The organism is Dyadobacter luticola, assembly GCF_005860805.1.
Classification (GTDB): domain Bacteria; phylum Bacteroidota; class Bacteroidia; order Cytophagales; family Spirosomataceae; genus Dyadobacter; species Dyadobacter luticola.
Genome location: NZ_VCEJ01000002.1, coordinates 1,917,834 through 1,975,504 on the forward strand (window position 1 = coordinate 1,917,834; position 57,671 = coordinate 1,975,504).

Sequence of the window (57,671 nt, forward strand, 5' to 3'; positions counted from 1 at the left end):
TGATCGGCCGTGAAGATGAGGAAAATAATTATTACAGTCTGGGCGGAGATAACCACGAAGCCCAGGAGGAAAATCAGGGCGATTAATGTTGTTCCAGATTTCTCATTGAAAGGCCTGATAACAACTATCAGGCCTTTTGTTTTTTGGTTAAAAAAAACGGCAAGTATGAAAAATCCGGCTGATGCTTTTTTGTAAAAACTACCTTACAAAATGGCCGCATTTACCCCCGAAGCATTTAAGAAAGAATTCATTGCGATCCTCGATTATTGGGAAAAATACGGTCCTGATCCGGAAAAAGGAGGATTTTATGGTAGGGTAAATGCTGATAACCAGCCAGTCAAAGATTCAGACCGCTCGGTGGTTCTGACCGGCCGCATTCTCTGGACATTTTCGCTCGCGCACCGGCTGCTGAAAGAAGCTAAATATTTAACATTGGCCGACCGCGCCTATCAGCAGCTGGTCAAGCACTTCTTCGATCCTGAACACGGCGGCGTGTACTGGTCTGTCAAAGCCGACGGAACTCCGCTCGAAACAAAAAAGCAGATTTACGGCAATGCATTTGCGATGTATGGACTGGCGGAGTATTACCGGATAACGCATCATAAACCGGCACTCGAAAAAGCGCAGGAGCTTTTTAATATCATTGAAAAACATGCATTTGATCCCGTAAATGGCGGTTACCGTGAAGCTTTCGCGCGCGACTGGTCGGCTACGGATGATTACATTCTGAGTAAAAGTCCGTGGGTAAAGAGCATGAACACGCATTTACATTTGGTGGAAGCCTACACCAATTTATACACCGTTTGGCCGGATGCAAAGCTGAAAAAGCAAACCGCCAACATGCTGGACGCGATCATCACGCACATTGTCAATCCTGAAACGGAGAGCATGGAGCTGTTTTTTGATGAAAAATGGAAGCCTAAAGATCATGTCATTTCTTACGGGCATGACATTGAAGCTTCGTGGCTGCTTTTCGAAACTGCGGAAATATTGCATGATGAAAAGCTAATCGCGAAAATGAAGAAGAAATCCATCGCCATGGCTACTGCTGCGAGCAAAGGTCTGGCCAAAGATGGTGCATTAAACTACGAATACGACCCCGAAACGAAACATTTGCAGACCGACAGGAGCTGGTGGGTTGCTGCCGAGCAGCTGGTGGGTTTTTATAATGCATACCAGCTGACCAAAGATCCGCAGTTTAAAATAAAGGCCGAGCACAGCTGGGATTATGTGGTCAATGAATTTATTGACAAAGATAAAGGTGAGTGGTTCGGTACGGTGAAAGAAGATGGTACGCCGGTCAAAGGAGATAAAATCAATTTTTGGAAATGCCCCTACCACAATTCCCGCGCCTGCGCTGAAATGTGGCGACGCGTTTCCAAAGCCTAAAAAATCCGGCTTTCCTATTAATTTAGGAACATTTCATCGATTAGCAGCAATGCTTTTTTTCCTTTATTGGAATGCCAGTCAGGGATTTTGCCATTTGGTTTTGCCACGACCTTGATCCAGGTAACCGTCTGCGGACTGAATTTTCCCTCGACCGTTTTCAGGCTTGGGGTATCCCCTTTTTTAGGCAGCGGCGCCTTGAATTTCGTCAGCAGCTTCATATTATCCGGGCTGCTTCCACCCCAGATTTCAACCAGATCGGGTGGAAAAATGCTCGTCGCTTCCTCGATCATGTAATGTACGCCGAGGGACGAAATTGTGATCGGCTTTTTAAATTCAGAAACAAACACCATGTCATTGTCCCTAACGCCCGCCCAGTTGTTAGCCCAGGCGGGATTGTTAGCTCCGATAACACCCAATTTCTTGTCAAAAAATGTCTTGGCGCCCTCCGCCTGGTGCACGCGGTTGAGTGGCGCGAGCAGGTTTGAGCTATCAGGCACATACGCGCTCTTAAAAAACTCAAATGTCGCCATTTCACTGCCGTACCAGCCTTTTTTATAAGCCTTTGCCTTGATTGTCTCATTTTTGGTGATCACCGTTTTATCGTCCAAAAGCGGCGAACTAATGCTATCCGGCTCCGTCCCGTCCATGGTATAACGGATATCCACGCCCTTGATCGGGTGTTTGATGTTCAATGCCAGGGACTGGGCGAAAATCGTGGAGCTGTTCTTTACCTGCGGCGGGTTCAGGCGCAGCGGACTTTTTCCGTCGTCTTTAAAACCACCGATAATGTCCAGGTTCTTGCTGGCTTTTTGCAGCTGCTCCACATCGGCAGCCGATAGTTTTGTATCCCAAACCGCGACGGTTTTAAGACTTTTCAGATTGGGTAATAAACCTTTAAAATCCTCCAAACCTAACTTAGTGCCTGATAATGTCAGGTTTTGCAAATGTTTTAAGGTTGACAATTCTTTCAACCCGGCGGCGGTAACATCCGTGAAATTGAGGTCGAGCTTGTGCAGATTTTCAAATTGCGTGATGCTTTTGATATCCGCATCTTTTACAGGCATTTTATTGAGATTCAATGCAATAACCTGCTTTTTGATTTCACTCAGCTCGTCCAATTGCTTGGAACTGTAAGATGCGCTGTTATAAATATTCACGGCCAATGCCGGGGATTCTCTCGCCAGCGGAAGAATGGTGCGATAATCGGTATTCAGCTTGGCGATTTCCGCTTCATCCACGGCCGGAAAATCGTATTCTTCCTGCTGCTCAGCAGGCAAAAGGTAGGCGGCCGCCAGGATGCGCAGAGAATCTTTTTCAGGAAAATCGGTCACTTTTTTCTTGAAATCCGCATTGCGTTTTACCCATAATGTCAGCAGCGAAATCTCCTGCAAGGTCAGCTGCGACTTCCCGCTCGGTGGCATGTGCTTCTTATCGTCCATCGGTAAATGTGCCCGCTGCAAAAGCAAACTGATCTGCGGATTGCCCGGAACGAGCAGTTTACCCGATTTGCCGCCCTTCATAATCGAAGCCGGGTCGCTCAGGATCAGCTCGCCTTTTAATTTATCGGGATTGTGGCAACTCGTACATTTCTGGTCAAAAATCGGCTTGATCACATTGGTATAAACCACCGCCTGGTCCAGCGGGACCGCCGCCATTTCTTTCTCAATCGAAACCGGCTCCCAGATAAAATCGCTGCCGTGCGTCAGCGCAGCGCCATAATGTCCGGTCATAACCAACCCTACAACAGTAATAAATGCGCTCACTTTTGCAACCGGCGCCTTATACCAGCCAGTATTTCTGATCCAGTAAATAATCGAAGCGATGAAAAAAATTCCCGCGCCGGTCCATTTATGCCAGGTCAATGTTGGGCCTTCATATCCATCTTCCTGCGAAAGGAAAATACCCATGATGACCGTCACAGCCGCAAAAAGCGACCCGATCAGCAATAAGCCTTGGAGGAAATTTTTATAAAATGTATTGGTCGAATATTCAGGCTGGAAGCGGAAAAATTCCAGCAGCATTGCCAGTAGCAAAATGACGATCGGGAAATGCAGGATCAGTGGGTGCATGCGCCCGATCGTTTGCAGCCAGGCCGGAATGACCAGCTTACTTTCGAAGAGCAGCAGAAAAAGAATGAAAATGTTGGAAGCAATCAGAACCTGTTCCGCAAAAACCCTGAATCTTAAATGCATTTAAATTTTACCCGAAATATTGACCAATAATTAAGATTCAGCCTAGCTGATAATGTCACGCACCACCTTACCGGACACGTCGGTGAGCCGGTATCTTCTTCCTAAATGTTTGAAAACCAGCTTCTCATGGTTCAATCCCAGCTGATGCAGGATCGTCGCCTGAAAATCGTGGACGTGCACCGGATCTTTGGCAATGTTATAACCCAGCTCGTCGGTCTCGCCGTAAACCATCCCCGGCTTAATGCCGCCGCCAGCCATCCAGACTGTGAAGCATCTCGGGTGGTGGTCGCGGCCGTAATTATCTGCCGTCAGCTTGCCCTGGGTATAGCTGGTCCGGCCAAATTCACCGCCCCAGATCACCAATGTTTCATCCAGTAAACCTCTCTGTTTCAAATCCGTAACCAATGCTGCCGACGCCTGGTCTACGTCCATCGCCTGTTTGGCAATTTCAAAAGGCAGGTTACCGTGCTGGTCCCAGCCCTGGTGGTAAAGCTGCACAAAGCGTACGCCGTTTTCGGAAAGCTTGCGTGCCAGCAGGCAGTTAGCTGCATAGGTACCGGGCACCAGACATTCGGGGCCGTAAAGTTTAATAATGTCATCCGATTCTTTGGAAAGGTCCATCACTTCCGGCACCGCCGTCTGCATCCGATAAGCCATTTCATATTGCTTGATCTTGGCCGTGATTTCCGGATCGCCGAACTCCTGGTAGGATAACTCATTCAGTTTGGACAAGTTATCTAGCATATCCCGCCTGTCGTGACGGTCCATACCTTCCGGATCGCGGAGGTAAAGAACCGGATCTTCGCCCTTGCTGAACTGCACGCCCTGGTGCACAGAATCAAGGAAACCGTTTGACCATAATTTGGAATAAACCCCCTGACCATTACCGACGCCGCGCGAAAGCAAGACCGTAAAATTCGGCAGGTTTTTATTTTCATTTCCCAGACCATAACTCAGCCACGAACCCATACTTGGGCGGTTACCTTGCTGAGAACCAGTCTGTAAGAATGTTAGCGCAGGGTCGTGGTTGATCGCCTCGGTATACATCGACCGGACAATGCAGATGTCATCGACAATCTTGGAAGTGTACGGCAACAAATTGCTCACCCACGCCTGCGACTGTCCATATTGCTTGAAATCCACAAAAGAACCCACCAGCGGAAATGATGCCTGATTGGCCGTCATACCCGTCAACCTTTGGTTACCACGAACGGATGGCGGAATTTCCTGGCCCATCATTTCCCGCAGCTTAGGTTTATAGTCAAAAAGCTCCTGCTGCGACGGTGCGCCATTCTGAAACATATAAATTACACGCTTTGCCTTTGGCGCAAAATGCGGTATTCCCGGCGCAAATCCTTCCTCATCAGTACCTTTTCCACTTAATAATCCGGGCATCAGCAATGAACCCAACGCCACGCCGCCGAGGCCCAGGCTCATGCTGGACAAAAAACGTCTCCTGTTAAAATTGAACCCGTGTTCTAAGATTTCCTTTTCCATAATTTCTAGCTGTTGGGCATTTTGCTGTTAGTCGTTGGCTTTCAGCTTTTAAGATTTTGTGATCGTCTCTTCCAGATTATAAATCGTCGAAATGACGCGCATTAGTGATGCTAATGCCTTCTTATCCATGTTCTTGGTCATCGGATATTCCCCCACTGCCACCATTTTTTCCGCGGCTTGCGGCTTCATATTTTTTAGCTGCTGGTCGTAGTAACTGGTAAGTACATCCAGTTCTTTTTCGCTCGGCGTCCGGCAGACGATCAGCCTGAATGCTTTGATCAGCTTTTCTTTATTGTCTGTTTTCTCCTGTAAAAGTCTGGACGCCAACACCCTGGATGCTTCCAGTACCGCCGGATCATTCATCATCACCAGCGCCTGCAAAGGTGTGTTCGTTTTCAACCGCCTTACTTCGCACAAATCCCGGTTACTTGCATCGAAAATGCTCATCGTCGGCGGTGGTACCGTCCGTTTGATCAATGTATACATCCCGCGCCGGTAAAGTGCCCCGCCATGATCCTGGTTGTACACCGAAAGTAATCCCCTACCTGATGTGGCACCTTCCCATAAACCAGCTGGTTGATAAGGTTTTACGCTTGGCCCGCCGATGGTTTTATTCAAAAGTCCGCTGCTGGCAAGTACCATATCTTTCACAAATTCGGCATGGATCCGGTAGCGGGAGCCACGCGCCAGCAGCACATTATCCGGATCTACGGCCAGCTTTTCCTTCGTCACCACCGCCGACTGTCGGTAAGTTGCCGAGGTAACCATTTGTTTCACAAGCCGTTTGATGTCCCAGTTATGCTCCATAAAATCCACCGCGAGCCAGTCCAGCAGCGCGGGGTGGCTTGGCAATTCTCCCTGCATACCGAAGTCGCCGGACGTTTTTACAATGCCTTTTCCAAAGAATTCCTGCCACAAAATATTCACATATACCCTGGCAGTCAGCGGGTTTTTCTTGTCAAAAAGCCATTTTGAAAGTCCGAGGCGGTTTTTTGGATATTTATTGTCGAAAGGTAAAATCGAGGATGGCGTGCCTGGCTGCACTTCGTCTCCGGGCGCATCATAAACCCCTCTTTTCAGGATGTAAGTTTTGCGGGTAGAATCCAGGTCGCCCATCACCGAAACGATCAGGCGGTTGGTATCAGGCTTGTTCACGAATGTCAGAATGTTCTTCACATCGTCGTTGCTGATCTCCATCAAAGGTTTTTTCGCATAAGTCTCTGGCCCGCCGATCACCGACTCGATCCCTACCTCATTCACATTATTAAAAAACGCAAACATCTGATAGTATTCCTTCTGCGAAAACGGATCGTATTTATGGTCGTGGCAATGTGCACATTCCAGCGTCACGCCCAGTAACCCTTTGCCAAAGAGATCATTACGGTCGGTCACGTACATGATCCGGTATTCTTCCGGGATGACGCCGCCTTCTTCGGTAATTTTGTGATTTCTGTTAAAACCGGTAGCCAGCAACTGCTCTTTGGAAGCATTTGGAAGCAAATCACCAGCCAGCTGCCAGGTCACAAAATCGTTGTAATGCATGTTGTTGTTGAACGCATGGATCACCCAGTCGCGCCACGGCCACTGCGTCCGGTAACCGTCGTCCTGGTAACCATGCGAGTCGGCGTAGCGGGCCAGATCCAGCCAGTGAATCGCCATTTTTTCGCCGTAGGCCGGATTTTTCAAAAGCTTATCGACCATCTTTTCGTAGGCGTCGGGACTTTTGTCAGCGGCGAATTCATCCATCATTTGCAAGGTTGGCGGTAGGCCTACCAAATCAAGACTGAGCCTTTTTAGCAGACGCTCCTTATCAGCCTCTTCGTTGGGCTCGATGCCTTTTTGCTCCTGTTTTTGAAGAATAAAATGGTCAATTTCATTTCTGGGCCAGTCTTCATGCTCCACTTCCGGTACGGCCGGTTTTTTCGGTGCCACAAATGCCCAGTGCTTTTCATATTTCGCCCCTTGCTTGATCCATTTTCCGATCAGATCCACCTCCCGCTGCGTAAGTTTCAGGTTGGAGCCGACCGGCGGCATGCGGAGTGAGGTATCCGGGGTGGTAATGCGGAGGTACGCTTCCGAAAGGTCTGGTTTCCCAGCGACGAGCGCATGTGCTTTCGGATTGTCTTTTAATGCTTTAAATGCACTTTCCGCCACATCGAGCCGCAATCCGGCTTCACGCTTGTTGGCATCCGGGCCGTGGCACGCTAAACATTTATCAGAAAGAATGGGTCTGATATCAAAGTTGTAGCTGACAGTTTCGGGAAGTTTTTCGTCCGACGGCTGACTGGAAGAATTTTGATTACAGGAATGTAATATCAGCGCGGCCCACGCGACGAGCATGGTGCAAATTATTCTGGACTTCAAATTCATAAATACAGGTTCAGGAGACTATACAATTTCTTGCTAATATAAAATTAACTAAAAAAATGTACATTTATTGATACAATAATGCAGAATTCCGGCCGCCCAACTGTCCTGTTCTATACTGTTCCTTCATATTCCTAACAGCATTTTTTACAATGAAGAAATTGATACTCTGCGCGATACTGCTTAACGCCGCCTCATTGATGAGTTTTAAACCTGCCAAAATCGGGGTTTTTGAGAAGAATGCGGACATTGGAAACCCAAAACTCGCTGGCTCCTCGCGCTACGACGCCGCAAGCAAGACTTATTTTCTCAAAGGTTCAGGCTACAATATTTGGTTCGAGCGCGACGAATTTCAGTATCTTTTCAAAGAATTGACCGGCGATTTTACAGTTACTGCTGATTTTGAATTAATCGGAAAAGGTACCGACGGGCACCGCAAAGTAGGCTGGATGGTGCGGGAATCCACGGCAGGCGACGCCTCGCATTTGAGCGCCGTAGTTCACGGCGACGGACTTACGGTTTTGCAGTGGCGGGTTGCGAAAGGAGAAAAAATGCGTGATCCCGAGGATGAGATTTTCAGCAAAGAGAAGAACATTCAAACCGTCCGCATCGAAAGAAAAGGCAATGTGTACACCATGCTCGCCGCTGCCAAAGGTGCTCCTCTACAAGCAGTTGGGTCGCATGAAATGAAGAATTTTTCTGATAAAGTTTTGGTCGGCCTTTTTATATGTTCCCACAATCCTGAAATCCTGGAAGAAGCGAAGGTGACGAACGTACAAATTGTTCAACCCAAAAAATAATCGTCTCAGTTTTTTACCAAAACCTTGAAGGACCGGGATTGTCCGGTAGTTAATGTCAGGTTAAGAATGTAAGCGCCCGACGGCATTTTACTTACATCAAAACCTTCCCGAAATGTAGATCCGGGGCAAATCACCGATTGGCCGCTGACATTCAAGAGCCTGGCTTCCAATAAATTTTGCTCGTCGAAGCCGCGCATAAACAACCTGCCGGAAACGGGATTAGGATAAACCACGACGTTTTCCCCACTAAATGTTACTGTCCGGATTTTGCTGTATGCGAAAGTTTCATCCTTATCGACCATTTTCAAACGATAGTAACTGGTACCAGCCAGCGGCGTTTCGTCCATAAATGCATATTGCAGCTGCGACGAGGAGGAATCGTCTGCAAACGATTTTGAAATAACGGTGCCGAATGTAAACCAGGATTTCGCGTCGGCGCTTCGTTCCACCTCGAAATGGCTGCTGTTTACTTCCGAGCTGGTAACCCAGTCCAAACTCACGGATTTCTCTATAATCAATGCATTGAAACTTACCAGTGTTACCGGCAGCGCGCCATCGGTGGCCGCTCCAAGTGTGTAAACCTGGTAAGCATCGGGTATGAAAGCCGCATCCGTCGTAATCGAGCCGGAAGTGAGATCACTCGCGCCACCTAATATCGAATTCTGATCATATTTCGAAGCAATTTTTACCCACTTCGAACCATTCCATCCGACGATCGTCAGCTGTTTCAGGCCTTTTCCATCGGTGATTGCACTGATGTTACTGTTTGAATTCCAGGACAATGTGATGCGTGTAGGGCTGCCACCATTGATATCCCAATACTCTTTTGTACTCACTTTTTTTACGTCCTGATTGATGGAAGCTGCGTTAAACGGGCCGCCGAGAGGCAGAACCCCAAAGTTTCCGCCCATCGGATTGCTGGTAACCGCGATGGTAGGATCGACGCCGAAATACGCGCCGGTAGTTTCATTCCCCTGCGCCGCAAAGGGGCGGAGCGCACCATCGTCCCCCACCGGGAAAACGAATGTATCATTCCCTGATTTCTTAATATAGCCATCAACGAAATTCTCCCCACCCATCACACCGGTCAACACCGAAGCGCCGAAACTTACTATACCGATTGGAAAGTCTCTTTTTGTATTGATAACAGCTGTCCGTTGAGAAACAGCCCATTGTGAAGTATTTAACAAGAGAAAAATTATAGTAATTATTTTATTCATATTATTAAATAGTTCTAACACATCAATTTTCGCAAAGTAATACATTGTAATATTACTATTACTTTATACAAACAATAACTCTAAATTGACGGTGATAAAAAGTCTTTCGGAATCGAAACCTTTGAAAGAAATATCGGTGGAAGTGAAAGTTTGGCGGGGCTATCGTACTTTGTGCGAGCATTATTTCTACTCAACATGGGATTACGAACCTATTTCAGGGAGAACTTTCTCCTTGACATCCGGCCTTATAAGCCGAAAAACCTGCGTACGCCAGCTAATATGCTGGACATTGTTTCGGCCTGGAAAGGACTGGAACAGATCATTGAGGATATGATCGAACAATTTGGTCTCAGCCGCGATAAGTGCATTGAGTTTGGTGTAGAGTTTGGCTACTCCTCCGTTGTTTTTTCCAATTATTTCAAATCAGTGACGGGGATCGACACATTTGAAGGGGATGAACATACCGTTAACAAGGATGAACACTTCGCAGAAACGAAGGCCCGGCTGGCAGGTTATCCCAACATTCGCCTGGTAAAATCTGACTATAAGGATTGGATCAAGACTGACAATCAGCGATATAACATGGCGCACGTCGACATTGTCCACAATTACGAAGAGACTTACGAATGCGGCTTGTGGGCAGCCCGGCACAGTGACTGCACGATCTTTCATGATACCGAAAGTTTTCCGGCAGTGAGGCAGGCGGTGAAGGATATCGCGAAAAGCACGGGTCAGGAATTATACAACTACCCCCTGCATTATGGGCTGGGTATTTTGGTTGATAAAAAATCGATCAGCAAAAAAAGATAGCGATGGCCGACAAAATCCCCATCATCATCGACTGCGATCCTGGTCACGACGACGCGTTAATGCTGATGCTCGCTTTTGGTAGTGAAATGTTTGACATAAAGGCAATTACCATATCTGCCGGCAACCAGACGCAGGATAAAACCCTGACCAATGCGCTCAAAATCCTGACATTGATCGGGGCGAATGTGCCTGTCTACCGCGGTGAAGAAAAGCCGCTTTTCCGCGAACTGATCGTTGCCGATTACGCGCATGGTGAATCGGGGCTGGATAGTCCTTCGCTGCCGGCGCCTGGCTTCCTTCCTCAACCGGAAAGTGCAGCAGACGGGATTGCGCAGATTTTGGCGGCTTCCGAAAATAAAACTACCATCGTCCCGACAGGCCCGCTGACGAACATTGCGGTTTTTTTGCAGCGGTATCCACATTTAAAAGATAAGATCGAGCGCATCTCGCTGATGGGCGGCGGGATTTTCCGGGGTAATATGACCCCGCTCGCCGAGTTCAACATTTACGTTGATCCCGAGGCAGCAGCGGTTGTATTCCGCTCAGGCGTACCGATTACCATGTGCGGCTTGGATGTGACAATGAAGGCTTTGGTTTTTCAGAAAGACATTGAATTATTCCGGTCGCTGGGAAACAAATCCGGGAAGGTAGCAGCAGAGTTGATGGATTTCTTTTCCATTTATTACCGCGAAAACCATCCCGAATTGGAGGGCGGAGCTGCGTTGCACGATCCCTGCGCGGTTACCTGGCTGATGAATCCTGGGATCTTTAAAACCAAGTCGTGCTACGTGGATGTAGAAACTACCGGCGAACTCACAACCGGCGTGACGGTGGTGGACTTTTATCATGTCTTGCAAAAAGATCCGAATGTAATCGTCGCTTATGATCTGGACCGCGACGCCTGGCTCGACCTGATTTTCAATGCAGTGAAGAATTTGCCCTGAAATATTATAGGACTACGGAAACTTCGTCCTCCACGTCGCTGGTACGCGCGTGGTGCTTCACAATGCTGTTTCCAATGTAAAGGATCGCCAGCCCGCCGACTGCGCAAAAAACCATCATACCTACCATCGGCATCGCAGTTTGGTTATGTAAAAGACTGACTACTGCGGAGATGAGCGCCCCCGCACCCATCCGCCAGCTCCCAAGCAGCGCCGACGCACTGCCGGTATGTCTGCGAAAAGGCGCCAGCGACAATGCAGAAGTATTAGGGCCGGTAAGTCCCTGACCGGTCAGAAATAAAAACATGACGCCCACCAAACCCAGCAAGCCGAACCAGTTATTATAAACCCCGGCAATTAAAATTACCCCTAACAAGCTCTGATATAGCAATGTTACCTTGATAATCTGCTCACTGGTAAACTTTTTCAGCAACAAGTGGTTCAGCTGCGTCGAGCCGATCATCGCAAATGCCAGGAATGCGAAAATCCAGCCATACTGCTGCTCGGTAACATGGTGAATGTTCATAAAAACGTCCGATGATCCAGCGATATAAGCAAAAGTAGAAGCATTGGCTAAGCCGCCCGCTGCGGTATAAATCGCAAATTGAGGTTGTTTGATCACGGTACCGTAGCTCGTCAAAACAGCTTTGGGTTTCAGCGAAACGGTCACGTCGGGATCTTTTCCTTTTGGCAGGAAAAAATAAACTGAAATGACAATAAGCGATACAATGCCCGCCAGAATGATAAAAACCCACTGCCAGGCTACATTGGCCGTCACATAACCACCTACCGTCGGCGCAATCATCGGCGAAACAGCGATGACGAGCGTGATAAATGAAAACGCCTCCGCCCTACGCTCGACCGGGAAAATGTCACTTACCAGCGCCTGAGAAGCCACCAGCCCTGCGCATCCGCCCATCGCCTGCAAAAATCGCATCCCGATCAGCGCGTCTACCGAAGAGGTTAGCGAGCAACCGAAAGACGCGATAATGTGAATGATCAGCCCGGTATAAAGCGGTTTTTTACGTCCGAAACGATCTACCAGCGGCCCATACAAAACCTGGCCGAGGCAAATGCCGATAAAATAACTGGTAAGAGAAAGCTGAACTTTGTCGATGGTAGTGCCCAGATCTGCGGCGATCCTGGGGAAACCGGGGAGGTACATATCGATGGAAAACGGGCTTACCGTGGCCAGCGACCCCAAAATGAGAATGGTAAAAAAGTATTGCTTATGACTCATGGCAACTGCACTGTGTTATTTCAGAACCTGCGGTTGTCGGGTTAAAGTTCCTGCCACAAAAAAATCCCGGTTGCAGTACATCGCGACCGGGATTTTTTAAAATCGGCGATAACTATTTGTTATCTGTTTTATCTTTCACGTCTTCTTTTAGCTCTTTCGCTTCTTTTTTAGTCGCTTTGTAAGCTTTCTTCGTTCCTTTTTTTGTTGCGTCGTATGCCTTTTCGGTTCCGTCAGCTACTTTTTCAGCGCCTTTTTTAGCACCATCACCTACTGCTTCGGCTCCTTCTTTGGTTTTTTCACCAACCACCTTCGCGTCCTTTTTCATTTCTTTACCTGCTTTTCGGCCGGCTTCCTTCGTTTCCTGCGCTGCTTTATCAGCTTTTGTTTGTGCTGTTTCCTGTGCAAAAGCGGCCGATGACAATCCTATCATTGCAGCCAGAACAAATACTTTTTTCATGATTCCCAATTTTGTTGAATGTTCCGCCAGGCAAAGCCTGGTTACGAAGACATCAACAAAAATCGTTCCCTGAGTTAATATCCTCCTCGGTAATCAAATCAGTATCCGGCAGAGATTCCGAAAGTTTCTGCCAATGGTCAGTGTTTCCATAATTTTTACTTTACGATAATTTATTGATTTACCTATCAAACAAAAAAACACCCCACAAAAAAAGACCCCGACCAAATATGGCCGGGGTCGATTTCTTAACTTGATAATCTATTTCAAAACCTTAGCCTGATGAGAGGCAAAAAGCTGATCGGCCTTAACCTGCGCTTTCTCCGCAGTCACTTTTACCTCCGTTTTTATTTTCAGATTCATACTTTCCGCATGTTTGTTTGTACCAATGTGTGGCGCGATAACCAGCGACACGATGGACATGAGTTTTATCAGAATATTCATGGATGGGCCGGAAGTATCTTTGAAGGGATCACCTACGGTGTCACCCGTTACAGCCGCTTTGTGCGGTTCTGATTTTTTATAAAATGTCTCGCCATTGATCACAGCGCCTTTTTCAAAAGACTTTTTAGCATTGTCCCAGGCTCCACCGGCATTGTTCTGGAAAATCCCCATTAAAACACCCGAAACCGTAACCCCTGCCAGTGTTCCTCCCAATACTTCGGGACCAAACAGGAAACCTACGAGTACCGGCACAATCAGGGCAATCAAACCGGGCGCTACCATTTCGCGGATCGAAGCCTGCGTAGAAATGGCAACGCACTTTTCATATTCGGGTCGGGCAGTACCTTCCATGATCCCCGGTATTTCACGGAACTGGCGGCGTACCTCTTCAACCATTTTCATGGCAGCGCGGCCTACTGCGGCGATTGCGAGCGAAGAAAATATGAATGGTATCATCGCGCCCACGAACAATCCTGCAAGCACATTGGCTTTGTAAATGTCTATGGAATTGATCCCGGCAACTCCGCAGAATGCTGCGAACAATGCCAGCGAAGTCAATGCTGCTGAGGCGATTGCGAAACCTTTTCCAGTTGCCGCCGTGGTATTACCAACCGCATCCAGAATATCGGTACGCCCGCGCACCTCTTCGGGTAAATGTGACATTTCTGCAATACCACCTGCATTATCAGCAATCGGGCCGAATGCATCGATTGCGAGCTGCATCGCAGTGGTTGCCATCATCCCGGCTGCGGCAATCGCAACGCCGTACAGACCTGCAAATTCATAGCTTATAAAGATACCCGCAGCCAAAACCAGGGTCGGGATCACCGTCGATTCCATACCTACCGACAGACCGCCGATAATGTTGGTCGCGTGGCCTGTTGAAGATTGATTTACAATCGATTGCACCGGTCTCTTACCCATCGCCGTGTAAAATTCCGTTACCATCGACATAATTGCACCCACAATAGAACCAAGTAAAATAGCCAGATACACATCCATGGAAGTGAAATCCACGCCGCGAATCGTTAATGTTCCTTCTGGCAACATCCAGATAGTCAGCGGGTAGCTTACAACCAGAACAATAATGATCGAGCCCCAGTTACCGCGGTTCAAAGCGCCCTGGACATTACCATTATCATCACCAACACGTACCAGCAGCATACCAATGATGGAAGCGATCAGCCCCATTCCGGCAATGACCATCGGCAATAAAATCGGCGCGATACCACCAAAATTATCGGTTCCCTGCGCCACAATTTCACGTCCTAAAACCATGGTTGCGAGGATCGTAGCCACATAAGAACCGAACAAATCCGCACCCATACCTGCCACATCACCCACATTGTCACCTACGTTATCCGCAATGGTTGCAGGGTTACGCGGATCATCTTCCGGGATACCCGCCTCTACTTTACCCACAAGGTCAGCACCAACGTCGGCTGCCTTTGTATAAATACCACCGCCCACGCGCGCAAAAAGTGCGATCGACTCAGCGCCCAAAGAAAATCCAGCCAGTACTTCCAGTACTTTTTCCATACCCAGACCATTTACATCGGCCGGGTCAACAAAAACAGAATAAAGAATAATAAACAAACCGCCCAAACCGATCACGGCAAGACTCGCTACGCCTATACCCATCACAGAACCTCCTGTAAATGAGACCTCTAATGCTTTTGTTAAGCTTGTGCGCGCAGCCTGTGTGGTGCGAACATTGGATTTGGTGGCGATGTTCATGCCGATATAGCCGGCAAATGCAGAGATAAATGCCCCTACAACGAAAGAAATCCCGATGAAAGGACTTGAATTTTCTACCAGTGTACCTGAATAGCCTAATAATATACTGACAATGATTCCAAAAATGATGAGTACGCGCCATTCGGCTTTGAGGAAGGCAAGAGCGCCGTCAGCGATAGCGTCTGCAATTTCTTTCATCTGAGGGCTCCCCGAATCCTGCTTGACCACCCAGCCTCGTTTAAAGAACATAACCAGCAAGCCAATTAGACCCAGTGCTGGCACTAAATAGGTAATGTTACTCATGCGCGTTACAGTATTTGGTTAAAGGTTTTTTAATTCCGTAAATATAGAGAATGAGACCTCATAACAAAATCTGAAAAGGCGAATTTTTGATTAATTCGTATAGATTTTATGAAAATTTGTAGAAGTGACAATATGGCTGCGGGTGTCGATCTATACTTCTACGCGCTTTTTGCGCAGCATGGAGAGGAATAAGTAAGAAATACCGAAGCTCAAACCCGCCATCGCAAAAGCCAGGATCGTTCCGCCGATTAAATATTGTACGAAATTGACATGGATGGATTTCAGCGACAGGTCTTTCATTGATTCCAGCTGCACACCCTTTTTGTAAAACAACCCGCCGAATTTGTAGCTCCCGAAAATGATAAATGGAATAAAAGGCGGAATGCTGATATTGGCCGCCGTGAGAAACAGTACCTTGTTCATTTTGAAATAGATCGAAAGCGGGATACCTACCAAAAGCTGAAAGCCCCAGATAGGCAAAATGCCCATAAAAAAGCCAAATGCGATCGACCGAGCCTTGCTTACATTTGATTCCTTGGGCTTGATCGCCTCGCTTTTGATCGTTTCCCAAATGCCTTTTTCGCGCAGTTGTACCCACAGCCTCTTGGGAAGATAGTAGAGCAATGTGAGGACGACGAGCCAGGTGTTGAGGATGCTGATCCTGGTAAAATCCCGCCATGGCCGGAAATGCGTAACCCGCTCATTTTTATCGTAAATCACCTGAATGTTGACGGACAGGATAGGTATATTTTTCCAGGCAAGTTTTACAATCACCTCAATCTCAGTCTCAAACTTGGTTGTAAAAAGCCTGGTCGTTTTAAGTGGTTCCAGTGGGTAAAGCCTAAAACCTGTTTGTGTATCAGGTAATGTCAGCCCGGTTTCAAATTTGAACCAGAAGTTCGAAAACTTATTTCCGAAAGAGCTCTTACCTGGTACCCCCTCCTGCTGCATGTTCCTGGAACCCATCAGCAATGCGCCCGGATCTTGCGCCGCTGCTTCGATAAAAATCGGAATGTCGGAAGCTAAATGTTGCCCGTCAGAATCGATCGAAATCGCATTTTTATAACCCAGCCTGATCGCTTCCTTGAACCCTTTTCGCAGAGAATAACCTTTGCCCCGATTTTTTTCATTGTTCAGGATTGTCAGGCGGTTTCCATATTGAGATAAAATATCCGCCGTAGCGTCGGTGGAACCGTCATTAATGACAATAACATCCTGCTCGCCAGCATATTGTAGCACACTGTCGATGACCCGTCGAAGTGTTTTTTCATTATTATAAGTGGGAATAATGATGCAGCACTGAATGTCTGAGAGGGTCATAAAAAACGTAGATCGGGGCTATAAGTAAGTCGCCTGCATTTTGAAGAAAGTTACCCCGCCGAAGTCACCTGACGCCACAACATCCAGACTTTCAGACTCTTTATATTTCAATTGAATATTGATCACCGGAGTCTTATTCGGATCGAGCACTTCGAGAAATTTGCAGGTCCTGATTTGTTTTAATGTAACATTTCTGTTGAGCTGCCTCTGCAAAACTGCTTTCACGAAACCGATTTGAACAACACCAGGAGTGACCGGCGAGCCAGGAAAATGCCCCTGGAAAATCCGGTGACTAGCATTGATGAGTATCTCTGAAATAACACCCTCTGCTGTTGGGGCAATGTTCTGAATGTTGTATAAGTCATTTTCCAGCATTTCAATATCCTTTATAAATCCTGAAATAGGCTATCCTTGATTTCCTGGTTGAACTTCTCGTTTTGGAATTTCATCACACTTTTATCACCGCTTTTTTCAAAAAAAGAGAGCTCTTTCAAATGCAATGTGTTTTTTGAAAAGACCAGCGAGATCTTTTGGTAAACGTTTTTGAGCCTTCGGTTCACCGGCGTCAGCATGATTTGATACTGATCCGCACTTTCCAGCGCCGCCAGGGAAAATGCTTTATTTTGCTGGAAATCTCCGTTCACTAAACCGATCATCAGCTCTTTGATCTGCGCCGCCATTCGGCCAGCTTGTCCAACGTTTTTCTCCTTTCCAGCTTCCTGGACGCGTAATTTATCACCGTTAATTAATATCACGTATTTAACCGGCGACCTCTGCTCCCAGCGCATTTTGTCTTTCTGTTTATAATAAAAAGCGCCAGAAGACAACTCCGGTTCCTTCAAAACCGCCAGATATTTCTCCTCCGTGAAAGATGCCTGTATAGAATTGGTGGACTGCGAGGTCTTCTGCAATTCGGCTAAAACTTTATCCGGATTAGCGACCGGCTTGAATGTTTGTGCCTCCGACCGAATACATATCAGGCTGGTTAATAACAGAAAAATCAGCTTAATTCTGATCATAAGGTTCTTTCTGGATAAGTTGGTGCAATGGCACAATCTTGTGTCCCTTTTGCTGGCAATGTTCGATGATATCGGCCAGCGAATCGGCAGTTACTTGCAGGTGATCGTGCAGCAGAATGATGTCGCGCGCGTTCAGTTCGGAAATGATCTTGTTGATAATCTGGTATTTATTGTTGGCCCGCGTGTCCAGACTCCGCAGTGACCAGCCTATCGAATCCAATTGCAATTCTTTCAAAACCGAAGCATATCTTGGATTGGTCACGCCAAACGGCGGCCGGAAAAAAAGTGGCGTCTTACCAATCACATCCCGGATTACCTCATTGCAATGTGCGAGGTCATTCTTCAATTTTTTGCTTGAAAAAAATCCGATCAGATAATGATGGCTGAATGAATGATTGGCGATAACATGGCCTTCTTCATGAATCTGGCGAAGTAAGTCCGGGTATAAAATTGCATTTTTTCCGATCACGAAAAAGGTCGCTTTGACGCCTTTTTCTTTCAATATTTCCAAAACCTTCGGTGTTGTTTCAGGATTCGGCCCATCGTCGAAAGTGAGTGCAATACCCTTTGTTTTACCGACATTAACCGATTTCAGGAAATAATTCGACTGGATTTTGAAAGAACCGTAAGAAGTCGCGCCGATATAAAGTAGGATGATCAGGATGAAAACCGGCCATAAAAAATCCGTCTCCCAAAAAATGATTCCACTCAGGGCAAAGACAGTGATCGCGGCGAAGGTAACAATGTTATGCTTCAAGGGATTGGACGAGCATTAAGCCTAAATTATTTTTAATCAGCGCATTATAAATCAAAACATTCCTGATCGGCTTATTTTGAGCTATCGAATCGACGGCATAATGTAACGCAAAAGATGATGCCGTGGGATAAATGCCTGAAAAATCTGTGTAATCAATACATTTCTCAGTATCTATTTCGGCGAACTCCGACAAGTTACCCGCATACAAAATCAGGTCCAGCGCTTTCAGATCAACGTTGTTATCCTTCAAAAACTTGGCCGTAGCATCTTCCACATTACTAACCAAGCCCCAGGATTGCGCATCACTGATTTTTGCCAGGCTACCCGACGTTTTTTCATTTGAAACAACAAAAAAACTCGCACCGGAAGTAAGCTGCTTTTCCTGGTAAACATGCAGACGATGAGCGACTTCTGACAAAAATTCAATGTGTTCGTCCGCAGCTCCCACAAGAATATTTTCTTCGCCTTCGGCAAGCAGCAGCATCGCGTCCTGCAAAGCATGTTCAAAAGACAAGGTATTTTGGGTGTGCGTCATGTTATAGCCATGATTTCCAATGCTTAAAGAAATCTGGCCGCCCATGGTATTGTGGGTAGATTGGATAAATGAAGTTGGCGGAAGGAGGCCTTCGATTGTGATGGAATTGTTCAGAAACTTCTCAGTATCAAGCAAACAACCTAACCCGGTACCAACGATGATCGCGCCCGGCTGCTCAATTTCAGCTTGTTGAATACATTCCTTCGCGCAAGCCACGGACATGCGCAGAATTTTGCTCATTCTTCTCAGCAAACCCGCGTCGATGTATTCTTTATATTCCGGATTAATAAGTGCTGACGATTCGCCCAAAACTTCCAGCAATGCTGAAAAACCGGCATTTTTGAATGTTGGCTGGTGAGAAATCGTCGATGCTGCGGAGATGTAAGCCACTACGAATGTTAAATATGCCCTGTAAAAACCAGGGATGAATTATTTCCTCCGAAACCGAAAGAATTGGAAAGTACGGCGGTGACCGGTCTGTCGGTCTGTAAGCTAATTATCGGTACTAAGCCGGTTTCAGCGATTGGTTCCTGGTAGTTCAGGTTTGGATAAATCATTTGATTTTGAATCGCCAAAACCGAAAATACCGCCTCTATCGCACCCGCAGCCGCCAAGGTATGTCCGGTAAAACTTTTGGTAGAGCTAAATGCCGGGATCTGTTCACCAAAAATATTCTTTAAAGCCACCGATTCTGACAAATCATTGTTTTTCGTGCCGGTACCGTGGGCATTTACATACGTGATCTGATCTTTTTTTATACCGGATTTCTTGATCGCGTGATCGATAGCCAAAGTAGCGCCGGTACCTTCGGGAGAAGAAGCCGTCTGGTGGTACGCGTCCGCAGCATTAGCCCAGCCGCTTACATAGGCGATGGTTTTGTTGCCGGAAAAGGCAATACTTTTTTCGTTTTCCAATAACAAAAATGCAGCACCCTCTCCCAAATTCAGTCCGCTGCGCGACTCGTCAAAAGGCCTGCACCACTGATCGTCGTAAATCATCAAAGACCGGAATCCATCGATCGTAAACTTCGTTAAAGCGTCACTTCCACCGACCAAAACACGGTCCAGTTTGCCTGCAAGCAGCATTCTGGCACCCAGCATGATCGCATTTGCGCCTGAGGAACATGCCGTAGAAAGTGTGTCAATGTATCCTGATATGCCTAAATGCCGTGCAATTCTCTCTGTGGTGTTACCACTGTCATGCGTCTTTAACAGTGTAAAGTCAGGATCGGATTGTGCAAGATAATCTTTGTAAAAATGCTCCGTCCGGTCCATGCCGCCTACCGAAGTTGCTGAGATAATTCCAGTGCGAAGTTGTTCCGAATGTTCATTTTCGCCCCAGGCTTCTCGCGCAGCTTTTAAACCCAATAAGGAAGTTCTTGAAACGTTTCCGGCGCCCGTCCCAAGTTGCTCTTTCAAGTCATTACTGGAAATCTTTACCTCTCCCACTAACAATTCGCGACCGGCATCCAACAAAGTTATCCCGCCAATTCCCGATTTGCCTTCCCTTAAAGAAGCCAGATTTTCAGCGACGGACAGCCCGATGGCAGAGACAATTCCAAGACCGGTGATGCGGACGCCCATTTGATCAGCCTTTTCTTTTTTGAACGTACGCGGCCATGGTATTGATGGTCTTGAACGCATCCTTGCCCTCATCCGGATTAGTCACCTGAATACCGTGGTATTTTTCCAGTAAAACGATGAGTTCCAGCGCATCGATCGAATCCAGGCCAAGACCTGAATCATTGAAAAGTAGTGCGTCGTCAGCAATGTCGGCCGGGGTGATATCTTCCAGGTTAAGCTGTTCTATGATCTGCTTTTTCAGATCCTCTTTTAAATTGTCCATCCGTTGAATGTTGTGCCTTAATTAGTTATGAATGATTTCAGGACCGGCGATATTCGAAAGGTTTTCTATATTAAGTTCCGGCTTGCCCGTCCCGGCCTGTTCGATCAGGAAAAGAAATGCGTGGATCTTGTCCCCTAAAATTTCGAGCCACCCACAAAGCGCTGTTTTTGAGCCTGTCGAAAACAGGATTTGCGTGTGGGTGAGGAAAAAATCAGGAGTGAATTTAGGCAAAACAGCAAACATATTTTCGCCGTACCATTTATTCAAAATCGCAATTTCACCCAGGACAATGTTCGGTAAAGTGTATACAAAAAGCGAGGGGCTTGGGGCGCCATTATGTTCGTAGGAATTGATAAAACGCAAATCTGTATCCGCGCTCGACGATTTGTTGGCAAAAATGAGGGCGATTTCGTCATCCGCATAATCATTTACAATGTATGGAGCGGCACGTTTGATCAGCTCGGACGCCAGATATCCGGCCTGGGAGAGCGTATCCATTTTGTAAAATTTGGGATAAACGAATTCCTGCGCCTTGTAAATCTGCTTGAACCACGCATCTTCCGAACTTTTGTCCAGCGTAGCAACCAGCTCTCCATTGACTGAACAGACATTTTCGCGCAGGTGACAATATGCTGTGATGAAACTCATAAACTCCTGATGATCAGTGAAGCATTTCCGCCTCCAAAGCCCGATGCCGTTTTCAAAACTGTATTCAGCTCTTTCTGCCGGTTTTCTGTAATGATATTCAGGCTCCTAGAAGTTCCCGTTTCGCCAAAACCGACACTTTTCAGCAAGGTACTATTTCGCATCATTTGCATCGAAGCCACTGTTTCGATTACCCCCGCGGCACCCAATGTATGACCGAAATAACCTTTCAAACTATTGAGTGGAATGTGACTTAAACCCGCCCGATCAAAAGCAATCGCTTCCATTTCATCATTAAAAACAGTAGCCGTGCCGTGAGCGGAAATAAAATCGATTTCTTCACCGCTGATTTGATTGGCATTCAATGTCTTGCCAATACTTCTGAAAAGTCCCTCTCCGGTCCGCGATGGGCCCGAAATGTGGTTCGCATCATTGGCGCTGCTGCCGGTCAGTAAATGTAGGGGAGATTCTGAGAAGATACTTTTTTCGGCCGAAACCACCACCGCGCCGCAGCCTTCACCCAATGTAATTCCGTTTCTGGCAGCATCGAAAGGTTTGCAGGGCTGGTCACTGATTGCAAAGAGCGACTGAAAACCGTACACGACAAAATCGGAAATGACATCGCAGCCAATGACGACGGCGTGATCGTAAATTTTATTTTTGACAAGATTTCCCGCAACATTAATCGCTAAAACACCTGAAATGCAGGCATTTGAAATAACAACCGGCTGGTTGGCGAGCTTAAACTCTTCCACCAACATTGCGGCGGGTGACTGAAACTGGTCTGTAACATTGACGTCCAGCGCACCTTTGGTCGAGCTTAAAATGACAATCGTCCGCTCCGAGCTAAGTACATTCCTGTCAATTTTCTCAGCAATTTGAGATAACGCTCTAATAGTCAATGCAGTGAACCGACTTTCGGCTGCATGGTTCTGAATACTGCCCAGGAACAAATTTTCATCATTATATCCCGCTGCGTTCACTTTCGTAATGCCCGACCGGTTTTCCGACAGCGCACGCCAGTTTTCTTCGGTGGTTTCCCCCAGCGGACTAATGATGACTTCTGCGCCTATATAGGACATTGAGTATTTTGTAATCTGGTCTAAACCTTATTTTTTTCCTTCCAAAGCCTGTAAAAGTCCGGCGTCAGCAGTTCCAGCGTCCGGCTTTCCTTGTCCAGAAAAACCTGCATCGTTTTTCCCACTGCGGACAACTCTCCGGTAGTAATGTTCCAGACTTCGTATTCAAACTGAATTTTGGCAGACTTGGCTGCCACATACCTGGTAATAACCTTGATCGCCTGCCCATAGTATACCGGCGCTTTGTGATCGATCTCCGATTTGACGATCGGCGTAAAGTATCCTTTGTCGAAAATCGTAAGATATTCCAGTCCGTAAGCCTTGCCGAAAGCCTCGCGACCGTCTTCAAAAAATTTGAGGTAATTCCCATGCCAAACTACTCCCATCGCGTCAGTTTCACTAAATCGTATATCAATTTCGATTTCCGAAGCAATCATATTTTTCCATGTTAAGGGGTTATCCAGTCACGACAATCTTCATTTCACATCCGAGCAATATACGCCCTTCCATGAAACTTTCCCCTTTAACAAGATAAATATTTCCTAACTGGTGCATGGGTGTCACCACCGTCTGAATCGTGGAATTTACCGTTGGCAGGCCGAAAACTTCCAGCTTGCTGATCGCCCCGATGAAGCCAACTTTCGGCTCTCCCTCCCCCTCCCGGTCGAGGTAACCAAATGATGCTGCGCAAGTTTGGGCAATGTTTTCGATCAGACCCGACTCTTGTAAAAAACCGTTTTCAACCAGCACATTGTCTTCTTTTACAAAAAGATCCGACTCGAATCGTTCCGTCGTGGCGCTGATCAAATTATCGATCATTATGAAAGGTTCGCGGTGCGGAATGTATTGGGTGATGGCTTCTTTGGGTACGAGCATCAGTTGAAAAAATCAAAATAGTTGAACCATTGCTCCGGGTAAGCCTTCACTTTTCGTTCGAGTTCCTCCACGTATAACCGGGTAATTTCTTCGGGTTTCATTTTCGTCGTGATAGGCTTGGTCGAGCTTAAATGATAGCTGTATTTTCCATTTTTTGCTGCAAACACAAATGTTACCGGCGCATTGAATTTGCTGGCAATGATAAAAGGCCCGTACGGAAACTTCGCCTTTCTTCCCAGGAAATCGAGCTCAATGTATTTGGAACCGTCGAGATACCGGTCGGAATGTATCGCAACAAGCTCATTGTTCACCAGCGCATTACGGATCGAGATAATGTGTGAAAGATCATCCTTAATCGCAATGACTTTAAAACGCGAGCCGCCGGTCGACAACTCCATGAATTTTTTAATGTTCTCCACTTCGGCGTCGAGCATCACAATGTTGATCGTCGGCGTGATGCGGCCTTTGAGCAGGTTACCGGCTGTTTCCCAGTTTCCCAAATGCGCGCTCAGCAAAATACCGCCTTTGCCTTGGTCACGGATATCGATCAGATACTGCTCATTTTCAAATGTGTGGGTAAATTGTCGATCCTTCCCCAGCAGAAACGCTGCCCGATCGACCAATGTCTGGCCGAAAATATAGAAGTTCTTGCGCACCAGTTTGTTAGCCTGGTTATGCGAAATGTGAAGGGTATTTTTATAAAAATCGAAAAGCGCTTTTTTGGGTTTACGGGCGAACAAAAAGTAGTAATATGTTACAACCCGTAAAAGAAGGTAGGCAAAATTGAGCCCGAGGAAATTGATAAAAAACAGGAAGATCTTGTAGCCGGTTAAAGACCCTCTGGTCTTCCCATCCCAACGACTCATTCCTACAATGCCAGTTTCCTGCCGACCAGTCGATAGAAATCTCCGAATGTAGAAATTTCCTTAAAATCCTCGCCTGTAAGCTTGACGTTGAGGTTTTCTTCAATGAGCACCACCAGGTCCACGTAGTCAAGACTATCGAGATCCAGTGTGTCTTTCAGATTGTTTTCAGGAAGAATCAGATTCCGGTCTACCTCAAATTCCTCAGATAAAAAATCTCTGGTTTCTTCTATTACTTCGTCCAAACTCATTTTTACGTCGTTAGCATGCATGGCAGCAAAATTAGTTTATTCTGACTGATAGTTTAAAAATATTCCTAAATTTTAAAATATTACGACAAGCACACACAATAATCTACGGCAAAAATCATTGCAGCCCCATCGACTTTCAGGGAGAACAAAACTAACAAATAAGGGATTGCAGAAAGTGCCGCTTGAGAAGTATTGCAAGTGCCCGGAAATGTCGGTCAAACTTTTCTTAGGATCAATGTGGAGTTGGTACCGCCGAAGCCAAAGGAGTTGGAAAGCACGCAGTCCATGTTTTGCTCGCGCGTTTCGGCTATAATGTTGATCTTCGCGGAATCCTCGTCTGGATTCTCAAAATTGATATTCGGCGCGATAAAGGAGTTTTGCATCATCAGGATCGAGTACACAATTTCGCTCGCCCCAGCCATCCAGCATTCGTGCCCGGTCATAGATTTGGTGGAGCTGACCGGTACTTTTTCTCCGAATACTTCAAAGATCGCCCGTGCCTCGCTCCCATCGCCTACCGGTGTGGAAGTGGCATGCGCATTGATATAATCCACTTCATTCGTCTGAATACCAGCTTGTTTCAGCGCCATGTTCAGCGAACGGATCTGTCCGTCGATACTCGGATTTGAAATGTGGTCACCATTTGACGAAAAACCGTAGCCGATCAACTCGGCCAGGATCGGTGCGCCTCGGTTAATGGCCGATTCGTAAGATTCTAAAATTACAGTTGCCGCACCGCCGCTGGGGATCAGGCCGTCGCGGTCACGGTCAAATGGTCTTGATGCCTTTGCCGGTTCGGATTCACGGACTGAAAATGTACCCAATCCATCGAAACTGGCCATGGAAGCGGCATTGATTTCCTGCGCCCCGCCGCAGATCACGCGGTCCTGCAAACCCTGACTGATCATCAGATACCCCATCCCGATGGAGTGGGAGCCCGACGCGCAAGCCGCGCTCAATGTAAAATTGATGCCTTTAAGCTTGAAAATCGTAGAAAGGTTCATGTTCACGGTGCTATTCATATTCTGAAAAATAGCTCCGCTGCCAATCAATGTTGTATCGTGCTTTTCTTTGGCTTTATCGATCGCCTCTACGACGGACGCCGCTGTGCTATCGTTACCATATATAATGCCGGTTTCCGTTTTTTCCAGAAAATCAATGTCGAGGCCTGAATGTTCCAGCGCTTCCTTGGTGGCCATGTAAGCGTAAATCGCCGGCTGGTGCATGCCTACGCGCTGTCTTCGGGAAAGGAAATTTTTAAGATCCGGCTCCTTCACCATGCCGGTCAGGGCCGACCGGAACCCAAAATCCTTCCGACTTTGGTCAAAAATAATACCGCTTTTGCCTGCATACAGCGATTTTGCAACTTCTTCCAGGTTTTCGCCCAGACAAGAATAAATTCCAATACCGGTTATGACAACGCGCTGGCTCATGGTTACGAATAAATACCTCCGTTGATGTTGATGACCTCGCCGGTAATGTACGCGGCTTTGTCCGAAACGAGGAAGCTCACCAGATGCGCCACTTCCTCCGCCTTTCCGAAACGGTTCATGGGGATCATTTGTTTCAATTCCTCTTCATTCAAATCTTTGGTCATATCGCTGGTGATGAAACCGGGCGCTACCACATTTACCGTAATCTTGCGTTTGGCTACCTCCTGCGCCAGTGACCGGGATGCTGCAATGATCGCTCCTTTCGCCGCCGAATAGTTCACCTGACCGGGAACACCTTTCAGGCCCGATACCGAGGCAATATTCACGATCCTGCCTGAACGTTTACGCAGCATTTGCTGGATCGCGTTTTGAGTAACATTAAAAAGACCTTTCGCCGAAACGTCCACCACATCGTCCCAATCCTTTTCCGGCATCCACATAAACAACCCGTCGCGGGTAATTCCGGCATTGTTGACCAAAACACTGATGGTCTTGTCTTCGTTTTTTTCCTTCCAGCCGTTCAGCGCTTCATCGACTTCCGTCTTGGTCTGAACATTGAATTGCAGTAACTCCCCACTTCCGCCAACTGACTGAATTTCAGCCAATGTTTCCTCCGCCGCCTGCTGGTTTGAAGCGAAATTCACCAGGATATGCAGCCCGTGGTCTTTCGCGAGTTGAACTGCGATCGCCCTGCCCAGTCCTCGGGAAGCACCGGTAACCAATGCGCAGCTCATAATTGAAATGGAGTTTCTTTAATGTATTCGTAAACGGCCGCAATACTCTCAGCCTGAGGCACATCTTCTTTCACAAAATGTGCTTTTGTCCTGATTTGCCTGTACACAGAAAGTGCATTGGGAGATAAACCTTCCTTTTCCTCAGGATCGAGCAGGTCGATCGCCTGGCAGATGGCCATTAAATGGATCGACATCACCTGAAATGAATTTTCCAATACCTGCTTTGCCAGCACCGCACTGTTTGTTCCCATACTCACAATGTCCTGATTATCATTGTTATTAGGAATGCTATGCACATAAACCGAGTTGGAAAGCGCCTGATTTTCGGCGGTAGTGGAAGTTGCGGTAAACTGTACACCTTGAAAACCAAAATTCAGTCCCCAGGTACCCGCATTCAAAAATGGGGGAAATTTATTGTTCAGCTTGCTGTTCATCAGGAAGTTAAGCTGCCGCTCCATTAGCATGGAGAGTTTGGTCAGCACAATTTTAACTTTATCCATTTCCAGCGAGATATAGTCGCCATGAAAGTTTCCGCCATGGAAAACATTGTCGTCTTCGGGACTGACAATCGGGTTATCATTGGTCGAATTCAATTCATTCTCAACCACTTCCTGCGCATAAAGTAAGGTATCGAGTATCGGTCCCAAAATCTGGGGTACGCACCGGATCGAATAATACTCCTGGATCTTCCGCTCAAATTCTTTCCGCTGCATCGCGGTATCATCTTTGAACAATTCTTCGCGGCTGCGGATCATTTTACTGCCCGCCACAAAATCCCGCATTTGCTGCGCAATCAGCTGCTGACCTTTATGATGTTTCACCGCATTCAGTTCTTTTGAAAAGGAATCATCAAATGCTTCAATCACTTCATTTAGCATGGAAGAAGCTGCTACGGCCCACTGCATCAACCTTTTAGCATAAATCAAATTGATAGCCGCGATACCCGTCATGCAGGAAGTACCATTAATCAGACCGAGGCCGTCTCGCAGCTCCATTTTAAGCGGCGCAATGTTCTTCTCAGCCAGTACTTCTGCCGTGTTCCGGCGGATACCATCCTGATACACATACCCTTCGCCGATCAGGTTTAAACCTAAAAGAGATAATTGGACCAGGTCACCGCTCGCGCCGACGCTGCCGTGCTCGAAAATTTCTGGGGTAATGTTGTTGTTCAAAAAAGCAACCAACTGCTTGATCACCGCGGTACTTACGCCCGAGTTGGCCTGTAAGAAAGAGTTAAGCCGCGCCACCATCACACTCCGGGCATAAATGTCATTAAGCGGTTTGCCGATCCCGCTCGAATGGCTGCGGATCAGGTTGTATTGCAGGTTGCTAAGCTTGTCGGTTTCAATGCGGTACTGCGCCATCGGGCCGAACCCGGTGTTGATTCCGTATATAATTTTATCTTTGGAAAAATTCGTTAGAAAGGCAAAGGATTTTGATACTTGATTGAGTGCGTCTTCGGCTAAGATAAATTCCGTCTTGTCAAAAGAATACTGCTCGATCTGAGCTAATGAAATACGATTCATTTAGGGATGGCGTAGTTTTAATAGTGTAAAATAAATCTTTTTTTGCGGTTTTGCCAAGCTATCGGGTCCCGCGTCAGCCGCCGCCCGGACGTTGCCGGATTTGGACATTTCATTAATTTTGTGGCGCACTCACGTTTTTCGTTTCAATGGTCGGAGATTTATTGTTAAGACTGAATCAGTTTCTTTCCCGACATAAAACCGCATTCTTTCTTGGCCTCTCGCTCGTTATTCTAGCCCTGCTCACCGGGGTTGCGCGACTGCGTGTTTCCGAGAGCATTTTTGCCACATTACCAAAAGGTAAAAGCTTCGAGGAGTTCAACCGGCTCGTCGAAAGTAAGAACATTATCAACCAGATCGTCTTTTCTATTGAGGTACCGGCCGAAACCAGCACCGATGAGGCCAGGCTGGTGGCCGAAGCATTTTCAGATTCGCTCAGGCGACATACCAAAGGTTTGATACGCAACATCCAGTCCGAGCGGCCGGATGTGCAGGAAGATGTGTACCAATATGTTTACAGTCATTTTCCACAGCTGATCGGCCCGGAATATTACCGGCATATTCAGTCGCGGCTTTTGCCGGATACCATTCGCCAGTCTGTCAATTCGGTGTATAACCAGCTGATGACACCCGGCGGCTCATTTTTGAAAAAATTCGTCCTCAATGATCCGCTTGGTATTACCGGCCGTTTTTTCCGGGAACTGAATGCCAATAACAATGCGGGCGGGATGATCATGGAAGACGGCATGATGTTCACCGCCGACCGTAAAAAAGTACTGGTTTTTGCCTCCACCGCCTACGATTCAGGGAATTCCGAGCATAATGTGGAGTTGTTTGACCTGACGGAAACATTCAAAAAAAACTGGAACAAGCAGCATCGGTATAATCATTTCACCTATTTCGGCACATTCGAAATTTCCGCCCGGAATGCGATCCAGGTCAAGCAGGATTCTTATTATACATCTTTTTTTGCGCTGGCGGGCATTCTTCTGCTGCTGGTATTCTATTACCGGAAAGTGCTGGTGCCGGTTTACATTATACTCCCCGGGGTTTTCGGTGCCATTTTTGCCCTCGGAATCATTGGCTATATCCGTCCCGAAGTTTCCGGAATTTCACTCGCGACCGGCGCAGTCATTTTCGGTATTCTGCTCGATTATGCCTTCCACTTTTTCACCCATTTAAGGCACACCCATTCGATTCCTACCGCGATCAAGGAAGTGAGCGGGCCGTTGCTGACGGGAAGTTTTACTACGGTAATGGCATTCAGTGCGTTACATTTCGCCAACTCCACGGTTTTACAGGATTTCGGGCTGTTTTCCTCGCTAAGCTTGTTGGGCGCAGCATTGTTTACATTGATCGCGCTGCCGATTATTCTTTCGGCAACCTCCTTTGACTATACCAAAAATGCGAAGCAGGAAAGAACATTTTCATTTCCTGCTATTCCAAATAAATGGCGATCTGCGGTCCTGGGATTTATCGCGGTTTTGACCTTGGTATTCCTCTACTTCGCGCGGTTTACGGAGTTTGACAGCGGTTTCGAAAACCTGAGCATTCAAGATGAAGACCTGCGCGCGCGCGAAGAAGCATTAACAGGATTAAACCCGAAAAAAGAAAAACGGATCTACGTTTTCGCAGCCGACGCTAACCGAAATCGTGCAGAGGAGGCTAATTTCAAGGTGTATGAAAACCTCAGCGCATTGCACCGGAAAGGTCAGGTCAACAGCTTTGTTTCCTCCGGCTCACTGCTGGTACCGCGCGGGTTAAGTCTGGAAAGAAACCGAAAATGGCACGAATTCTGGAATCTCGGCCGAAAAGATTCCACATTTAACATATTGGATAAATCGGCCGCGACCATCGGTTTTAACCGCTACGCTTTCGAAGATTTCAAAGACTGGACTTCGCAGCGCAATCAGGCGTCGGTTTCGCTGGATACCCTTTTCAATGAGCTAGGCATCGATAACCTGATCGATAGCCGGAGCTCCGGGACTACATTTATTTCCACAGTTGTTTTAAATCAAGATCAGCTTGCGCCCGTCAAATCCACATTAAGAAAGATTCCCGGCGTTGAAATTTTTGATCGCGGCGAGCTGGCCGGCGAAATGCTATCGATGGTCAAAAACGATTTTAACTATCTGCTGCTCATCTCAGCCGGAATCGTTTTCCTAACATTGCTGGTCGTCTACGGCCGCATTGAATTAACATTGTTATCTTTTCTGCCGATGGTGATCAGTTGGATCTGGATACTCGGCATCGCGGTGATCTTGGGCATCAAATTCAATTTTGTGAATGTCATCGTCACCACATTCATCTTCGGTTTGGGTGACGATTTTAGCATTTTCGTCACCGACGGGCTGCTCGGTAAGTATAAGTACAAAAAAGATACGCTCCACTCCTACCAGTCGGCCATCGTACTCTCGGCCACCACGACCATCATCGGCACCGGCGTGCTCTTTTTTGCCAAACATCCGGCCATACATTCCATATCACTGATCAGCGTACTCGGCATTCTCTGTATCCTGTTTATTTCCTTCATTTTCCAGCCGGTACTTTTCGATTTTTTTGTCCAAAACCGGATAGCCCGCAAAAAAGCGCCGGTCACTATGCTGCCATTTTTAATCAGCATTTCCAGCTTTACTTATTTTCTTGCAGGATGTCTTTTTCTGCATTCCAAGCTGGTTACCATTCTTTTATTACCCATTTCCAAGTCCCGGAAAAAAGCGATGATCAACAGTTCGCTTTCTTTTTATGCGAAGACCGTGATCTACTCCGGGCCGCATGTAAAAAAGCATTTTTCAGGGCTTGAAAACCTGGACATGAACCGTCCAGTAATTTTTATAGCGAACCATACATCTTTCCTGGATATTTTGCTGGCCATTATGCTGCACCCGAAAATTGTGCTCATGGTGAAAGGCTGGGTGTATAACTCGCCGTTTTTTGGTCCGATTATCCGGTATGCGGGCTATGTCTATACCGACGACGGCCCGGAGGAGAACATTGAAAAAGTAAGACAGCTTGTGAAAGAAGGTTATTCCATCATGATTTTTCCGGAAGGTACCCGCTCCGAGGACGGCCACATTACCCGTTTTCACAAAGGCGCATTTTTCCTGGCCGAACAATTAAACCTTGACATTCAGCCAGTTCTGATCCACGGGGCACATGATGTTTTACCGAAAAATGACTTTTTGATCCGTCCCGGCGCGCTGAACGTACGTGTGTTGCCACGACTGCATTACGCAGGCGAAAAGTGGGGCATGCAGCTCAGGGACAAGACCAAAAATATGACGGCGTATTTTCGTGCGGAGTATGAAAGTTTCAAATCCGAAATGGAAGATGCGACGCTGCTGAAACACAAGATCTTTACCAATTACGTGTTCAAAGGGCCAGTTTTGGAATGGTATTTCAAGATTAAGTGGCGGCTGGAAAGTAAGAATTTTACTTATTACAATGAGCTGATCGGTGACCGAAAGCATATACTGGACATTGGCTGCGGGTACGGTTACCTTTCGTTTTTTTTACATTATAAAAATGAAAATCGCATCATCATCGGTGTGGATTATGACGAGGAAAAAATACAGATCGCGCAGAATAGCTATAACAAAACTGAGCACTTGGAGTTTGTATATCAGGACATTATGACCATGGATATCAGTCGGCAGGACGTCATTTTCCTTAATGATATCCTGCATTATTTGTCTAGGGAAAAACAGGTAACATTGCTTAACCGCTGCGCGGCGGCACTCAATCCAGGCGGCATTCTATTCATCCGCGACGGCATTACGGATTTGCGGGAAAAACATAAGAACACACAGAAAACAGAAGCCTTATCCACCGGTTTGTTTTCATTCAATAAAAAGGAAGAGGAATTTTCTTTCTTTTCGTCACAAGACATTAAAAACTTTGCTGAGCGCCAGCAGCTTGGAGTAGAAATGCAGGAACATTCCAGCAATACTTCCAATGTGCTTTTTATCCTGAGAAAACCAGCTCCGCAAAACTGATACGCACCTTTTTACACTTCGACACCAATTTAAATGCAAGCAGCCACCGGCCAAAAAGAGTATGATTTTGTGATTGTAGGGAGTGGTCTGGGCGGACTGGCTTGTGCCGGTATTCTCGCGAAGGAAGGATATAGTGTGGTTGTTTTGGAAAAAAACCATCAGATCGGCGGGCATTTGCAGGTGTACAGCCGCGGAAAAAGCATTTTCGACACCGGCGTACATTATGTAGGCAGCCTCGATCCGGGCGAAAATCTTTACCAGTTTTTCAAGTACCTCGGCATTCTGGACAAGCTGAAATTGAAGCGGATGGATGAGGACAAGGTAGATGTGATCCGCTTTGATGACGGTAGCGAATATGCTTACGCTCAGGGATTTGAGCATTTTGAAGAGCAGCTTATCTCCTATTTTCCCGAGGAAAAAAATGCGATTGAGACTTACTGCGAAAAGATCAGGGATATATGCAGCAAGTTTCCGCTCTATAACCTGCGGGTTTCTGATGAAAACCATTACCAGACCGACGGCAGCGTCACCGGCCTCAATGCGTATGATTACATTGCTTCGCTGACGGAGAATGTCCGGCTGCGTAACGTGCTGGCTGGCGCAAATTTGCTTTATGCCGGCGTGAAAGAAAAAACACCTTTTTACGTCCATGCACTGATCACAAAAAGTTATCTTTCAGGCGCTTATAAGTTTATTGATGGCGGCTCGCAAATTGCGATCCAGCTGAGCCGGGTGATCCGCCAGCACGGCGGCCAAATTTTCAAGCATAAAAAGGTGGTATCTGCCAATTACCACGAAAACGGCGAGGTCTCGGAAGTAGTCCTCGAAAATGGTGAGACGGTGCGGGGCAGGCAATTTATTTCCAATGTACACCCGTCCATGACGATCGATATTTTTGGCAGCGACCGGTTTTTGAATGTGTATAAAAACCGCGTGCACGGCCTGAAAAATAGCATTTCAACATTTCTGGTGCATATTACTTTCCTTGAAAAAAGTTTTGAATATCTTAACTACAACATTTACCAGCATCATATAGATAATGTCTGGGACGGCGTGGAGTACGATCAGGAAACGTGGCCGCAAACCTATTTTATCTGCACACCATACATTTCAAAAACCGGTCAATACGCTGATTCTATGTCGATTATGACTTACATGAATGCGCAGGAGACCGAAAAATGGAGCGGAACTTTCAGCACCGTCGCCGAGCCGGGAAAACGAGATGAGGAATATCTGGAATTCAAAAAAGAGAAAGAAAAACAGGTGATCCGGAAATTGGAGAATGTCTTTCCGGGTATTTCTGAGAAAGTTAAATCGGTCCACAGCGCGTCTCCGCTCACATTCCGGGATTATATCGGCAACCGCGACGGCTCACTATATGGAATCGAAAAAGATTCCGGCTCTGCGGCGCGGACGCAGATCAACACAAAAACAAGGATTCCCAATCTGCACCTGACCGGCCAGAACATATCTTTGCACGGAATATTGGGGGTGACGGTAAGTGCGTTCATCACGTGCTTTTCTTTTATAGATAAACATATACTCGTTGATAAAGTTAAAAATGCCTGAGATTATGCAAACGGTTGATGTTGTTGTCATTGGTGCCGGACCAGCCGGAACAGTTGCGGCTTCTTATTTGAAGAAACAGGGGTACCAGGTGACCATTTTGGAAAAAGAAAAATTCCCAAGATTTCAGATCGGTGAAAGCCTGCTGCCGTGCTGCATGATGCACCTGGAAGAAGCCGGGCTGCTGGAAGCGGTGAAAGCACGGAATTTTCAGAAGAAAACCGGCGCGGCATTTATGAAAGGCAACAAAAGATGCGAGTTCTTTTTTTCGCAGCAATTCACCAAAGGCTGGACGTGGACCTGGCAGGTAAAACGCGCCGATTTTGACTTAACATTGGCAGAAGCAACCCGCGAAAAAGGGGTGGACGTCAACTTTGAATGTGAGGTTCTGAGCGTACAATGCGGCCCTGATGAACAAACATTGGAATACCGCGATAATGAGGGCGGATCGCATTCGATCAAATGCAAATTTATCATCGATTCGAGTGGCTACGGACGTGTTTTGCCACGACTTTTTGACCTGAGCAAACCTTCGGCCTTTACGCCGCGCGGCGCGGTTTTCTCGCATTTGGAAGATAAAAACCGTACGCAGGTAGCCAGCAATAACATTTTCGTGCATTCTTTCGACAACAATAAATCGTGGATCTGGGCGATACCTTTTTCCGACGGCTCAACTTCGGTCGGGATTGTGGGGGATAAGGAAAAAATTATTGCGCTGGCCGAAAATGGCGGTGAAAAGTATAAGCATTTCATCCAGAACTTCGAGGATCTGCACGGCCGGTTTGCCGATTCTGAATTTAAATTCGAGCCGCGCCACATTCTCGGTTATTCCATTGGCGTGAAGAAAATGTTCGGTGAAGGTTTTGTGCTTTCCGGAAACAGCACCGAATTCCTGGATCCGATCTTTTCATCGGGCGTCACTTTCGCTACCGCATCGGGGCTGCTCTCAGCCAAAATGACCGAAAGGCATTTAAAAGGTGAAAATGTAGATTGGAAAAAAGACTATGAAGATGTGATCCAGAAAGGCATCGACGTTTTCCGCAGCTATGTCACCGGCTGGTACAGTGGTGATTTTCAGACGATTGTTTTCGCCAGGGATATTGATAATGATATTAAAAACCAAATCTGCTCGGTACTTGCCGGCTACGTTTGGGACCACACCAATCCTTTCGTCAAAAAGCATGATACGATCCTGCCAACGCTGGCAAAAGTGATCAAAATGAAGGAGCAAAGTTTGGCTTAAAACTGCTTGTCGAGCAGGATAAATCCGTGCTGCGTTCCTTTGACGTGGTTGTAAATCAGGACATGAGTCGTTTTCCCGGATAATCCGGCGCTGTAAACACATTCAGCTGGGGCGATTTTTCCGCCGAGCAGCTGCACGCCCATCCAGGTAGCAAATGCGGACGAAGTTGGGTAATCGCCCACCATATTTTTGAATGTATAGGTGTTGCTTTCAGGAAAAAGCCGGCTTTGCAGGTTCTTGAAAATGTAGTCCGTACGGTTATCGCCGCTAAATCCTAGGATTAATGTATCAATATCATCTGGCGAAAGGCTGTTTTTCTCAAGAAAATACAAAAGTCTTACTTCAATCTCATTTTCAGGCAGATAACTACTCTGATCTAAATCTTTTATCCGGGCTATGGCCTGATCCGGCTCCGAACTAAGCACAAACATCGCTGCGCCCTCACCATTGACAGAACCGGGGCTATCGGTCGAAAGTAATGTCGCAGAAGTAAACTGCCCACTTTTGAATGCGCCGCTAAGGGAATCGATGTTGTGGTTGTAATCTGAGATTTCGTCCACATTTCCCACTAATAATCTTTTCGCGTTTCCTTCTTCGAGCAACATCATGGCGTCCAGCAAGGCCGCTTCAAATGCAAGACCATTGTGAACGTGGGTTGTGTTGTAACCTGTGATTTTGCTCATTAAAGCCAGGTTACCAGCGACGGCATTGGGCGTGCTTTGAACAAAATTTGTCGGCGTCAATGTGCCTTCGTTGTAATCCACAATCTGATTGAGAAATTTCAGGCAGTCTTCCAGCCCACCATTTGCGGTGCCTAAAATAATGCCGTCTACATTCGAAGATTTGATGAGTGGTAAACCCGCCCCCACTCCCATCCTGACCGCCTTGCCCATTCTTCTCAGCAAGCCGGCCGGGATCAGCGGCCCGTAATCGGGTTCAATAGCCGGGTATCTGTCGCCTTCATAAACTTTTACCTGACCGTCGAAAAAAGAATTGTCAAAAGTTTGTTGAGGTGAAATACAGGCGGTACTAATGATATACATTCCTAAAATAACATTGAGTTTGGTGGTTGGACTTTTTACCGGGCGTCCGAAATGAACTTCCTAATCTCCGCTGCGTAAGCATCGATTTGCTTGCGCTTTTCTTCTTCATTCCACCCCAATTCCCGTGCCATCAGAGCAGCAACCTCGGGCAGGCAGTTCAGGGTTTCATTCCAATCGGTGATTTCAAGCCGGATTCGTCGCGCCAGGAAGTCCCTGGGCGTCACGGCCATTTCGTGCCGGACGGTATGAATCACTTCGGCTTTAATGTAGGGATATTGAGCGACCAGTCTCTCTTTCAACGCAGGCTCCGCCAAAACAATATCGCCGATCAGTGACGCTCTTGATCCATATTTTTTTACTAAATGCTGCGAAATATCTTCCAACAAACCTGTTTTATCTGACAATGTTTTCCAGGAATCGAAGCTGTAATTTTCCCCGCCAGCCAGGATATGGTTATCCGTCGTGCAAGCATTTTGACGTGCAAAAATCTCATCAGCCTGGTCGATGGTATCCTTTGCCATCAGGCGGTAAGTCGTCCACTTTCCACCCAGCAAGCTCACCAGCCCCGAAGCCGCATCCACTTCCACTTCATGATCACGCACCAGACTTTTTGTTGATTTGGAAGGATCCGCCGCCAAAAGTGGCCGCAGCCCACCGAAGCCGGACTTCAAGTCACTGATGTTGATTTGTTTGGCTAAGTAAGGATTGAGCGTATCCGCGAGATATTGCATTTCCTGCTGGTTCAATGTTGGTTCCGCGTTGAGCTCGTCATTCTCCGTATCTGTCGTCCCCACCATCGTAGCGCCTTCAAAAGGAATCGCAAAAACGACCCGACCATCGGAAGTTTTCGGGATGAGCATGGCATATTCACTGTTCAACGTTTCAGGCGGCAGCATAATGTGGACGCCTTTGCTGGGCCTCAGCCGTTCAGATAATGTTGTATTTGCCAAAAGGCGCACTGCGTCAGAAAACGGTCCTGTACAATTAATGAATAGTTTGGCGCGCACATGTAAATTTTCGCCGGTAATCACATCCGTCAGTCCCGCACTGGTCAGCTTCCCATTTTTGTCTTTTTCAAAACCATCAACATTCAAATAATTCGCGATTGCTGCGCCACTTTCAGAGGCAGACTGCGCCAAAGCCAGGCAGTATCTTGCATCATCCAGCTGGCCGTCGTAGTAGAGTACGCCGCTGTGCAATTTCGTTTTGTTCAATGTGGGCATTTTCGCGAGGACTTCGCTTTTGCTCAGCCACTTGCTTTTTGGCAGGGTATCATTGATCGCAAATGCGTCGTACATCTGCAAGCCGATTTTGAAATACAACCCTTCAAACCAGGAACTTACTGGCGTCATCAATGCCAGCGGGCGGGCCAGGTGCGGCGCGTTTTTAAGCACCGTATGCCGCTCCTCCAACCCATGACGGACTTGTTTCAGCTGCGCAAAATCGAGTTTTTTGAATGCTTGTTCGAGGTATCTCACCCCTCCGTGGATCAGTTTGGTGGAACGCGAAGAAGTCTCCGAAGCAAAATCTTTTCTATCAATCAAGGCAACCTTATACCCACGCAAAACCGCGTCTAGCGCACATCCGGCCCCACTCGCCCCCGCACCGATTATACAGATATCAAATTCTTCATTTTTTAATCTATCGAGAGAAGCAATGCGGTTCATCAGCAGGAGAAAATAGGTCTGAGTAAATTAAGCCTGCCGCAAAAGTACAAAGTCAGGGGGATTATCGAGCCAATGGTACAATAATTGCTCCTTCCATACCAACACGCTACTAATCACCTGAAACAAAAATCAATTTAACTAAAACTGAAAATTATGGGCTTACTATCGTTTTTTACGGGTGCGGGGGAAAAGGTTTTCAAAAAAGAAGATGTTGCCGCGCCTACTCCTGCCGCAGAACCGCTCCGCGCCAGTGCCTTGCTCGCGCATGTCAAGTCGCTGGGATTGAAATACAATAACCTGACTGTGAAGACTTCCGGTGATACGGTCACCATCATTGGAGAAGTGGCCAACCAGGAAGATGCGGAAAAAATCGCTTTGGCGGTAGGTAATGTGGAAGGCGTAAAAGCGGTCGATGACCAACTGAAAGTAGCCACGCCAGCGCCTCCTGCCACTTATCACACTGTGGAAAAAGGCGACACGCTTTCAAAAATTGCCCAGACCGTTTATGGCGATATGATGAAATATCCGATCATTTTTGAAGCGAATAAACCCATGCTGACGGATCCGGACAAAATTTATCCCGGACAAGTTTTAAGAATCCCGGCAGCATAAAACGCTAAGTATAGACATAAAAAAAAGCAGCCCGAGAGCTGCTTTTTTTATGTCCTTTAAAGAAGATTAATCTTCTGCCGCAATTACATTCAAAGTAATTTTTGGTTTCACTTCTTTGTGAAGATCGATGGTTGCAGAATATGTACCGATCGATTTAACATCGTCAACGGTAATTTTCTTGCGATCGATATCGAAACCTTTGGCTTTCAGAATGTCAGCCACTTGGGTATTGGTTACACGTCCGAAAATACGGCCGCTTTCCCCTACCACAGTTTTGATATCAATAGTCAGGTCACCGATAGCAGTTGCGATATCTTCCGCATCTTTTTTCAGCTTCTCAGCTTTGTGCGCTGCCTGACGAACGTTTTCAGTAACGATTTTGCGGTTGGATGCATTAGCCAAAAGCGCAAATCCCTGAGGAATAAGATAGTTACGACCGTAACCTGCTTTCACAGTCACGATATCGTTCTTATAGCCTACTCCTGCTATATCTGTTATAAGTATGATTTCCATTGTTTGTAGCTTCTTTCTTTATTATTTCAATTGATCAGCAACAAATGGCAATAACGCCAAGTGACGTGCTCTTTTAACAGCCTGGGAAACTTTGCGCTGATATTTCAGGCTTGTTCCGGTAAGACGGCGAGGAAGGATTTTACCTTGCTCATTGATCAGCTTCAACAAGAAATCAGGGTTCTTGTAGTCGATATATTTAATGCCAGCTTTTTTGAAACGGCAATATTTCTTGCGGTTAATGTTCTTTTCAACCGGCTCGTTTACGAGTGACATAGCTTATGCGTTTTCGGTTTTAGATTCAGCAGATTCTTCTTTTTTCCTTCCAACAAGTCCTTTACGTTTTTTCTCGTTGTAAGCAATTGAATGCTTGTCAAGGACGATAGTCATGAAACGCAAAACGCGCTCATCGCGACGGAATTCTGTTTCCAAAACGTCAACTACATTGCCTTCGGTTGAAGTGTACTCCACAACATGGTAGAAGCCAGAGTTTTTCTTTTGGATAGGGTAGGCCAGCTTGCGCAATCCCCAATTTTCTTCATGTACAATCTTGGCACCATTAGAGGTGATGATTGACGTGAATTTTTCAACGGCGTCCTTTGCCTGGGCCTCAGACAAAATGGGAGTTAGAATGAACACCGTTTCATATTGCTTAGACATACGGTAAAATGGTTAATTATAAAATGTAAAACCCTCACTTTGGCATAACTACCAAAATGAGGGTGCAAAAATAGGGCTTGAAATCCGAAATTCCAAGCCACTATGTATCTTAAAAACGAGTTATCTGGCCTTAAAGTCCTACTTCACTGTAAAATCTCCCTGCCCGATCTTGAAACCTTCACTATAAACCTCAATTGCGTACTTGCCGTCTTTCAAAGGAATACCGCCGCGGCCATAGAAAATATCTACTGATTGATTGGTATTCGTGAAAGAAACCGTCTGCTTCGAGCTGTAAATCATCTCTTTACCATCCATCATAAATGAACCTGAGCCGGTCGCCATGTCCGAAAGGACGGCACCATCGGGATCAAGGATACGCAGGTAAATGTCTTTTTCATTTTGCTTGGCAACTGCATTTTCACCCAGCTTGAAGTTTATCCGCAGCTTATCGATGCGCTTTGCACGATAATTTCCACCTTCACGCTCCTTACCTTTTGCAGATACTGCATTGACAGTCAGGTTTTCAGCACGTAAAGCAGAAGCGATGTTTACCTTTTCAGCCAGCTCTTTATTTTGCGCAGAATAATTGTTCACTGAGTCAGCCAGAAGCTGCTTCTCGGATTCGAGGCCGGTCACTTTCTGGTTCAGCTCCTCGTTTTTAGAATTAGCAAGCCCCAATTCCTCCCGCAACCTGGAAATTTCCCCGTCTTTTTCAGACAAAACTCCTTCGTAGGACTTGATCTTTTTATTATAATTGGCAGCAGAATAAGTACTTGAATTTTTCAGCTCCTGCTTATCCTTTTCCAGCTGCGCTTTCAATGCAATCAGAGAATCGACGCTGCCACCCAGCTTCTGGATTTCCGCGATTTTTACGTCCAGCTCCGCCGAGATCGAGTCCAGCTTGGTTTTAATCGAAAGGACTTCCTCAGTCTTCGCAGTTATAATTTCGTCCTTCGCAAGATTCTCCTGTTTTTCGTGGTATATGAAGTACACAAGCACCAGATTGAGCAACAACAGAACTGCCAGAGCAGCCCATAACAGAGTCTTTCGGTCTTGTTTTTGTTCCTGATTATAGTCCATACAGAAGGTTAAATTTTAAATTTTAGTTGGTAAAAGAACTATGTTTTTTTCAATTTTGAAATATGTTAACATCGAATTCTGGTAACCGCCGGACATTTTCCTGATTTAACAGATTAATTATCAAAAAATTAGTACTGCTCAATGCCTTCGATCGCCGAGAATATTGCCCGTTTGGAAAAAGGATTAAAACAGGAAACGAAGCTCGTGGCTGTTACTAAAACCAAGCCAGTAGAGGCGCTCATGGAAGCCTATCAGGCTGGCTCCAAACGCTTTGGTGAAAATAAAGTCCAGGAAATGGTGTCCAAGTTCGAGGCACTGCCGAAAGATATTGACTGGCACATGATCGGGCATTTACAAACTAATAAGGTCAAATATATTGCGCCTTTTGTTACACTGATCCATTCGGTCGATAGCTTTAAACTGTTAAAGGAAATTAATAAAGAGGCGGCAAAAAGTGAGCGTATCATTGAATGTCTCCTGCAAATATTTATTGCGAGCGAAGAAACCAAATTCGGTCTGTCAGAGGAAGAAGCGGCTGAAATTTTAAACTCGCCTGATCTCGCAGCCTTGACACATATAAAGGTTATAGGATTGATGGGAATGGCCTCTAACACAGAAGATACCAACATTATCCGCACCGAATTCCGCGGATTAAAGGCGCTTTTCGAATCATTCAAAAAACTGGAAAACGACCGGATTGAAATGCGGGAACTCTCCATGGGCATGAGCGGCGACTATGAGATTGCCATGGAAGAAGGCAGCACATTGATCCGGGTCGGCAGCGCTATTTTTGGCTCGCGGTAATCAGGCGATTTCCAGCTTACTCATCACCTGCTCCACTTTATCCTGCACAAATTCAAATGTCAGCTCGCGGCAGGGAACACCCAGCTGGCGCACAAAAACCGCGTTTTCCTGCCGTCCGTATCCGCCGGAATAAGGATTGTAATCCGGAAAATTGTTCAGGGAACCCATCAAAATGATCCCAAATGTGCCGGTAGCATTTCCTAAATGCGAAGGCCCGCTGTCCAGACCGATAAATAAACTCGCCCTGCGTATCACCTCCGCGGTTTCCAGGATTGTCAGCTTTCCACAAAGATTTCTGAAAGACTGTGTACTGACGTTCAGGCAGCTCTCCTGCCCTACCTCAACGATTTCATAATCATAAGTCTCGGCCAGCCACGCCACCAGTTGTTCCCACCGCTCCGAGGGCCAGTCTTTCGGCGCGTAATTCGAGCGGCAATGCAATACCACGAAACGCTCAGGCAAATTCAGCGAATCAACTTTATGGCGCTGGGCATCCTGCAAATACAATCTCGGCTGATCATCTCCGGGAAATGCCGTTTTGGGAGGGATTAAATCGCCGGTCTGCGCAAAAACTTCCAGCAGGTTTCCGTAATCGAAATAATTGAAAATGTTGATGTTACGCCTCTCTGCGACCGGATTCTCAATGAAGACATTACAGGTCGGGCAATGATTGTTGTTCCTGAATTGCAGTTCAAAAATCTCATCGAATACATTTCCTTTAAAAAGTACGTCGCGCTGGGTGACACAGAATTCTGTAAAAACCTCATTGATAGCAGGGTTACATTCGACCAGACATTGGTAAGCAGGTTTTGTAAACCAGACAATGTGGGCGTCGGGATAAAGTGAGCGGACGTAGCGGGAAATGGGCTCAGCGGCAATGATATCGCCGAAATGTTCGGTCCTGACAATCGCGATGAGTTTCTGGTTTTTCGCCAGCCGCGATTTCACATTTTTGAAATAAAGCCTTGCTTTATAACCCAGCGCATGGGCTGTAAAAATGTGTGTATATTTTTTATAACGATGAGTCCAGAGCTGGATAAAGCTTTCTAATGCCATTGTGCAAGTCTTTTCCACTTTGGGCGAAAAGTTGTGTCCCGCCCTATTTTGAAGCTCGCAAGATAATAAAATTGCCGCAAAGAGTTGGTTGCGCCTCGCCCGGGGTCTAACTTTACCTGCAACAAAATAATCCGATCAAATGAAATTTATGATACAAGCCGGCGGCATCCTGGGCGCGCTGGCAGTAGCTCTGGGCGCCTTCGGTGCACATGCATTAAAAGGTATGCTGGAAGCTTCCAACCGCACCGAAACATTTGAAACTGCTGTAAAATACCAGTTTTACCATGCGCTAGCAATGGTTTTGGTAGGATTACTCATGCAGCGTGCAGGCGCAGACGCGATCAAGTTACTGGGCTGGTCGGGCAATGCATTTGCAATAGGTGTGATTATTTTCTCCGGCTCACTTTACGCAATTTGCTTCACCGGAATCACCAAATTCGGCGCCACCGCTCCGATTGGAGGATTGGCATTGATAGCTGGTTGGGTTTTGCTAATTATTGCAGCAGGAAAGCTGTAAATCAGCCTCTTGATAAGGTAAAAGGCCTCTGTGCGTCGATTTTTAGAAAAATAAAAAGGAGTATCGAAAACGACCACAGTGACGATCCGCCGTAACTGAAAAACGGCAGTGGGATACCGATCACTGGCATTAGGCCGATGGTCATACCAATGTTGACCAAAAAGTGGAAGAAGATAATGCCCGCCACGCAGTAGCCGTAAACCCTCGCAAAGCGGCTACGCTGTCGCTCGGCCAAGACGACCAGCCTGGAAATCAGTGCGATAAAAAGAAATACTACTACTGCTGTCCCCGCAAAACCGTGCTCCTCGCCGACGGTACAGAAAATAAAATCCGTGCTTTGCTCGGGTACGAAATCAAATTTTGTCTGCGTCCCCTGCAAAAATCCTTTCCCGGTAAACCCGCCGGAACCAATCGCAATTTTAGACTGAATCACATTCCAGCCAATGCCACGTGGATCAGAATCCGGGTCGAGCAAAACCATAATCCGGCCGCGCTGGTGCTTTTGGAGCACATTATTCATAAAGAAATCCACCCCGAAAACGATCCCGATCATCACAAATGCAATGATGATCGTAGCCCAAAGTCCTCCCCTCCTTCGAGTCATAACCGGCATCAGCCAGATTACCAGTCCCGCAATCACGATGATCGTTCCGGCGATGTACCATTTTACAAAAAGTAATGTAATAATGAGCAAAGCCGCCATCACCATGCCAATAGCCGGGATAAAACCAGGCATTCCTTCTCGGTAAAGGACGATCGCAAATGAGGCGAAAACCAGCATGGAACCGGTTTCATTGGAAAGCAAAATCAGAAATGCGGGAAGCGCAATAATGCCGATAATCGGGTAATAATCTTTGAGTTTCCGGGTCAGACTGATCGCCGGGTCGCTGAGATATTTGGAGATGGCCAAACTCACTGCCAGCTTGGAAAACTCGGCAGGTTGCAGTGAAAACGCGCCAATTTTAATCCAGGAGCGAGATCCGTTAATGTTAGAACCCGCAAAAAGCACCATCACCAGCAGCAGGATCACGACTGCATATATAATAAAGGAGAATGTTTCATAAAATTTATAATCAATCACCAGGATACAGATAATCAGCAGCGCCGCCGTACCGATCCACATTAACTGTTTTCCAGCATTATTGGATAGGTCGAACATGCTGGTACGTACCTCCGGATTGTAGACCGCGGCGTAAATATTGATCCAGCCAATCGCCAGACAAGCCATATAAATGAGCACGACCATCCAATCCACATTCTTGGTAATCGGTTTGTTCTCAGCCATTTGTTGGTATTTGAAATGCTTGTTTGGAAATAAATCTTAACGATTGAGCGCAACCGGCTTGTTCACTGCGGTCGGCTTTACAGGAGTTGCAGGCTTCACGGGCGTCGCAGGTTTTTTCTTGGTAGTATCGGCAGGTATTGGTTTTTTCTGGCCAGGCAAAACTACCTTGCTCATGAAATCAGCCTTCAACATTCGCTCTTCCAGTGCCTTGTTGGTCACTTTGCCCGTCAAATATTTTTCAATCACAAGGTTGGCAATCGGCGCCGCAGCAGAACCTCCCGCACCCGCATATTCCACAAAAACTGCGATTGCAATTTTCGGATCATCAACCGGCGCAAATGCGATGAAAATCGAACTATCATCCCCGCGCTTGTTTTGCGAAGTACCCGTTTTTCCGGCGATCTCGATGCCTTCTACCTTTGATCGTCTGGCAGTTCCGCCTTCCACCGCACCAATCATCCCCTCGATCACCGGCTCAAAATTGTGCGCGTCAACACCCGTTTCGTGCCGCACCAGGTAATCCGGGTTAATAACCTTTTTGTCACCGATACCATGAATAACGTGCGGCGTATAAAAGTAGCCGCGGTTCGCAATAATCGCCGCCACATTGGCCATTTTCAAAGGCGTAATCAGCAACTCACCTTCGCCGATACTCAAAGAATAAATGTTGGAAAATTTCCACCGGTACTCGCCATAGAAGCGGTCGTAGTATTTTTTATCGGGCAAATTACCCTTGTACTCACTCGGCAAATCGATCCCAAGCCGCTGACCAATACCGAATTTACTGATCCGGTCGTGCCAGTTGTCGAGCCCAACCGCAGATGCGCGGAAGGTATTTTGAATGTTGTTTTTATAAATCAGCCGACGAAAAACATTGTAGAAATAAGGATTGCACGAATGCATAACCCCGAGTGCTACCGTACCAGTCGCCGGGTGATTGTGGCAATGCATCGGACAATTGGCATGTGTAAAACCGCTCCCCGGCGTGATCACGCCCTCCTGCAAACCAATCAGCGCCTGGATCAGCTTAAATGTCGATCCGGGACGGTAACTCGCCATAACCGGCCGGTTGAAAAGTGGTTTGTAGGGGTTTCGTACCAGCGCCGCAAAGTTCTTCGAAAAGTATCGGCTAGCCAGAATGTTGGGGTCATAAGTCGGGGCGGAAACCATGGAAATGATCTTGCCAGTCTTCGGTTCAATCGCTACCACACTACCTACCTTATTGACCATCAGGCTGTCTGCATATTGCTGCACGTCCAGATCAATGCCGGTATAAAGGTTTTCACCCGCGACGGCCATGGTATCCAGCTCGCCGTTTTTCCAGGAACCTTTGTACACGCCAGCCACATTCTGCATTACGAATTTCGTCCCGCGCTTGCCGCGCAGCTCGTTTTCATAAATTTTTTCAATTCCGCTTTGACCAATATAGTCGCTCTGGCGGTAGTAAGGTTCCTCCTGCTTTTCTAGCTGGGTTTTCGTGATCTCACTCACATATCCCAAAGTATTCGCAAGCGTCGGCGCAGTGTAGGTTCGCAATGAACTTTTGGCAAATTCAAAACCGCCGTAATCCACCATAATGTCCTGAATAGAAGCGAAATCCTCCTTGGACAACTGCCGTAAAAACAGCGAAGGCTTCACCCGGCTGTATGCACTTGCAGCCGCCATCAGGCTGTCAAAATCATGTCTTTCAATCCCCAAAACCTGACAGAAACGCAGGGTATCGTCCACCCTCGCCTTGTAGGGTGTCACCAGGAGATCATAAACGGGGGTATTATATACGATCAGCTTTCCTTTCCGGTCATAAATCTGACCACGAAAAGGGATTTCGATCACGCGTTTGATGGAATTGCTGGACGATTCGATGGAGTAACTTTCATCCAGGACCTGTAAGTAAAAAAGTCGCAGCAAATAGATCAAACCAACGATGGCGAAAAAGCCGATGATTACGAAGCGACGATTTTCAAGCATTCTGCACTATGGATTCCTGTTCCTATTTTCACACGAAGATCGTCATATCACCAGACTTATCAAAGCCCGCGAATCGCGAAAAAGTCCAAAATCGGGGAATGTTTAACAAATATTGACAACTTATTCTCCCCTTGCGACGACCATCAAAACCCGCTCTTTATCAATCACAACCGCACCTTCCGGCAGGCCTTTCGGTTTTCTGACAAACTTTTTGGGCGTGTAAATTACCGGGCAGAGCGAGTCGTTCTTTCTTTTGGAATAAAATGCCGCCAATTCTGCAGCACGCTCGATCACGGGAGCAGGAAAATTTTTACCGGGCTGATTTTTAAGGACTACATGAGAGCCGGTTACGTCTTTGGCGTGGAGCCAGAGATCTTCCTTAGTAGCGTATTGCTTCGTGAGCAGATCATTGTTTTTCGCATTCCTGCCAATCAAAATCGTGTAGCCCATAAACTCCACTTTTTTGAAAAGCTCGTCCACATTTGCGGCAACATGGGTGTGATTCAAGCCGTGTGATTTAATGTAAGCACGCAGCTCCCGCAGTGATTCCATATTTTCGATCTGCGTCAAATGTTCTTTCAGCGAAACTTTTTCCCGCTCCCGCGCTTCCAGACTATCACTCAGCCGACTGATCTCAATCTTTTCGTTTTTCGATTTGCGGTAATAAGTCTCCGCATTTTTCTGTGCCGACAAATCTTTTTTCAGCTTGATCGTCACCGGCTGATCGCGATAGAAGTCGTATAATTCCGCTTTCTCGGCGCGTTCGGGAATCTGGTGTAGATTGGCCATGATAATGTGCCCGAGCTCATCATTTTTGATCGCGTTTTCAAGCTCCACCAGTTTGGAAAAAGTATTATCAAGATAGTTTTCTGTCTGCTGGATCCGCTTGCGCAGGATTCTCAGGATTTCCGCTTTCTCCGCATCAATGCCGCTCTGACGGATAAATGTCAGATAAAAAGCATTCAGCGCCTCCATCGGATCACTGTATTTAGCCTGGATATCACCCATTTTGAGCAGCGAAAGCGCGGGAATCAGGTCAATTTTAGTAATGTAAAATTCGGAAGCATTTAATTGTTTCAGCAAATCCTCGATTACATTCCAGCGCTCCTCGGCAATTTCAATGTCAGCAAGCCTGTCACGCAAATATTGGTTTACCAATTTTCCGAAAGTCGGAAAAAGCGCATCGTGCTTTAACTTATTTTCAAGATAAGCCTCAAAAGACTGATCAATTTCCCGGTCCAGCAAATCAACCCTGATGTTCCGATCAGCCAGTAACTTATTATTAAAAAGCTGCGTAACATTCCCCCCCGCATCCACCCCGATCAAATTCGACCGATTACCGAACATTTTGAAAACCAGCCTTTTCCCATCCTGAAAACGCACCTGCACCGCCCGCTCATTCTGAAAAACCGCCACAAAATCGACGACGGCATTTTCAAAATCCGTAAAAAGATTGACGCTATTCTTCCGCGCCCGGTCAAATTTTTCAGGAAAACTCAGACAAGAAAACCGTGACGTCAATGTTGCCTTGATAAAAAATGGCTTTACCAATTCCTCCCCAACATTATCCGCATCGGTTTCAGGTTCAGCAAAAACCAAAATCAACTCATCCTTTTCCTGACTAAAAGCCTCCACAAAAGCCTTCCCCGCCAATTCGCGATGCAACCGCGGCGCAAGCTGTTTCAAAAAATAATAATTCTGATGCACGTCTCTTTCTTGATTTCGGGCAAACTTAGGGAGATTTTGTGCGGCTGAAAAACTTCGACTGCAATTAGGTGAATGCGACGACTTCGTCAACCGATAGTTCAACAAAACCGACCGTTAGAAAACTGGATTGAGTTTCTGAGGCTTTATCCGTTACTTTCAAAACAGAGTGACGTCTAAATGAATGATTAAAATTTTCATTCATTTAAATGTCGCTTTTTTATGAGATTCAGGCTTTACGGCTGCTGCTTAGCACTTTTAGTACCCCTCACAAATCCGTGTTTTTCCCAAATCCCGGCAAAACCGAAAACACTCCAAAGTCCTACTGCCGCCAATTTTGATCAGCACGGGAACATTCCGGTCTCACTTTTCACGGGGAAGCCGGAGATTAACATTCCGCTCTATCAGGTTTCGAATCAGGAACCGGATATTCCGATTGAATTACAATATGATGCCTCAGGCGTCCGTCCGGACGCGCATCCCAGCTGGGTGGGCCTGAATTTTAATCTTTCCACGAATTACGCGGTGATCCGTACGATCCGGGACGGGCCTGACGATTGTCCGTACCAGGACAGCCGGGGCAAGCTGGGCTACTTTTTCACGGCCAATCTGGTCAATGATAACAACTGGAATACGGCGGCAGGTATCAAATCCATCGCTGATAACAGTACGCTGGGCAGAGATATGGAGCCGGATGAATACACATTTAATCTGCCCGGAATCGCCGGAAAGTTTTACTGGGGGCATGATGGAAAATTCAAAGTTGCTTGCGACCGGCCAGTCAAAGTGGAATGGAGCTCGCTCGCGATGGATACCAAGCCACCTTTCACGCCACCCAGCAACCAGGTCGACGTATTTAGCATTTGGAAAGGCAAGCCAAATTATCGGGAGCATGCCAAAGGCTTTATCATCACCGACGAATTGGGTATCCGCTATGAGTTCGGCGGCACGAATGCGTACATGGAATATGGCATCGATTTCTTCGCGCAGGGTTCTGAAACCTGGAACTGCAATGCCTGGTATCTCAAATCGATCACACGGGCTACCGGGCAGGTGACCGATTTCAGTTATGAAAGAGGCCCTATGATTGCGCAGATGTACTTTTCATTATACCAGGCGCAGTATAAGGTCAACGGTGGCGGATTTCTGGACGCCAGTTGCTCCGCCAATCCATCACTTTTTCCTGTGAGCGGACCAATTAACGGAAAGCTCATTTCGCCGATTTACCTGAAAGAAATTACTGGCACCAACTACAAAATCAAGTTCCTTTCGTCCCAAAGCACTGAGCTGCGGTACGATGAAAACATTTTTTCGGCGTATGTGAATTGGAACAAAGATCAGTTCGGCGGAAACAGCCGGACATTGGACATTCTGACCTATCTCTATCCCTGCTTTTATCCGCCTGAAACTGCGACGCCCGGTTGCGTGGAAACGAATCCGCCGCTTTCCAGCTTGCTGGCAGCATTGCAATGGAAAAAACTCGATAAAATCCAGGTTCAAAGTGCTGCCGGGACGACCATCAAAGAGTTTGAATTCACCTACAATAACCTGGCTACTGAGCGGCTGATGCTGCAAAAAGTGCAGGAAAAATCGGGCGCTAAAGCTTTGCCTCCTCATGAATTCACCTATTTCACCTCACCCGCGATTGCACTACCACCCTATGCACGGTCGCACACCGACCACTGGGGATTTAATAATGCAAAACTGATCGCCGCCGCTGATTTCAGCATTGCTAATTTTTTCAATAATTATGGCGCAACATTCCGTTCACCGGATGCAGACAGCAAATATGTAAAGCTTGGCTCACTGATTAAGATTAAATATCCGACCGGCGGCATGACAGAATTCACGTTCGAGCCGCATACTTATTCAAAGGAGGTCAAAGAAAAAAGGTGGTTGGGATTCGATACGTACGCCGCCGACAAGCTTTCGGGCGGCCTTCGAATTAAACAAATCAAAACCTACGACCCCAACATTGCAGGATCGGAAATGACCAAAAGTTATGCTTATGTATCCGGATTCAATGCTGCTGCGCCGAATGCAGCGTTGCTTTCAAGCGGTGTATTGGGCGGCAAGGCACAATATTACTGGCCTGGCTATCAGCCCAAACCCGATGGCAACTTCACTTACACGGAAGATGTATTTTCGACACAATCGGTGCTGCCCGGCTCGGAAAACAGTTATGGCTCACATATTGGTTATTCAGAAGTAGTTGAGGCTACTTCAACCGGCGGCTGGACAGTCTACAAGTTCACCAATTTCGATAACGGTTACCCCGACGCCGCGCCATCCGGAACATTGCAATCGAGCAGCACGGCTTATCAGCCTTATAATTCAAATGCTTTCCAGCGCGGAAAGAAGATTTCCGAGGAACATTACCTGCAAAATGGAAGCCTAGCTGGGAAAACAACATTTCAATACAGTCTGATTGGAAATTTAACAGACTACTCTGCCCGAGCAGAACGAACATTGGTTCGCCTGCTTTGTGATGGGGACAATCGGGTTTACGAAGGAACAGCCTATTTGATCGATGTCCGGAAATTTCTGCCTACGCAGGAATCCAACATTACTTATGACCAGGACAGCCCGGCTCAGTATTCTTCCACATTTACCAAAAATTATCAGTACTGGCCAAATGGTCAGCTGCATATCGAAGGACATCTGAACAGTGACGGCAAGGAGTTGAAAACCTGGTACGTCTATCCTGCCAACCTGAATGACCCGGTAAGCGTGGCGATGATTGCCAAAAATATGATCGGCAAGCCGACGTCTGTCTTTCATTATACCGGCACCGAAATGCAGCCGGTCGCATTGAAGCTGCACAATGTCATATTCGGGCTGTTTAACGGACTTTATCTTCCCAAAAAAGTAGAAAGTGGCGTCGGCACTGCATTGCCGATGGCTATGGTGACGGACATCGATTTTCTCACCTATGATGCCAGGGGAAACTTGCTTACTTATAAGGAGCGAAACGGATCGACCACCAAGCTGGACTACTACGGAGCTGCAGACATTGGCAAAACCGATTTGTTAAAACAGCGTACCGATTTTGACGGCACCACATTACCCGGCGTCACGACTTTCACGCACAAGCCGGTGGTCGGCATGGAAAGTTTTTCGGATGCAAATGCCAAAACTATTTTCTATGAATACGATGATTTTGGGCGATTGAAGAATGTTCGCACCGCAAGCGCGGGTGGTGCAGTCCGCGTATCCTATTGCTATAATTATGCGGGACAACTCGTGGATTGTGCCGCGCTTGCACCGACGGGCAGCATTGCTGCCGGATCATTGTCCCTGCTATCCGACGCCGCACTTCCGGTGACCTTGCTGGAATTTGAAGCTTTTGCCCAAGAAAAGATTGTGTTGCTAAAATGGTCGACTTCGATGGAAACCAATAGCGACCACTTTGACATTGAGCGCAGTTCAGACGGAAAGCGCTGGATTAAGATCGGATCCGAAAAGGCATTTGGAGAGAGCGATACCCTAAAATCTTATGATTTTGTTGACCTGAAACCGCTGGCCGGCGAGAATCTATACCGCTTAAAAATGATCGATACAGACAGCTCTTTTGCTTACAGCCGCCTCCGTAGTGTCTTGGTCGACGATCCTGAAAAACTGATTCTCTATCCAAATCCGGTAATTGTTGAGAACAGCATTCAATTGCAGACCGATGATTTAGGCCAAATCAGGGACATTACCGTCTTCGACTCTTCAGGAAAATCAGTCTTGAAATCCGCCGCAGCCGGGTCAATTAAAGTCGCACACCTCGCGGCCGGGATTTACATTGTCCAAATCACTTATACCGACGGCAGCATCCGCACGCAACGCATTGTGAAGCAGTGAGTGGCGGTTTTTTCCAACATTAAATTTCATTCAAATGATCATATCAATCAAAAACACACTTTTGCTGCTTGCTCTCCTCCCGCTAGCTGCGCTGGGACAGCAAACAAATAGTCGTAACTACATAATTTCTCGCACTTACAAACAATCCGGTGCGGACGCGAATGATATAAGTAAAGTAGTGACCGAAGTCCGGTACCTGGACGGGCTGGGAAGACCTTTGCAAAATGTTGTTATCGGGCAAAATCCCTCCGGAAATGACATCATTGAACCAGTCGAGTTTGATGGTGCAGGGCGGCAGGTCAAAAGTTTTCTTCGTTATGCCGCTGCCGGTAATGGCGCATTTCAAAATAATGCAGTTGCCAATGCTGCCACCTGGTACAATGCTAATTCGGCGGGATTACAGGCTTCTGACCTGGCTCGTCCCTATCTGGAAAACTTCTTTGAGGAGTCACCGCTGAGCCGTGTTAAAGGTCAAAGACAGCCGGGTGCAAAAAGCGCCTATTCGGTTGTAAAGTATAAAACCAATTGCTGCAACGAGCTGAAAAGATACGATTACGACCTGACGACCAATACAATTTCCCAACCCGGTGGCTACGCGCCGGGCACGATCACATTTGTTCAGACAACCGACGAAGAAGGAAAAACCGTTTCGGAATACACCGACCTCACCGGCGCGATGGTCTGTCGGCAGGTAACCGCCGCTGCGGGTGTGGTATTGTCAACCTACTATGTATTTGATGACATTGGCTTGTTAAGAGCAGTGTTGCAGCCGCAATACCAGGATCAGCCTTCGCTGACCGATTATGCGTTTACCTACGATTATGATGAGCGCGGCAGAATGGTTGTCAAGCGCGTGCCGGGCGGCGGCGTTACCGAGCTTGTTTACGATCAGTTTGACCGGCTGGCGCTGTCCCGCGATGCAAATCAGCTGGCCAGAGGTGTTTGGGCTTTTACGAAATATGATGCACAAAACAGGCCGGTCGCTACTGGCGAAATAACTTCTGCATTGACTAGAAATGCATGGGCGGCGAATTTTGCGGCGGTCAACGAGCATCATGAAGAGCGCAGTAATGGTGTGACGGCTGGCTATACACTTAACAAAACGGCACCTACCAATGCAGCAGGGGCAAACTTGCTGACGATCCATTTTTACGATGATTACGCATTTACGAAAGCCGGAAACCTGGGATACAACGCTTCATACTATCCCTCAAATAATGGCAATGTGAAGGGGCAGGCGACCGGAAGCAGAACGCGCATGCTTCTGGGAAATGGCGGCGCAGGCGGCTGGCTGACCGAGGTAATTTATTATGACGGCGAATACAGGTCCATCCAGACAAACCGGGAACTCTACGACCTCGGCGCAGGCGCAATCGAGCGTGTTTCGACGCAATATAAATATGACCTGGCTCCTGCGGTTGCAGAACAGAAAACCGAGCAAATGTTACCAGCCAATGTTACGCACACGCATTTGGTGACCTACCAATATGACCATGCCGACAGAATTTTGAGTGTAAAGGAAAAGGTAACGAGCGGGGCACAAACGAAAGAGGCTGTGACTATTGCGCAGAGATACAATGTGCTGGGGCGGCCTCAGAGCAAATGGTTTCACTCTTCCGATGGCGAGAAGTTCAGGCTGAGGACAAATTACGTTCAAAATATCCGGGGCTGGCAGACAGACGCGAAGACTGTTTACAAAAAGGATGCGAACGGACCGGACGCGGCATTTCTCGGCTGCAATCTGGCTTACGCAAATGGTGGAAGTTATTCGAACGGAAATATCAGCCAGATGCAGTGGCAAAATAAAGATGAGGCTGCTTTCACAAAAGGGCTGAGCTTTTCTTATGACGGTGCCAACCGGCTGACCAGCTCGACCGGACTCATGGGTTATCCCGATGTTGAAAGTGGTATCGGTTACGATAAAAACGGTAACATTAAAACATTGAAAAGGTCGGGCGCAGCGACGGACAACCTGGCGTACACTTACTTAGGTAATCGGCTTTCGAATGTCAATGACGCCTCAGGCAGTGATCTGGGAGTTAAAAACGGGTCGAGTAGTTATAGCTATGACGGGAACGGCAACATGACCAGTGATGGCAACCGCGGCGCAACCATCGCTTATAATTTTCTGAACCTGCCTAAAACGGTCACGATTTCCGGCAAAACCGCCACTTATGATTACGACGCATCCGGCGAGAAACACAAATACGCAGCAGATACATTGACTTTAAAATACGCCGGAAACTTTGAATACCGGCAGGTTGCCGGCGCAAATGTATTAGATCGCGTGGCACTGAATGACGGGCAGGCGGTTTTCAGGAAAGGCGTATTGAAGTTTGAATATTCGCTCAAAGATCATCTGGGCAATGTGCGGATAGTTTTTGACGAGGCTGGAAATATTTTGCAGCGGACTGATTACTATCCTTTCGGGCTGAGCATTAACCGGGATGGTGCGGTGCCTAAGATGCAGAATTGGGTGAATCGGTATAACTTCCTGGCCAAAGAAACTCAAATTGGCTCGGGATATATTGATTTATCGAGGCGCTTTTATGATCAGGCTATCGGACGTTTTTTGCAGGTTGATCCGGTTATCGGAGGACAGGAAGATCAATCGGTTTATCAGTATGGATGGAATGACCCTATCTTACGTAGTGATCCTGACGGTGCTTGTCCAAACTGTCCTAACAATGGAATGTCGTTTGTGGAAAATATTTATTGGGATGCTCGTGATAGAGCATTGTCAGCTACCTATACCGTCGGAACATATTTGGAGTCCTTAATATCTAATGATGTAAGTGTCAAAAAAATTAATGTTAAGTACAGTGAAAGTGGAAGACAATTTGAAATTGCAAACATTGAGGGCGATAAACATTTAGCCGCTTTTATAGGTGTTTTAGATATTGCAAGTGCAATTCCCAGTTCCAATATAGCAGGCTCCCTTCTTGCGAAGATTGGTGGCGCGAAAGGCGCAGTTTCCGAAATAGTTGGTCCAACAATTAAGCAAATATCTAGAAAGCTTAACGGAGCGATAACGGAACCAATTTTACCTCCAAAAACGATTGTAAGTAAGGATGGCGTAAATATTGTTCATTATACTAAAAGTGGCGATCACGGGCCTCCTCACCTTCATGTGAAAGGCGGCGGTCCAGAAACTAAAATTGGTCAAAATGGAAAGCCTCTGAGAAACAATCCATCTCTTACCTTCGAACAACAATCAATTGTAAGTGATAGTAAAAAGGAAATTAAAAACGCTATTAAAAAAATTGGAGCGTGGTTTAACTATAATCAGCAATAAAAAAATGGATATCTGGGTATTTCACGGAATCGCTGCTCAATTTGCTAGCGGAATATTTAGCTCGAAACAAAAAGCGGAAGAATGGATTTTAGAAAATAAACTTAGTGGAATTCTCACTTGGTACCCCATTGATACTGGGGTCTACGATTGGGCATTGGCAAATGAGTTTTTCGAAATCAAAAAACCCGAACAAAGATCATCAGGCTTTATCCAAAGATTTACAAGTGGCAGTCAAATGCATTTTCACTATGAGAATGGTCTGCTAGACTAGAACAGCTATCCAAGTTCAAATTTTTGAACTAAAACAAAAGAAGCTTCCCAAACCCGGGAAGCTTCTTTAATAACACTACTACACTTAAAATGTTAATGTGCTGCGGCGGAGGCGTCGACTTTGGCTTTTCCGCTTTTGGTCCAGAGGACGAAAGGGACGCAGATCAGGAACATCAGTCCGAGGTAGAGAAAAACGTCCATGTAGGACATTACCTGCGCTTGTTTCGAAACCGTGAAATCCAGGATTTTGTAGCCGCTGTTCAGGGCAATGTCTGGTGACATTCCTTTGGCCATGTATGAATGCTGCAAACCTTCAACTCGTTGCTGTACAGCTGGGTTGTTGATATCCAGCTTGCTGACGAGATCATTGCGGTGCATCATATTTTGTCGCGCAATGAATGTGGTGATCACTGCTACCCCGAAAGATCCGCCGAGTTGTCGCATCATGCCGGTAAACGCAGCCCCTTCGCCAATTTCACGTCCTTTTAAAGTCGATAATGCCAGCAGGGTGATCGGAACAAAGAGTAATCCCAATCCAATTCCCCGCACGATCAGCATATTAAAAAAGGCGTCTTTGCCGGTATCGGGCGTCAATATCAGGTATCCCCAGTAACTATATATAAAGAAGAATATCATCCCCAGCGCAACCAGGTATTGCTGCTTGACACCTCTTTGCAGAAGCTGACCCACGATCGGCATCATCATCGCGGTCACAATCGCGGCGGGTACCATCAGCATACCCGATTGCGTCGCCGTCCAGCCCAATGTGGCCTGGGTATAAAGTGGAATGATGAAAGTAGAGCCGTATAATCCGAACCCAAGGATGAAGGAAAGTACTGTCCCTACCCGCAAATTTCCATTGGACAATACCCGCAGATTAACAATCGGGTTTTTATACGTCCACTCTCGCCAGATAAAGAAGAAGAATGCAAAAACAGATGTTACTGTGAGAACAGTGATGATTTCATCGTTGAACCAATCTTCCTCCTGACCTTTTTCCAGCACATATTGTAAAGAACCTACGGCAAGCGCCAGCAAGAAAATCCCTATCCAATCGATTTCACTGGCCTTTTTCTTCTGAGAAAATCTTGGACTTTTTACAAATTGCAGCGTAAGCATCGCTGCGATCATACCCAAAGGAATGTTGATGTAAAAAATGTAAGGCCAGCTATAATTGTCCACGATGTAACCTCCAAGCGGCGGTCCCAATGTTGGTCCCACGATCACGCCCAAACCATAAATCGCCTGAGCCATACCTCTTTTTTCGGGTGGGTAACTTTCGGTGATCAGTGTTTGTGCAGTTACCAACAAGGCACCACCGCCCAAACCTTGGATCAACCTGAAAAACACCAACTCCCAAATGTTGTTGGCATTACCGCACAGAAATGATGCTACGGTAAAAATGATGATCGAGGCTGCAAAGTAATTTCTCCGTCCGAACTGCTGTGAAAGCCAGCTCGTCATGGGCACAATGATCACATTACCAATCGCATAGGCAGTAATCACCCAGCTCACTTCCGATAATGTACCGCCCAGGTTTCCGCGCATATCGTTCAGCGCTACGTTGACGATCGTCGTATCTACGATTTCCAGCAGGGCGCAAAGCACGGCTGTAATGGTGATGATCACCCTGCGGAAGCCGTATTCAACCAATGATTCCTGTAATTCCATTTAATATTGGTTTTAGAATCAATATCCTGATCCTTAGTTCAATTCAACATCCACGAACACATTCATACCGGGACGCAATGTGGAGATAAACTTGTCCTGCGGATTTTCAAACTCGATCCGTACCGGCAGTCTTTGAACCACTTTTACAAAGTTTCCGGATGCATTATCCGGAGGCAGCAGCGCAAAACGTGCACCGGTCGCTGGTGAGAATGAGGCCACTTTCGCATCAAATTCGTGATCAGGATATGCATCCACGTGAATCTTCACTTTCTGGCCCAGCTTCATTCTGGTCAACTGCGTTTCTTTAAAGTTTGCTACAACCCAAGGTTCTGAGGCCGAAATGATGCTGAAAAGCGACTGTCCTGCCTGCAGATACTGACCAAGCTGTGCATTCACTTTGGAAACGCGACCGTCGGTCGGTGCAGTAATTACGGTATAAGAAAGGTTGAGTTCTGCATTAGCGATCTCAGCCTGGCGTGCCTTAATGTTGGCATTCGCTACGCTGGTTTGTACCGAAGTAGCTTTGGTTTGCTTGCCGGCTGCTTTCGCCTGACGTTCTGCCGCACCTCTTTGTGCCTGTAATACAGCCAATTGACGTTCCGCAG

General features: G+C 46.8%; 49 protein-coding genes (2 of these 49 cut by a window edge). 14 read left to right on the forward strand and 35 right to left on the reverse strand.

What is annotated here, in order from left to right; all coding sequences use genetic code 11:
* Both FEN17_RS08035 and FEN17_RS08040 read left to right on the forward strand, forming a co-directional pair.
* Positions 1–86, forward strand: partial view of a hypothetical protein gene (locus tag FEN17_RS08035; protein WP_138364748.1) — the 3' end only. The gene continues 241 nt to the left of window position 1, outside the view; 86 of the gene's 327 nt are visible here — the last part of the coding sequence; its start codon lies beyond the left edge, outside the window; it ends in the stop codon at positions 84–86.
* Between the two features lie 124 nt (positions 87–210).
* On the forward strand, positions 211–1,389 hold the full coding sequence (locus FEN17_RS08040; RefSeq protein ID WP_138364749.1) for an AGE family epimerase/isomerase: 1,179 nt from the start codon (positions 211–213) through the stop codon (positions 1,387–1,389).
* 17 nt (positions 1,390–1,406) lie between these two features.
* Here the strand turns inward: FEN17_RS08040 and FEN17_RS08045 are convergent, their stop codons facing one another.
* From FEN17_RS08045 to FEN17_RS08055, 3 genes are read right to left on the reverse strand one after another with little or no spacing between them, the layout of a single operon-like run.
* On the reverse strand, positions 1,407–3,581 hold the full coding sequence (locus tag FEN17_RS08045; protein ID WP_138364750.1) for a c-type cytochrome domain-containing protein: 2,175 nt from the start codon (positions 3,579–3,581) through the stop codon (positions 1,407–1,409).
* A 42-nt stretch (positions 3,582–3,623) separates the two neighbouring features.
* The gene (locus FEN17_RS08050) at positions 3,624–5,078 is read right to left on the reverse strand and encodes a DUF1501 domain-containing protein (RefSeq protein ID WP_138364751.1); all 1,455 of its coding nucleotides are present in this window, start codon (positions 5,076–5,078) and stop codon (positions 3,624–3,626) included.
* Positions 5,079–5,126: 48 nt separating this feature from the next.
* Positions 5,127–7,448 (reverse strand): PSD1 and planctomycete cytochrome C domain-containing protein, encoded by a 2,322-nt coding sequence (locus tag FEN17_RS08055; protein WP_138364752.1) that lies wholly within the window; start codon positions 7,446–7,448, stop codon positions 5,127–5,129.
* A 149-nt stretch (positions 7,449–7,597) separates the two neighbouring features.
* On the opposite strand from FEN17_RS08055, the gene FEN17_RS08060 reads away from it, so the two are divergent.
* On the forward strand, positions 7,598–8,245 hold the full coding sequence (locus FEN17_RS08060; protein ID WP_138364753.1) for a hypothetical protein: 648 nt from the start codon (positions 7,598–7,600) through the stop codon (positions 8,243–8,245).
* Positions 8,246–8,250: 5 nt separating this feature from the next.
* On the opposite strand, the gene FEN17_RS08065 is transcribed toward FEN17_RS08060, so the two are convergent.
* Positions 8,251–9,435, reverse strand: coding sequence for a T9SS type A sorting domain-containing protein (locus FEN17_RS08065; RefSeq protein ID WP_171037874.1), 1,185 nt, complete (start codon positions 9,433–9,435; stop codon positions 8,251–8,253).
* Positions 9,436–9,660: 225 nt separating this feature from the next.
* Between FEN17_RS08065 and FEN17_RS08070 the strand changes: the two genes are divergently transcribed.
* Positions 9,661–10,275, forward strand: a complete 615-nt coding sequence (locus FEN17_RS08070; RefSeq protein ID WP_138364755.1) for a class I SAM-dependent methyltransferase — start codon at positions 9,661–9,663, stop codon at positions 10,273–10,275.
* Between the two features lie 2 nt (positions 10,276–10,277).
* Positions 10,278–11,219, forward strand: a complete 942-nt coding sequence (locus FEN17_RS08075; RefSeq protein WP_138364756.1) for a nucleoside hydrolase — start codon at positions 10,278–10,280, stop codon at positions 11,217–11,219.
* A gap of 4 nt (positions 11,220–11,223) precedes the next feature.
* Here FEN17_RS08075 and FEN17_RS08080 read toward each other — a convergent pair whose 3' ends face one another.
* From FEN17_RS08080 to flxA, 19 genes are all read right to left on the reverse strand, one after another.
* Complete coding sequence (locus FEN17_RS08080) at positions 11,224–12,456, reverse strand: multidrug effflux MFS transporter (RefSeq protein WP_138364757.1); 1,233 nt, start codon at positions 12,454–12,456, stop codon at positions 11,224–11,226.
* Positions 12,457–12,568: 112 nt separating this feature from the next.
* Positions 12,569–12,913 carry a hypothetical protein gene (locus FEN17_RS08085; RefSeq protein ID WP_138364758.1) on the reverse strand — a complete coding sequence of 115 codons (345 nt, stop codon included), beginning with the start codon at positions 12,911–12,913 and terminating at the stop codon, positions 12,569–12,571.
* A gap of 258 nt (positions 12,914–13,171) precedes the next feature.
* On the reverse strand, positions 13,172–15,394 hold the full coding sequence (locus FEN17_RS08090) for a sodium-translocating pyrophosphatase (protein WP_138364759.1): 2,223 nt from the start codon (positions 15,392–15,394) through the stop codon (positions 13,172–13,174).
* A gap of 150 nt (positions 15,395–15,544) precedes the next feature.
* Positions 15,545–16,714 carry a DUF2062 domain-containing protein gene (locus FEN17_RS08095; RefSeq protein WP_138364760.1) on the reverse strand — a complete coding sequence of 390 codons (1,170 nt, stop codon included), beginning with the start codon at positions 16,712–16,714 and terminating at the stop codon, positions 15,545–15,547.
* An 18-nt stretch (positions 16,715–16,732) separates the two neighbouring features.
* Positions 16,733–17,089, reverse strand: a complete 357-nt coding sequence (locus tag FEN17_RS08100; RefSeq protein WP_138364761.1) for an ApeI family dehydratase — start codon at positions 17,087–17,089, stop codon at positions 16,733–16,735.
* Positions 17,090–17,100: 11 nt separating this feature from the next.
* Positions 17,101–17,733 (reverse strand): flexirubin biosynthesis/transport protein LolA2, encoded by a 633-nt coding sequence (lolA2, locus tag FEN17_RS08105; RefSeq protein ID WP_138364762.1) that lies wholly within the window; start codon positions 17,731–17,733, stop codon positions 17,101–17,103.
* On the reverse strand, positions 17,720–18,490 hold the full coding sequence (locus tag FEN17_RS08110) for a polysaccharide deacetylase family protein (RefSeq protein ID WP_138364763.1): 771 nt from the start codon (positions 18,488–18,490) through the stop codon (positions 17,720–17,722). Before FEN17_RS08110 ends, lolA2 begins: the two co-directional genes overlap by 14 nt.
* Positions 18,480–19,415: a beta-ketoacyl synthase chain length factor gene (locus FEN17_RS08115; protein WP_138364764.1), complete on the reverse strand. Its 936-nt coding sequence runs from the start codon at positions 19,413–19,415 to the stop codon at positions 18,480–18,482. The genes FEN17_RS08110 and FEN17_RS08115 overlap by 11 nt, the downstream gene beginning before the upstream one ends.
* A gap of 8 nt (positions 19,416–19,423) precedes the next feature.
* On the reverse strand, positions 19,424–20,608 hold the full coding sequence (locus FEN17_RS08120; RefSeq protein ID WP_138364765.1) for a beta-ketoacyl-[acyl-carrier-protein] synthase family protein: 1,185 nt from the start codon (positions 20,606–20,608) through the stop codon (positions 19,424–19,426).
* Between the two features lie 4 nt (positions 20,609–20,612).
* On the reverse strand, positions 20,613–20,870 hold the full coding sequence (locus FEN17_RS08125; RefSeq protein ID WP_138364766.1) for a phosphopantetheine-binding protein: 258 nt from the start codon (positions 20,868–20,870) through the stop codon (positions 20,613–20,615).
* 21 nt (positions 20,871–20,891) lie between these two features.
* A complete protein-coding gene (locus tag FEN17_RS08130) occupies positions 20,892–21,518 on the reverse strand; it encodes a hypothetical protein (protein WP_138364767.1) in 627 nt (208 codons plus the stop codon).
* Positions 21,515–22,597: a beta-ketoacyl-[acyl-carrier-protein] synthase family protein gene (locus FEN17_RS08135; protein ID WP_138364768.1), complete on the reverse strand. Its 1,083-nt coding sequence runs from the start codon at positions 22,595–22,597 to the stop codon at positions 21,515–21,517. The genes FEN17_RS08130 and FEN17_RS08135 overlap by 4 nt, the downstream gene beginning before the upstream one ends.
* A gap of 20 nt (positions 22,598–22,617) precedes the next feature.
* Positions 22,618–23,031 (reverse strand): acyl-CoA thioesterase, encoded by a 414-nt coding sequence (locus tag FEN17_RS08140; RefSeq protein WP_138364769.1) that lies wholly within the window; start codon positions 23,029–23,031, stop codon positions 22,618–22,620.
* 19 nt (positions 23,032–23,050) lie between these two features.
* Entirely contained in the window at positions 23,051–23,470 is a 420-nt protein-coding gene (locus FEN17_RS08145) for a hotdog family protein (RefSeq protein ID WP_138364770.1), read from the reverse strand.
* A complete protein-coding gene (locus tag FEN17_RS08150) occupies positions 23,470–24,336 on the reverse strand; it encodes a lysophospholipid acyltransferase family protein (RefSeq protein ID WP_138364771.1) in 867 nt (288 codons plus the stop codon). Before FEN17_RS08150 ends, FEN17_RS08145 begins: the two co-directional genes overlap by 1 nt.
* A 2-nt stretch (positions 24,337–24,338) precedes the next feature.
* Complete coding sequence (locus FEN17_RS08155; protein ID WP_138364772.1) at positions 24,339–24,605, reverse strand: phosphopantetheine-binding protein; 267 nt, start codon at positions 24,603–24,605, stop codon at positions 24,339–24,341.
* Positions 24,606–24,799: 194 nt separating this feature from the next.
* Entirely contained in the window at positions 24,800–26,017 is a 1,218-nt protein-coding gene (locus FEN17_RS08160) for a beta-ketoacyl-[acyl-carrier-protein] synthase family protein (protein WP_138364773.1), read from the reverse strand.
* A gap of 2 nt (positions 26,018–26,019) precedes the next feature.
* Positions 26,020–26,751, reverse strand: coding sequence for a flexirubin biosynthesis SDR family reductase FlxB (gene flxB, locus FEN17_RS08165; RefSeq protein WP_138364774.1), 732 nt, complete (start codon positions 26,749–26,751; stop codon positions 26,020–26,022).
* A complete protein-coding gene (gene flxA / locus FEN17_RS08170) occupies positions 26,748–28,277 on the reverse strand; it encodes a flexirubin biosynthesis tyrosine ammonia-lyase FlxA (RefSeq protein WP_138364775.1) in 1,530 nt (509 codons plus the stop codon). Before flxA ends, flxB begins: the two co-directional genes overlap by 4 nt.
* A 146-nt stretch (positions 28,278–28,423) precedes the next feature.
* Here flxA and FEN17_RS08175 point away from each other — a divergent pair, with 146 nt between their 5' ends.
* Genes FEN17_RS08175 through FEN17_RS08185 form a run of 3 tightly spaced genes read left to right on the forward strand, consistent with a single transcriptional unit; the run spans position 28,424 to position 35,078 of the window.
* Positions 28,424–32,269, forward strand: a complete 3,846-nt coding sequence (locus FEN17_RS08175) for a trifunctional MMPL family transporter/lysophospholipid acyltransferase/class I SAM-dependent methyltransferase (protein ID WP_138364776.1) — start codon at positions 28,424–28,426, stop codon at positions 32,267–32,269.
* A gap of 33 nt (positions 32,270–32,302) precedes the next feature.
* On the forward strand, positions 32,303–33,838 hold the full coding sequence (locus FEN17_RS08180) for a phytoene desaturase family protein (RefSeq protein ID WP_138364777.1): 1,536 nt from the start codon (positions 32,303–32,305) through the stop codon (positions 33,836–33,838).
* Positions 33,831–35,078, forward strand: a complete 1,248-nt coding sequence (locus tag FEN17_RS08185) for an NAD(P)/FAD-dependent oxidoreductase (protein ID WP_229208732.1) — start codon at positions 33,831–33,833, stop codon at positions 35,076–35,078. Before FEN17_RS08180 ends, FEN17_RS08185 begins: the two co-directional genes overlap by 8 nt.
* Here FEN17_RS08185 and FEN17_RS08190 read toward each other — a convergent pair.
* Together FEN17_RS08190 and FEN17_RS08195 are read right to left on the reverse strand one after the other, a co-directional pair.
* Positions 35,075–36,121 (reverse strand): beta-ketoacyl synthase chain length factor, encoded by a 1,047-nt coding sequence (locus FEN17_RS08190; protein WP_138364778.1) that lies wholly within the window; start codon positions 36,119–36,121, stop codon positions 35,075–35,077. The genes FEN17_RS08185 and FEN17_RS08190 overlap by 4 nt on opposite strands.
* 35 nt (positions 36,122–36,156) lie before the next feature.
* Positions 36,157–37,788, reverse strand: a complete 1,632-nt coding sequence (locus FEN17_RS08195) for a glycerol-3-phosphate dehydrogenase/oxidase (RefSeq protein ID WP_138364779.1) — start codon at positions 37,786–37,788, stop codon at positions 36,157–36,159.
* 153 nt (positions 37,789–37,941) lie between these two features.
* Here FEN17_RS08195 and lysM point away from each other — a divergent pair, with 153 nt between their 5' ends.
* Positions 37,942–38,400, forward strand: coding sequence for a peptidoglycan-binding protein LysM (lysM, locus tag FEN17_RS08200; RefSeq protein ID WP_138364780.1), 459 nt, complete (start codon positions 37,942–37,944; stop codon positions 38,398–38,400).
* 66 nt (positions 38,401–38,466) lie between these two features.
* Here lysM and rplI read toward each other — a convergent pair whose 3' ends face one another.
* The 4 genes from rplI to FEN17_RS08220 all read right to left on the reverse strand — a co-directional run bounded on the left by rplI (position 38,467) and on the right by FEN17_RS08220 (position 40,650).
* Complete coding sequence (rplI, locus tag FEN17_RS08205) at positions 38,467–38,913, reverse strand: 50S ribosomal protein L9 (protein ID WP_138364781.1); 447 nt, start codon at positions 38,911–38,913, stop codon at positions 38,467–38,469.
* A 21-nt stretch (positions 38,914–38,934) separates the two neighbouring features.
* Positions 38,935–39,186, reverse strand: a complete 252-nt coding sequence (gene rpsR, locus FEN17_RS08210) for a 30S ribosomal protein S18 (RefSeq protein WP_138364782.1) — start codon at positions 39,184–39,186, stop codon at positions 38,935–38,937.
* 3 nt (positions 39,187–39,189) lie between these two features.
* Complete coding sequence (gene rpsF, locus FEN17_RS08215) at positions 39,190–39,570, reverse strand: 30S ribosomal protein S6 (protein WP_138364783.1); 381 nt, start codon at positions 39,568–39,570, stop codon at positions 39,190–39,192.
* Between the two features lie 138 nt (positions 39,571–39,708).
* Positions 39,709–40,650, reverse strand: a complete 942-nt coding sequence (locus FEN17_RS08220; protein ID WP_138364784.1) for a DUF8428 domain-containing protein — start codon at positions 40,648–40,650, stop codon at positions 39,709–39,711.
* A gap of 141 nt (positions 40,651–40,791) precedes the next feature.
* Between FEN17_RS08220 and FEN17_RS08225 the strand changes: the two genes are divergently transcribed.
* The gene (locus tag FEN17_RS08225; RefSeq protein WP_138364785.1) at positions 40,792–41,454 is read left to right on the forward strand and encodes a YggS family pyridoxal phosphate-dependent enzyme; all 663 of its coding nucleotides are present in this window, start codon (positions 40,792–40,794) and stop codon (positions 41,452–41,454) included.
* Here the strand turns inward: FEN17_RS08225 and FEN17_RS08230 are convergent, their stop codons facing one another.
* Positions 41,455–42,510, reverse strand: a complete 1,056-nt coding sequence (locus FEN17_RS08230) for a glycosyltransferase family 9 protein (RefSeq protein ID WP_138364786.1) — start codon at positions 42,508–42,510, stop codon at positions 41,455–41,457.
* Positions 42,511–42,649: 139 nt separating this feature from the next.
* Here FEN17_RS08230 and FEN17_RS08235 point away from each other — a divergent pair, with 139 nt between their 5' ends.
* Complete coding sequence (locus FEN17_RS08235; protein WP_138364787.1) at positions 42,650–43,027, forward strand: DUF423 domain-containing protein; 378 nt, start codon at positions 42,650–42,652, stop codon at positions 43,025–43,027.
* Between the two features lies 1 nt (position 43,028).
* On the opposite strand, the gene rodA is transcribed toward FEN17_RS08235, so the two are convergent.
* From rodA to FEN17_RS08250, 3 genes are all read right to left on the reverse strand, one after another.
* On the reverse strand, positions 43,029–44,312 hold the full coding sequence (rodA, locus tag FEN17_RS08240) for a rod shape-determining protein RodA (RefSeq protein ID WP_138364788.1): 1,284 nt from the start codon (positions 44,310–44,312) through the stop codon (positions 43,029–43,031).
* Between the two features lie 36 nt (positions 44,313–44,348).
* On the reverse strand, positions 44,349–46,280 hold the full coding sequence (gene mrdA, locus FEN17_RS08245; RefSeq protein WP_229208733.1) for a penicillin-binding protein 2: 1,932 nt from the start codon (positions 46,278–46,280) through the stop codon (positions 44,349–44,351).
* Positions 46,281–46,400: 120 nt separating this feature from the next.
* Entirely contained in the window at positions 46,401–47,966 is a 1,566-nt protein-coding gene (locus FEN17_RS08250; RefSeq protein ID WP_310589749.1) for an NFACT RNA binding domain-containing protein, read from the reverse strand.
* Positions 47,967–48,206: 240 nt separating this feature from the next.
* Here FEN17_RS08250 and FEN17_RS08255 point away from each other — a divergent pair, with 240 nt between their 5' ends.
* Genes FEN17_RS08255 through FEN17_RS08265 form a run of 3 tightly spaced genes read left to right on the forward strand, consistent with a single transcriptional unit; the run spans position 48,207 to position 55,396 of the window.
* Positions 48,207–51,830: a T9SS type A sorting domain-containing protein gene (locus tag FEN17_RS08255; protein WP_138364790.1), complete on the forward strand. Its 3,624-nt coding sequence runs from the start codon at positions 48,207–48,209 to the stop codon at positions 51,828–51,830.
* A gap of 34 nt (positions 51,831–51,864) precedes the next feature.
* The gene (locus tag FEN17_RS08260) at positions 51,865–55,125 is read left to right on the forward strand and encodes an RHS repeat domain-containing protein (protein WP_138364791.1); all 3,261 of its coding nucleotides are present in this window, start codon (positions 51,865–51,867) and stop codon (positions 55,123–55,125) included.
* A 4-nt stretch (positions 55,126–55,129) separates the two neighbouring features.
* Positions 55,130–55,396: a DUF7710 domain-containing protein gene (locus FEN17_RS08265; RefSeq protein ID WP_138364792.1), complete on the forward strand. Its 267-nt coding sequence runs from the start codon at positions 55,130–55,132 to the stop codon at positions 55,394–55,396.
* A 92-nt stretch (positions 55,397–55,488) separates the two neighbouring features.
* Here FEN17_RS08265 and FEN17_RS08270 read toward each other — a convergent pair whose 3' ends face one another.
* Together FEN17_RS08270 and FEN17_RS08275 are read right to left on the reverse strand one after the other, a co-directional pair.
* Positions 55,489–57,066, reverse strand: coding sequence for a DHA2 family efflux MFS transporter permease subunit (locus FEN17_RS08270; RefSeq protein WP_138364793.1), 1,578 nt, complete (start codon positions 57,064–57,066; stop codon positions 55,489–55,491).
* Between the two features lie 33 nt (positions 57,067–57,099).
* On the reverse strand, positions 57,100–57,671 hold the 3' portion of the coding sequence (locus FEN17_RS08275) for an HlyD family secretion protein (RefSeq protein WP_138364794.1). The gene runs 538 nt beyond the window's last position; the window shows 572 of its 1,110 coding nt (coding positions 539–1,110); its start codon lies off the right edge, out of view; the stop codon is at positions 57,100–57,102.

Bases quoted from the DNA above. Each gene is read 5' to 3' on its own strand.
- FEN17_RS08090 (WP_138364759.1), bottom strand. From the start codon at position 15,394: ATGAGTAACATTACCTATTTAGTGCCAGCACTGGGTCTAATTGGCTTG.
- FEN17_RS08085 (WP_138364758.1), bottom strand. From the start codon at position 12,913: ATGAAAAAAGTATTTGTTCTGGCTGCAATGATAGGATTGTCATCGGCC.
- FEN17_RS08040 (WP_138364749.1), top strand. From the start codon at position 211: ATGGCCGCATTTACCCCCGAAGCATTTAAGAAAGAATTCATTGCGATC.
- FEN17_RS08140 (WP_138364769.1), bottom strand. From the start codon at position 23,031: ATGATTGCTTCGGAAATCGAAATTGATATACGATTTAGTGAAACTGAC.
- FEN17_RS08050 (WP_138364751.1), bottom strand. From the start codon at position 5,078: ATGGAAAAGGAAATCTTAGAACACGGGTTCAATTTTAACAGGAGACGT.
- FEN17_RS08225 (WP_138364785.1), top strand. From the start codon at position 40,792: ATGCCTTCGATCGCCGAGAATATTGCCCGTTTGGAAAAAGGATTAAAA.
- flxB (WP_138364774.1), bottom strand. From the start codon at position 26,751: ATGAGCTGCGCATTGGTTACCGGTGCTTCCCGAGGACTGGGCAGGGCG.
- FEN17_RS08120 (WP_138364765.1), bottom strand. From the start codon at position 20,608: ATGGGCGTCCGCATCACCGGTCTTGGAATTGTCTCTGCCATCGGGCTG.
- lysM (WP_138364780.1), top strand. From the start codon at position 37,942: ATGGGCTTACTATCGTTTTTTACGGGTGCGGGGGAAAAGGTTTTCAAA.
- FEN17_RS08155 (WP_138364772.1), bottom strand. From the start codon at position 24,605: ATGCATGCTAACGACGTAAAAATGAGTTTGGACGAAGTAATAGAAGAA.
- mrdA (WP_229208733.1), bottom strand. From the start codon at position 46,280: ATGCTTGAAAATCGTCGCTTCGTAATCATCGGCTTTTTCGCCATCGTT.
- FEN17_RS08070 (WP_138364755.1), top strand. From the start codon at position 9,661: ATGGGATTACGAACCTATTTCAGGGAGAACTTTCTCCTTGACATCCGG.
- FEN17_RS08160 (WP_138364773.1), bottom strand. From the start codon at position 26,017: ATGAGCCAGCGCGTTGTCATAACCGGTATTGGAATTTATTCTTGTCTG.
- FEN17_RS08260 (WP_138364791.1), top strand. From the start codon at position 51,865: ATGATCATATCAATCAAAAACACACTTTTGCTGCTTGCTCTCCTCCCG.
- FEN17_RS08265 (WP_138364792.1), top strand. From the start codon at position 55,130: ATGGATATCTGGGTATTTCACGGAATCGCTGCTCAATTTGCTAGCGGA.
- FEN17_RS08075 (WP_138364756.1), top strand. From the start codon at position 10,278: ATGGCCGACAAAATCCCCATCATCATCGACTGCGATCCTGGTCACGAC.
- FEN17_RS08135 (WP_138364768.1), bottom strand. From the start codon at position 22,597: ATGTCCTATATAGGCGCAGAAGTCATCATTAGTCCGCTGGGGGAAACC.
- FEN17_RS08055 (WP_138364752.1), bottom strand. From the start codon at position 7,448: ATGAATTTGAAGTCCAGAATAATTTGCACCATGCTCGTCGCGTGGGCC.
- FEN17_RS08270 (WP_138364793.1), bottom strand. From the start codon at position 57,066: ATGGAATTACAGGAATCATTGGTTGAATACGGCTTCCGCAGGGTGATC.
- FEN17_RS08180 (WP_138364777.1), top strand. From the start codon at position 32,303: ATGCAAGCAGCCACCGGCCAAAAAGAGTATGATTTTGTGATTGTAGGG.
- FEN17_RS08045 (WP_138364750.1), bottom strand. From the start codon at position 3,581: ATGCATTTAAGATTCAGGGTTTTTGCGGAACAGGTTCTGATTGCTTCC.
- FEN17_RS08145 (WP_138364770.1), bottom strand. From the start codon at position 23,470: ATGCTCGTACCCAAAGAAGCCATCACCCAATACATTCCGCACCGCGAA.
- FEN17_RS08190 (WP_138364778.1), bottom strand. From the start codon at position 36,121: ATGTATATCATTAGTACCGCCTGTATTTCACCTCAACAAACTTTTGAC.
- FEN17_RS08195 (WP_138364779.1), bottom strand. From the start codon at position 37,788: ATGAACCGCATTGCTTCTCTCGATAGATTAAAAAATGAAGAATTTGAT.
- rodA (WP_138364788.1), bottom strand. From the start codon at position 44,312: ATGGCTGAGAACAAACCGATTACCAAGAATGTGGATTGGATGGTCGTG.
- FEN17_RS08125 (WP_138364766.1), bottom strand. From the start codon at position 20,870: ATGGACAATTTAAAAGAGGATCTGAAAAAGCAGATCATAGAACAGCTT.
- FEN17_RS08130 (WP_138364767.1), bottom strand. From the start codon at position 21,518: ATGAGTTTCATCACAGCATATTGTCACCTGCGCGAAAATGTCTGTTCA.
- rplI (WP_138364781.1), bottom strand. From the start codon at position 38,913: ATGGAAATCATACTTATAACAGATATAGCAGGAGTAGGCTATAAGAAC.
- FEN17_RS08235 (WP_138364787.1), top strand. From the start codon at position 42,650: ATGAAATTTATGATACAAGCCGGCGGCATCCTGGGCGCGCTGGCAGTA.
- FEN17_RS08230 (WP_138364786.1), bottom strand. From the start codon at position 42,510: ATGGCATTAGAAAGCTTTATCCAGCTCTGGACTCATCGTTATAAAAAA.
- rpsF (WP_138364783.1), bottom strand. From the start codon at position 39,570: ATGTCTAAGCAATATGAAACGGTGTTCATTCTAACTCCCATTTTGTCT.
- FEN17_RS08150 (WP_138364771.1), bottom strand. From the start codon at position 24,336: ATGAGTCGTTGGGATGGGAAGACCAGAGGGTCTTTAACCGGCTACAAG.
- rpsR (WP_138364782.1), bottom strand. From the start codon at position 39,186: ATGTCACTCGTAAACGAGCCGGTTGAAAAGAACATTAACCGCAAGAAA.
- FEN17_RS08095 (WP_138364760.1), bottom strand. From the start codon at position 16,714: ATGACCCTCTCAGACATTCAGTGCTGCATCATTATTCCCACTTATAAT.
- FEN17_RS08175 (WP_138364776.1), top strand. From the start codon at position 28,424: ATGGTCGGAGATTTATTGTTAAGACTGAATCAGTTTCTTTCCCGACAT.
- FEN17_RS08255 (WP_138364790.1), top strand. From the start codon at position 48,207: ATGAGATTCAGGCTTTACGGCTGCTGCTTAGCACTTTTAGTACCCCTC.
- FEN17_RS08080 (WP_138364757.1), bottom strand. From the start codon at position 12,456: ATGAGTCATAAGCAATACTTTTTTACCATTCTCATTTTGGGGTCGCTG.
- flxA (WP_138364775.1), bottom strand. From the start codon at position 28,277: ATGAATCGTATTTCATTAGCTCAGATCGAGCAGTATTCTTTTGACAAG.
- lolA2 (WP_138364762.1), bottom strand. From the start codon at position 17,733: ATGATCAGAATTAAGCTGATTTTTCTGTTATTAACCAGCCTGATATGT.
- FEN17_RS08060 (WP_138364753.1), top strand. From the start codon at position 7,598: ATGAAGAAATTGATACTCTGCGCGATACTGCTTAACGCCGCCTCATTG.
- FEN17_RS08220 (WP_138364784.1), bottom strand. From the start codon at position 40,650: ATGGACTATAATCAGGAACAAAAACAAGACCGAAAGACTCTGTTATGG.
- FEN17_RS08100 (WP_138364761.1), bottom strand. From the start codon at position 17,089: ATGCTGGAAAATGACTTATACAACATTCAGAACATTGCCCCAACAGCA.
- FEN17_RS08185 (WP_229208732.1), top strand. From the start codon at position 33,831: ATGCCTGAGATTATGCAAACGGTTGATGTTGTTGTCATTGGTGCCGGA.